Raw genomic sequence first — 55874 nt, 5'->3', positions numbered from 1 at the left:
AACGGGAACGCCGAGATGGTCTGGCTGATCACCGTCAGGGCGCGTTCCGGCGGCAGGGCCGTCGGGGGTACGCCTTCCAGGTGGAAGAAGAGGGCGCCCCCGGCGTACGGGCCCCGGTAGTAGGGGCGGCCGGTCAGGCCCGATGCGAGCAGGGCCAGGCGGTGGCCGTCGGCGCGGGTCAGCGGGAACGTGCGGTCGGTCAGTTCGCCCACGCCTGCGTTGCGGCCGTAGTCGCGCATCCACGCGCACAGGTGCAGCAGCGCGGGTGGCAGGTTGCTGGCCTCGTTGGCCCAGGCCCACAGCCAGGTGTTGTCGCCGTGGCTTTCGCTGCCGAGCAACTGGACGGGAAAGCGCAGGTCGTCGCCGAACGTCACCGCGCCGGCGCCGAGGTCGACCGACCAGTCGCGTTCCCCGATCACGTCGGCCAGCGCGAACTGGCGGGCCATGGCCGTGAGAACGTGCCGGCCGAAAAGATCATCGAACGCTGACATAGCGCGGAAGTATCGCAGATCATGACCAACACCAGGTGAAACGCGAACGGCGAATCCGGCCGGACGGGGCGGTGCAGCGCGCGAGAGACGACGGATGAAGGGCCGGGACGGGCGAAGAAAAGCGGCAGGAACGGAGAATTAGGGCGGCGGGGACAAGGATCGGGCGGCGCGAGAAAGTAGGGCGACGGGCCCGAGCGGCGCGTAGGAGAACAAGCGACGGGCCCGAGCGGCGCGAGAAGAAGCGGGCGACGGCACCGGAGGCGAAGAGGGCCGCCTCAGCGCGACGGTGCGGCGGTCACATGCGCCACCACCAGGTCGCCGATCATTTGGCGTTGGTGGTCGCGGGACGCCGGGTCGAGCAGGTCGCGGTCGAAGATGGCGCGGAACGTGTAGCGGTTGGCGCCGCGGAAGATGCAGAACGAGCTGATGATCATGTGGACGTCGAGGGCGTCCACGTCGTCGCGGAAGAGGCCGGCGGCCACGCCGCGGGCCATGATGCGCGTGAGCACGTCGAGGGCGGTCGAGGCCAGGCCTTCGCGGGCGCCCGACTTGATCAGGTGCTGGGCGTAGTGGATGTTCTCGATGGCGACCAGCCGTACGAAGTCCTGGTGTTGCTCGTGGTGGTCGAACGTGAGCTCGGCCAGTTTGCGCAGCGCCTCGACGGGCTCCAGGTGTTCCACGTCGAGTTTCTGTTCCAGCGCGCGGATGTGCTGGTAGGCCTGTTCCAGCACGGCGAGGTAGAGCCCCTCTTTGCCGCCGAAGTAGTAGTAGATCATGCGTTTGGTGGTGCGCGTCTTGGCCGCGATCTCGTCGACCCGCGCCCCGGCGTATCCCTGGTCCGCGAACTCGGAGGTCGCCACGTCGATAATCTCGGCTCGGGTGCGCTCGGCATCCCGTACCCGCTCCATGGTCCGACTCTAGCGGGCCTTTACGGGCCCTTTATCCGGGCCTTGCGACAGTGACCCCCCGGAGGTGCTTGTGCGAGTCCTGATCGCCGACGACGAGAAGATCCTGGCCGACACCGTCGCCGACGGGCTGCGGGATTTCGCGATGGCCGTCGATGTGGTCTACGACGGTGAGGCCGCGCGCGAACGGGTGACCGTCAACCGTTACGACGTGGCCGTTCTCGACCGGGACATGCCGCGGGCGACCGGTGACGAGGTGTGCCGCGAGATGATCGCAGCCGGGCTCGACACGCGGGTGTTGCTGCTGACCGCGGCGGCCGGCATCCGGGACCGGGTGGAGGGTCTGGGGCTGGGCGCCGACGACTATCTGACCAAGCCGTTCGCGTTCGCCGAGCTGGTGGCCCGGGTGCAGGCGCTGGGCCGGCGGGCCAACGCCGCTCAGGGCCCGGTGCTGGAACGCGACGGCATCGTGCTCGACGTTCCCCGCCACACCGTCGCGCGGGACGGTCTGCCGCTGCGGTTGTCGCCCAAGGAGTTCGCCGTGTTGCGGGTGCTGTTGCGGGCGGACGGGGCCGTGGTCAGTTCCGAGGAGCTGCTCGAGCAGGCCTGGGACGAGCACACCGACCCCTTCACCCATACCGTACGGGTGACCGTGATGACGTTGCGCAAGAAGCTCGGCGACCCACCGGTCATCCACACCGTGCCCCGCGTCGGTTATCGGCTCGGGCTGTGACGCTCCGGTCGCCGCGCTGGACGGCCGCTCTGATCTGCGCGGCCGCCGTCCTGATCGCCTATTTCACGCCGGAGCTGGCGCAGCGGCTGGCCGAGAGCTGGCAGCGGATTCTGCGGACGCTCTGCGCGCCGTCCCGCGGCGGGGGGTCGGACTTGTTCGTCTGCACCCACCTGTTCTGGCCCCCCGAGACGCTCTGGATCTTCAAGGCACTGGTGCTGGCCGTTGCGCTCTCGTTGGCCCTGGTCGCACTGCGCTGGGCGGTCCGGCCGGTGCGTGAGCTGGCCACCCAGATCCGCGGGCTGGGGCCGCAGAACTTCGCTTTCCGCGTACGCGTCCCGCAGCGCGGCGGCGAGATGGCCGACCTGGCCGCGGCCGTCAACGACATGATCGCCCGGGTGGCGGTGGGCTACGAGTCGCAGCGCCGTTTCGCCGCCGACGCCTCGCACGAGCTGCGCACTCCCCTGGCCGTGCAGCGCACGCTGATCGAGGTCTCGCTGGCCCGTGATCCCAGCCCGGAGCGGCTGCGGGTGGTGGCCGAGCAGCTGCTGGAGACCAACGAGCGCAACGTACGCCTGATCGAGGCCCTGCTGGTCCTGAGCGAGAGCGATCGTGGGGTGGCTTCCCGCAGCGCGCTGCGCCTGGACGAGATCGTGGCCGACGTCGCCGCCGATCATGCGGGCGCCGCCGCCGAGGCCAAGGTCACGATCACCCCGGTGCTGGCGGCGCGGGTCGTGATCGGCGAGCGGGTGCTGCTGGAGCGTCTCGTCAGCAACCTCGTGCAGAACGCGATCAAGTACAACCGGCCCGGCGGCACGGTGACGCTGACCGTGGGCGCCGAGCCCGCCCTGGTGGTCGAGAACACCGGCGACGATGTGCCCCCGGGCGAGGTGGCGGGCCTGTTCGAGCCGTTCCGCCGCCTGCACGGGAGCCGGATCGACCATTCGGGCGGGGCCGGGCTGGGCCTGACGATCGCCCGTTCGATCACCCGGGCCCACGACGGCGCGATCACCGCCGAGCCGCTCGCCCACGACGGCCTGCGGGTCACGGTCACTCTGCCCCGGGCAGGGTGACCACCAGCTTGGTCGCGGAGACCCCCCGGCGTTGCCGGTCCATCGCCTGTTGCAGATCGGCCAGGGAGGTGCCGACGACGAGGGCCCGGGGCACGGCCCGGTAGCGTCCGCCGGCCAGCGCGGCCGGGAGGAAGTCGCGGAAGACGGCCGGGCCGACCTCGTTCTTCTTGAGGTCCGAGCCCCAGACGAACGTGAACCGGACCCCGCGGCGCCAGGCGGCCAGTTGCCACCGGGACACGCCGCCGATGGTGCCGGCCACGGCGCGCGGCAGCGAGAACCCGTTCTCGAAGGTGACCGGGGCGGTGGCGACCGACACCCGGCGGCGGCCGCGGGAGGCGCCGGCGATGCGGATGCACGCGGGGGCCGAGCCGGGGCCGATCGCGAGCGCGCCGGCCAGCGTGCGGTCGCTCAGGGCCTTGATGATGTCGGTCTCGACACCTGGTTTGCGGTAGTCGTGGACCTGCGTCGCGCCGAGCTCGGTGAGCAGTTCGGCGTTGTGGGGCGAGGCCGTCGTGATGACGTCGTAGCCCGCGGCCGCGGCCAGCTGGATCGCGTTGCTGCCCACGCTGGTGGACCCGCCCCAGACGAGGACGGTCTGCCCGGTCGGCGCGGCGTTCGCGGCCGGGTGCCGCAGGCCCAGCTGCCCGTCCGGGAAGAGCGCGGAGGCGGCGGTCGAGAGGCCCAGCGGCAGCACGGCGGCATCCACGTAGGACATCGCGGCCGGGATCGGGGCGGCCAGCACCTCCTGGACCACGGTGTATTCCTGGAACGCGCCCTGGGCGGGGCTGTTGGCGTCGCGGTCGGTGCCCACGGCGAGCGCCAGCACCCTGTCCCCGGCCCGGAACCGGGTCACGCCCGGACCCACCTCGGCCACCTCGCCGGCCAGGTCGGCGCCGAGCACCGCCGGGTACTTCAGCCATCGGTACGCCAGCCGGCCCGCCACCTGGATGACCCAGTCGAGCGGGTTGACGGCCACGGCGTGATTGCGGACGACGATCTGGCCCGGTCCGGGCGGGGTGCGGGCGGCCGCGCCGACCTCCAGGGGCCGGTTACGGGCAGGGATCCGAGCAGCGAGCATGGGGGTCTCCTCGTGAGTGCACCGGGTGCAATCGCAGTGTGGCACGTGATTGCACCGGGTGCAAATGCGGTAGATTCGACTCATGGCCCGCTGGGAACCGGACGCGCGTGGCCGCCTGGAGCGGGCGGCCATGGACCTGTTTCGCGAGCGCGGCTACCCCGACGTGACGGTGAGCGAGATCGCCGATCGGGCCGGTCTGACCAAGCGCACGTTCTTCAACCACTTCGCCGACAAGCGCGAGGTGTTCTTCGCCAACGCGGCGATGTTCCGGCAGAGCGTCCTGACCCATCTGGGGGACGCCGGCCCCGAGCTGACAGCCGTCGAGGCGGCCGTGTCGGCCCTGACCCGCTGCGGGCTCGACCTGGCCGGGGCGGTCTCCCCCGAGGACGCCCGGACCAGGCTCGACGTGCTGGCGGTGACACCCGAGCTGCGCGAGCGCGATCTGATCAAGACGCACGAGCTGACCGTGGCGATGGTGGCGGCGCTGGTCGCCCGGGGCGCCTCGGCCCGCGAGGCCGGCTTCGCCGTGCAGGCCGGGCTGATGGTGTTCAACGTCGCCATCCCCGACTGGCTCGCCGACCCGGCCGCGGATTTTCCGGAGCTCATGCGCGCGGCTCTGGCCGACCTGCGCGACGCCGTCGGCGTTCCTTGAGCAGCCGTCACCCTCTGACCTTTCTCAACTCGCTCGGCCGTACGCCGATGAGGTCCGGGAGACAAGGACGGAGTTGGCGGAGAGATGCCTCGTTGGTGGCGCACGCACGGGCTCGAACTCGCAGGCGTGGCCCTGGTCGCGCTGTGCCTGGCATGGATGCTGGCCGGGCTGGCGCTGGTGTGGGCCCACCCGCTGCTCGGCTGGCTGCCGCTGCCGGTGAGCGCGGCCCTGGCGGTGATCGCGACCGTCCGTACGGCCCGTGACCCTCGCCTCGACGCGGGCACCCGCCGTTTCTGGCGGCACCTGACGGTCGCCGCCGTCCTCTTCACCGCCGGCACCGTCGGCAACGCCGTCGACGCGGTCGGCGGCCCGCTCCCCTCGCAGCTGCTCTCCCCGGCGACCGTCGCGCTCTATCTGGCCGTGCTGGCCACCGTGATGTGGGCGCTGCTGCGGCTGCCGTCGTGGCAGCGCAGCCGGGCCGACTGGATCCGGTTCGGGCTCGACTCCTGCATGGTGCTGGTCACGGTGGGCGCGCTGGTCTGGCATCTGGCCCTGCGCGACCACGAGCAATGGACCGCGCAGACCGGCTCCTCGGGCCCGATGCTGGCCATCATGTTGTCGGCCTTCCTCGGCGTGGCCACGTTCGTCAAGGTCGGCTTCGCGGGGGCGGGCCGGCTCGACCGTCAGGCGATCCACGTGCTGGCCGCCGGCTGCGCGATCGCGGCGGCGGTGGGCGGGCTGTCGCCGTTCCTGGCCGACCGGCCCTACCTGTCGTCCAGCCTGCTGGCCGTGCCGATCGCCTCGCTGACCATCAACCTGGCCGCCGCCCGCCAGTGGCACAACGGCGTGCGGACCCCGGCCACCCGCCGCCCGGCCCGGCAGATCAGCTGGCTCCCGTACGCGGCGGTGGCCGTGACCGACGGGCTGCTGCTCTCGACCGGCACCGGCGACGCGGCCGAGACGACCGCCATGCAGATCGCCGCCGTGACGCTGACCGCGCTGGTCGTCGTGCGGCAGGTGCTCGCGCTGCGCGACAACCAGCGGCTCGTCGAGCAGTTGCGCCGCTACCAGCACAAGTTGCAGCATCAGGCCCACCACGACAGCCTCACCGGCCTGGCCAACCGGGCCCACCTGGAACAGCACCTGCGGACCCGGCCCGCCGGGCACCACGTGGCACTGATCGATCTGGACGACTTCAAGGTGGTCAACGACCGGCTCGGGCACCACGTCGGCGACCAGCTGATCACGGCCGCCGGGCGGCGGCTGACCGCGGTGGCGGGCGACCGCGGCTTCGTGGCCCGGCTCGGCGGCGACGAGTTCACCCTGGTCATCCCGGACACGGTCGATGCCGGGGAGCTGCTGGCGGCGTTGATCGAGGCGGCGGGCGCGCCGTACGAGCTGGACGGCCACACCGTGGTCAGCGCGGCCAGCGTGGGCGTCACGACCACGCGCACGGGCGACGAACCGGCCGAGATCCTGCGGCGCGCCGACGTGGCCATGTACGCCGCCAAGACCGCGGGTGGCCACCGCTGGCACTGGTTCGACGCGGAGATGGACCGGGCCGCCGACGCGGCCGCGCGGCTCTCCGCGGAGCTGCGGGACGCCGTACGGGGAAATCAGCTCGTCGCCCTGTACCAGCCGATCGTGGCGCTGCCCGGGGGTGCGCCGGCCGGGGCCGAGGTGCTGCTGCGCTGGCGGCACCCGGAGCAGGGGCTGCTGGGACCGGACGCGTTCATCCCGCTCGCCGAGGGCAACGGGCTGATCGTCGAGCTCGGGCAGTGGGTGCTGCGGGAGGCCGTACGGCAGGCTGTCGACTGGCGGGACCGGCTGGGCGAGCGCGCGCCCGGCCGGATCAGCGTCAACGTCTCGGCCCGGCAGCTGGCCGACCCGCACTTCGTCGACTTCGTGGCGTCCCTGCTGCGCGACAGCGGCCTGGCCCCGGAGACCCTGGTGCTCGAGGTGACCGAGACCGCCGTGCTGGCCGCGGACACCGCCTTCGATCAGCTGCACCGGCTCAAGGCGCTGGGCTTGCGGATCGCGCTGGACGACTTCGGCACCGGGCATTCGTCGCTCAGCCTGCTGCTGGACTGCCCGGTCGACCTGCTCAAGCTGGACAAGGCGTTCGTCAGCGGCGCGCGGGCGGGCCGGGCGGCCGACGCGGTGGCGCGCAACCTGATCGTCTTCACCGACGACTTCGGCATCGACGCCGTGGCCGAGGGCGTGGAGACCGCCGAGCAGGCAGCCCGCCTGCACGAGGCGGGCTACCGGTTTGCTCAGGGTTACCTGTTCGGGCGGCCGGTGAGCGCGGACGCCCTGGAGCAGATGCTCACAGTCACAGCCGTTGCAGCTGCGTGACGACCATCGCGATGGCGAAGAAGCCGTAGAACCCGATGGCCACGAGCATCCCGCCCAGGCGCCAGCCGCGCATCCGCACTTCTTGCGGCAGATCGCGAGTGTTCAGACGCACCAGCAGAGCCGAGTAGAGCAGGGTGACCACCGAGGCGGCGCACGTCGAGACGATCAGCAGCCCCAGCGGCTGGGTGAAGCCGGCCAGCAGGATGGTCGAGCCCAGCACGATCTCGATCCAGACCACGGTCAGGTAGATCCGCGGTTCGGTCCAGCGGGCCGAGTCCTGCAGGTAGTTGCGGCGCAGGAAGTCCGAGGCGACCCGGCCGATGATGTCGAGCAGACCCATCGCGGCCGCCCACAGCGACACCGCGGCGACCGCCAGGAACAGCAGTTCGAGCCAGCCGCCGACCTGGTCGGAGAGGATGCCGGCCTCGATGCGCAGGAACGAGGTGTCGTTCTTGAGGTCGTCGCGGCCGAACAGCGTCTCGTACGCCAGCAGGCACATGATGCTGATGGTCACGAAGCAGACGGCCACGAACGTGATCAGGTGCTCGAGGTTGGCCCGCTTCCACCAGACCCGCCAGCGCGCCAGGTTGGCCTCGTCGGTGGCCGGCGTGTAGCGGTCGGTGCCCGCGGCCTCCTCCTGCCCGGTGATCGGGGAGATCAGCCGGGGCACGTGCGCGCCCATGCCGTAGCGCTTGTCGCGGATCCAGTTGCTGAGCACCAGATTGTGCACACCGCCCGCGCCGGCCGCTCCGATCGCGCTCAGGATCAGCGTGAACGTGACGCCCTCGGGGATCTGCCCGAACTCGGTGACGGTGGCCCGGGCGCCCTCGCCCCACGTGGTCAGCGAGATGACGAAGACGACCACGACGGCCAGGAAGAAGATGGTCAGCCCGACCTTGACCCACTCGACCCGCTCGACGGTCGTGTAGATCACCTTGGACACCGAGAGCAGACCCCCGACCAGCACCAGGCCGATCACCGTGATCCAGACCGGGTCGCCCCCGCCGAACAGGTACGTCAGCACGGTCGAGCCGCTGGTCGCCCAGCCCGGCCAGACGTACTGGAAGGCCCCGGCCAGGCAGATCAGGATGCCCCAGCCCTTCCACCAGCGGGAGAAGCCGGCCACGACGGTCTGCCCGGTGGCCAGCGTGTAGCGCTCGATCTCCATGTTGATCACGAACTGGACGGCCAGGGTGCAGAAGGCCAGCCAGAGCAGGCCGAGCCCGCCGATCGCGGTCAGGTACGGCCACAGGATGATCTCGCCGGCGGCCATGCCGATGCCGACGGCGACGACGCCGGGGCCGACCATGCGGCGCAGGGAGGGGGGTTCGGGGAGGTCAGTGGTCTTTTCCATGCGGGGCGACGGGTGCATCGGGGGCTCCCTTGCAGGCCAGGACGGCATCCAGGTGGCGCAGCATGCGCGCGGTGTCGGGGGTGCGCCCGGTCAGCAGCTCGAAGGCGGCGGCGGCCTGGTAGGCGCACATCGCCGTTCCGCCGGTCGCCCGCAGGCCACGGTCGCGGGCCGCCGCCAGCAGCGGCGTCACGACGGGCATGTAGACGATGTCGACGACCCACAGGCCACGGTGGAGCAGCTCGGGGGCCAGCGGCATGCCGGGGTGTTCTTTCATGCCGACGGGGGTGGCGTTGACCAGGCCGTCGGCCGTCCTCATCACGGCCGGCAGGTCGTCCGGCCCGACGACGCTGAGACCTCGGCTGATCAACTTCTCTCGGCGGCCCCGGTCGGGATCGACCACGGTGAGATGCTCGATGGCGTCCATGCCGCGCAGCACATGAGCAGTAGCGGCGCCGGCTCCGCCCGCACCCAGCTGCACGACATTTCCTGACACCTTCGACTGGTAGGCCGCGGCGAAACCGTACGCGTCGGTGTTGTGACCCTGCCGCCGGCCGCCACGGAAGACCACGGTGTTGACCGCGCCGATCGCCCGTGCCTGCTGGGACAGGTCGTCGACGAGCTCGATCACTCGCTGCTTGAACGGGTGGGTGATGTTGACCCCGGCGAACCCGGCCCGCTCGGCTTCGTCGAGCACGGATCTCAGGCCGTGCGGGTCGGCGGTGTCGAACAACTCGTAGGTGAGGTCGAGCCCCTGACGGCGACCCTCCTCCTCGTGCAGCGCCGGGGAGAGCGAGGTGCCGATTCCCGCACCGATCAGGCCGCAGCGCATTCCCGGACTCCCCGCGATCGTCAATGTACGAACTGGTACGTTAGTTATCCGCTGTGACGACGGCCACTGTCAACCCCCCTGTACGCTCCGGCTCATGATGATCGTGGCGAACGTCCTGGTGGCGCTGGTCGCGCTCATCCACGTCTACATCCTGGTGCTCGAGATGTTCCTGTGGACCACCCCGCGCGGCCGGGCCGCCTTCGGCCTCACGCCGGAATTCGCTGCGCAGACCCGCACGCTCGCCGCCAACCAAGGTCTCTACAACGGCTTCCTGGCCGCGGGCCTGATCTGGGGCCTGATCGCCGACCTGACCTCCGCCAAGATCTTCTTCCTGGTCTGCGTCGCCGTCGCCGGCCTCTACGGCGCCGCCACCGCGAGCAAACGCATCCTGTACGTCCAGACCGTCCCCGCCGCCCTGGCCCTGATCGTCGTGCTGATCGCCGCCTGACGTCCAGAATGGAATCCCGCTAGGCTCGCAGCGTGACCGAAGAGCAGACCGGAAAACGTCGCAGCTCCTTCCGGCGGGAGCTTCCGGTGCTCCTCGGGGTGGCGGTCCTCGTCGCCGTCCTCGTGCGGACGTTCGTGCTGCAGACCTTCTTCATCCCCTCCCCCTCGATGGAGCACACGCTCGACGTCGACGACAAGGTGCTGGTCAACAAGGTCGTCTACGACTTCCGGGAGCCCCGGCGCGGCGAGATCGTCGTCTTCGCGGCCCCGCGGCAGTGGCGGGGCCGCGACGCGGAGCAGGATTTCATCAAACGCGTCATCGGGGTCGGCGGCGACCACGTGCAGTGCTGCGACGCGCAGCAACGCCTCACGGTCAACGGCCAGGCCCTCGACGAGCCGTACGTCTATCGGGACGCCGACGGCGTGCGCAACCAGGCGGCCCGCGGACCGTTCGACGTCACGGTGCCCAGCGGTCGGCTCTGGGTGATGGGCGACCATCGCGAGGCGTCCGCCGACTCGCTCGAACACTGGCTGGCGAAGCCCGACCTGCAGGAGGCGACCATCCCCACCGGCTCCGTCGTGGGCCGCGCCTTCGGCGTCTTCTGGCCGCTCGACCGGGCGACGTGGCTGACGGTGCCGCCGGCGTTCACCGACGTTCCCCCGGCCCCGGCCCGGCGGTAGCGCTCACCGGGTGAGGCGCAGGGTCACGATCTCGAACGGGCGGAGCGAGAGGTCGAGCGACTCCAGCGTTTCCAGCGGCCGCTCCAGCAGATCCGTCCGCGCGGCCTGCCCGTACGGCTCGGACACCGTGATCGAGGCCGTGGCCCGCCCGCCCCGGGCCTCGTAGAGGCGCACGATCAGGTCGCCCGAGCGGTCCTCGGCCAGCTTCACCGCCTCCACCACCACCGCGGGCGAGGACACGCTGATCAGCGGGGGCACCGCCGAGCCGCCGGTGACCGTACGGGTGGGGAGGTTGACCTGGTAGCCCGAAGCGAGCGCCTCGAGGACCGTGGGGGCCGGGCCCAGCGCCGACCGCAGCACGTGGGTGCCCTGGTCGGCGTGGGGGTCGGGATAGCGCGGCGCCCGCAGCAGCGACTGCCGGACCTGGGTGCAGACGGAGCCGTCGGGGGCCCAGCGGCGGGTGATGTCGTGACCGTACGTGGAGTCGTTGGCCACCACCGCGCCGAAGCCGGGTTCACCGACGTGGACCCAGCGGTGCGCCACGGTCTCGAAGCGGGCGCTGTCCCACGACGTGTTGGCGTGGGTGGGGCGGTGGACGTGCCCGAACTGGATCTCCGAGGTGGCCCGGTCGGCGTGCACGGCCAGGGGAAAGGCCAGCTTGAGCAGCTTCTGCGACTCGTGCCAGTCGACCCGGGTCTCGATGTCGAGCCAAGTCGCGTCCGGGGCCAGGCGGAACGTCTGCACGAACGACGAGTCACGGTAGGAGCGCTCGACCACGATCGAGCCGGAGCGCACCGAAACGGAGTCGGCGTCGCGCAGCTCGGTGACGTGCCGCTGGTAGTGGGCATCGATGTCCCAGGCGTCCCACCGGTTGGGGATGTCGCGGAAGACCTGCAGGAGGGCAGCCGGTCCGGCCAGCAGCTCTCGCCCTTCGAAGACGAACGACACCAGCAGCCCGGAATCGTCGAGAACGGCTCGGACCAGGCCGTTGTCGAGCACCCGGTCATCCGTGGGCGGTATCCAGCCGGGCGCGGCGGCCACCGCGGCCGCGAGCGGCGGCACTCCGGCCGCCGCGACCGGGGCCGCGTTGAACACGACCGAGTCGGTTCCCGGGCCGGCCAGCAGCTGCTGCGCCTGGTCGATGAGCGTGGTCAGCGCCACGCCGGCCAGCGCGTAGTTGCGTTCGGCCTCCTGATGCACCCAGGCGATCGACGAGCCGGGCAGGATGTCGTGGAACTGCTGCAGCAGCACCGTGCGCCAGGCCGCGTCCAATTCCTCGTACGGATATTCACCCAGCCCGCGCCAGGCCACCGCCGACCACCACAGCTCGGCCTCGCGCAGCAGGTGCTCGCTGCGCCGGTTGCCCTGCTTGGTCCTGGCCTGCGTCGTGTACGTGCCCCGGTGCAGCTCCAGATACATCTCGCCGGACCACGTGGCCGGCGCGGGGTGCCCGGCCAGCGCGTCGGCGAAGAACTCCCGCGGCGTACCCAGCTCGACCCTGGGCGAGCCTTCCAGGTCCCGGGTGCGGGCGGCCGCCTCCAGCATCTCGCGGGTGGGGCCGCCGCCGCCGTCGCCGAACCCGAACGGCACCAGCGAGACGTCGCTCAGCCCGTTCTCCGCGTACTGCCGCTGGGCCCGGGCCAGGTCACCGCCGGACAGGTCGGAGTTGTACGTGTCGACCGGCGGGAAGTGCGTGAACACGCGGCTGCCGTCGATGCCCTCCCACCAGAACGTGTGGTGCGGCATCTTGTTGGTCTCGCTCCACGAGATCTTCTGGGTGAGGAACGAGTGGGTGCCGGCCGCGCGCGCGATCTGCGGCAGCGCGGCCGAGTAGCCGAACGAGTCGGGCAGCCACACCTCGTCGGGTTCGACGCCGAACTCGCGCCGGAAGAAGCCCTTGCCGTGGATGAACTGCCGGGCCAGGGCCTCGCCGCCGGGCATGTTGGTGTCGGACTCGACCCACATGCCGCCCACCGGCACGAACCGGCCCTCGGCGACGCGGGCGCGGATCCGCTCGAACAGGGCCGGGTAGTGCTCCTTCATCCACGCGTACTGCTGGGCGCTGGAACACGCGAACACGAAATCGGGGTACTCGTCCATCAGGGCCAGCACGTTGGAGAACGTCCGGGCGCACTTGCGGATCGTCTCGCGTACGGGCCAGAGCCAGGCCGAGTCGATGTGCGCGTGCCCGACCGCGACGATCCGGTGCGCGCTCGCGTAGGCGGGCGAGGCCAGCACCTCGGCCAGCTCGGCCCGCCCGTCGGCCGCGGTCCCGGCCACCCGGTCGGGGTCGATCACGTCGCACATCCGCTCCAGCGCCCGCAGGATCTGCGCGCGGCGGGGCAGCGCCGGGTCGAGCTCGCGCATCAGCCCGGTCAGCGTCCCGATGTCCTGCAGCAGGTGGTACACGTTCCGATCGCGCTCGACCAGGTCGATCCGGCGCAGCGTGTAGATCGGCTCCTCGCCCGCGGTGGCCTTGTCCCCCATCGGCGTGGGCACGGCCCGGCTCACGTCCGGGTTGGACGCGGCCTCGACGAAGAACTCGATCGGCCCGTCCCCGGCGGCGACGGCGTTGTTGAGCGGCTCCAGGCCTTTGACGATCTCGCCGTCGGGCCGATAGACGAGCCCTTCGGCCTGGAACCCGGCCTGCGCCGCCGAGAACCCGAGGTCGACCACCATTTCCCGGACGACGTCAGGCCCGCCCCAGCCGTCCGGGACCTCCCCGGTGACGTGCAGCCACATCGTGCCCCACGGTTTGCCCCACGCGACCCCGGGCTTGATCGGCGTGAACTGCTGTTTCACCGCCTCGGCGAACGGCACCGGCTCGCCCGGCACGTCCCACGCCACCACGTCGAGCGGCACGCTCCGCCGTTCCAGCGCGGGTCGCAGGTGCTCCCGGACGAAACGCTCGACGCGGGCCTCGATCGTGCGTGCGGTGTCGTGCATCAGTTGCTCCTGTCGCCGGGATTCCGCCAGGTCTCGCACCGTTGCTCCCGCGACCGATCCTGCCGCTCACCGGAGCCGACGGACAAGCTGCGGAGCGCGGAGCGCCCGGCCACCTCGGTCTGCGTGCTTCTGATCAACGCGTTAGGTTCGGGGCATGGCGAGATTCACGCGGCTGGCCGGACTGATCGCGGACAAGGCCCTCGGGCTGCCCACCAAGGCGGTCCCGTACGAGGTACGCAAGGACGTCGCGGTGCCGATGCCCGACGGCGTGACGCTGCTGGCCAACCACTACCGCCCCAGCGGTCACGACGAGCCGTTGCCCGTGGTGCTCGTCCGGGTGCCGTACGGGCGGGCCGGCGCCTTCGGGCAGCTGTTCGCGGCGCCCCTGGCCCGGCGCGGCTTCCAGGTGTTCATGCAGGCCACCCGGGGCACGTTCGGCTCCGGCGGGCAGTTCCGCCCGTTCACCAGCGAGCGCGACGACGGCCTGGCCACGATCGAGTGGCTGCGCAAGCAGCCGTGGTGCGACGGCCGGATCGCCATGGCCGGCGGCAGCTACTTCGGGCACACCCAGTGGGCCGTGGCGCCGTACGCGGAACCTCCCCTGACCTGCGTGATGCCGCACATCACGTCGGCCAACATGACCGACCGGCTGTTCTACGAGCACGGCGTCCCGCAGATCCACACCGCGCTGAGCTGGTCGGCCACGATCGGCCGGCAGGAGCGCCCGGGCCTGCTCAGCAGCCTGCCCGACCCGCGCGACCGGGCCCGGGTCAACCGCGCGCTCGGACGGCTGCCCCTGCAGGCCGTCGACGTCCAGGTGGCGGGCGCGCCCGTGCCCTTCTGGCGGGACTTCGTGGCGCACGCCGAGCCGGGCGACACGTTCTGGTCGCAGGCCGACCACGACGCCGACTACGGCCGGATGCCGCCGGTCAGCACAGTCACCGGCTGGTGGGACTTGTTCCTGGCGGGCAACCTGGCCGACTACACGGCGCTGCGGGCCGCCGGGGTCGAGGCGCGGCTGGTGGTCGGGCCGTGGATCCACGGCGAGCCGGGTGAGCTGCGGACGGTCGCGCAGACCGACGCGGTGTGGCTGGAGCATCACCTCAACGGCGGTCCGGCGCCGACCGGCAAGCCCGTACGGGTCCACCTGCAACAGGCCAGTCGCTGGCTCGAGTTCGACAACTGGCCGCCGGAGGACGTACGGGAAACGCTTCTGCATCTCGGGCGGGGCGGCCGGCTCGTGACCCGGCCCGAGGAGTCGGCCGAGCCCAGCCGGTTCACTTACGACCCGGCCGATCCGACCCCGACTGTCGGGGGTCCGCTGCTGGCGCCGCCCGGCAAACAGGCCGACAACGCGAGCGTCGAGAAGCGGGACGACGTGCTCGTCTTCACCGGACCCGCACTGGGCGGCGACCTCGACGTCGTCGGTCCGGTCCGCGCGACCGTCCACGTGCGCACTTCCCTCCCGTACGCGGATGTGTTCGTCCGGCTGTGCGATGTGGACACCAAGGGTGTGTCGCGCAACGTCGTCGACGGCATTCAGCGGCTCGACCCGCGCCTTTCCGCGGACGAGCCAGGGCCGGACGGGGTGCGGGCGGTCCACGTCGAACTGTTCCCGACCGCCTACCGGTTCCGGGCCGGGCACCGGCTGCGGGTGCAGGTCAGTGGTGGGGCGTTTCCGCGGTACGCGCGCAACATGGGCACGCCCGAGCCGTTCGGGATCGCGACCGAGGGCGTGAGCTGCGACTTCGAGGTGCTGCACGACGCCGATCACCCGTCGCACGTGGCGGTGCACGTGCGGTAGCGGACGCGCCCTAAGATTGACCTCTACGCATTCGTGGAGGGGGCACGTGCGTGTGGTCGAGTTTCCTGGACCCGTTCGGGCCGTGGATCGGATCGATGGTTATCGCCGTCCTGTCGGCGGCGGGCGCGGCGATCCACCGGTACTTCAGGAAGCCGGATGACGAGAAAGTGCTGATCTTTCTCGGGCAGACCGGGCCTGACCTGGAGGGCTATCGCGCGGCGGCGAACGACTGGCTCGCCGGGGAGAACGCCGTCGAGGTGGTCGGCAGCACCGGCCCGAAGCCGGATCTGGTCATCGGTCTGTACGGCCTCCGGTATTCCGCCGCCGCCGTGTCGGAGTTCGACAGCGTCAAGCCGGCTCCGGGCGGGCGGCGTCGCCTGTGGCTGCTCGGGCCGGACTCCTCCTACCAGACCTCCGGCGCGCAGACGTCCGATCCGGAATCGCAGGCGACGGAGTGGGCGCAGTTACGAGCCCGGGTGGACGACAAGAACCCGGACCCCCTGCCGGACTCCCGCGTCGAGTTCGTGCGGGAGCTCGTCGCCGCCGTCCACGAGTCCCGGCGGGCGAAGTTCCCCGCGCGCCGCCGGACCTATCTGCTCGACCCGCAGGCCTTCCTGATCGGCGGCGCGGTGGCGTTGACGGCATCGATCTACTTCGCGATCAGGACCCCCGACGTGACCGGCTGGGGCACCGCTCTGCTGATCGCTTTGCTGTCCGCGCTGAGCGGCGTGGCCGGCTACGCCTTCCGGGTCGGCTGCCGCTGGATCCTGCGGTGAGCATGGACGCCAACCGGGGCAACCGCCTGCTCGCGAGCATCCTCAGCTTCGTGCTGGGCGTCGGGGTCGCCATCGTCCTGGGGCATTACTTCCTGCCCGCCACGAACAAGTGTCACGGCACCGAGCTCACCGTCTGGTCGTCGACCGAGCCCGGCCTGGCCCGCGCCGACACCTCGGCCGGGCTGGGCCGGCTGCAGGAGGCGGCCCAGCAGTACGGCTGCATCTCCGTCGTGGCTCTGAGCTCAGGATTCGCGCAGCAGCGGATCGCGACCTCGCCGGCCGCGGGCGGCGCCGACCTGCCGGACGTCTGGCTGCCCACCCACTCGTTCTGGAACGCGCTGCTGGAGCGGGGCGACCGCTACGACGACAGCCTCGGCTCGTTCACGACCAGCAAGATGCGGCTGTACGTCAAGTTCGGCACCCCGCTGGCCTCCGCGCTCAGCGGCTCGGGCTCGGTCGCGTGGCGCGATCTGGCCACCCAGGCCGCGGCCGGCCGGCTCGACCTGGTCAAGGAGAACGCGCTCAACTCGACGTCGGGCGCGATGGCCACGATCCTGGCGTTCGAGGCGGCCGCGGGCGGCGACAGCGGCATCTCGGCCGACGACGTCCGGGCGGGCAAGCTCGACACCTACGCCGCGCCGCTGGAACGATCGGTCGCCACGTACCCGGGCGAGATCGTGGAGTTCCTGTCCTCGTTCAAGCCCCCGATCGACACCGCCGCCCTGCCCAACGCCATGATCGTCGAGGAGGCCGTCTACGAGGGCTTCCCCGGCTTCGCCCAGCACTACCGCGGGGTCGAGCTGGCCGGGCCCGACCCGACGCTCGACCACCCGTATCTCAAGCGGCCCAAGCTCGACAAGAACAAGGCCGCCCTGGCCGACGCGTTCCATCGGACGCTGATGACCAGAACGTGGCAGGACCGGCTGGACCAGGCCGGTTTCGAGTCCACCGAAGACCACGGTCTGACCCGGCGCGACGGCGCGGTCGTCGAGGCCATCCTGGAACGCTGGCGGGAGACGCTGCGCAAACGGATCAGTCTGGCCATCACGCTCGACCAGTCGGGCTCCACGGAACCGTACAAGCGGCAGCTGGCCGAGGCGATGACGACCGCCCTGCGCAGCCTGTCGGCGACCGACCGGGTGGCGTTCTACGGGTTCCCGGGCGCGGCGGGCGCGGTCTACGAGCCGTTGTCCGGCGGTTTCGCCGACCCCACGCAGATAACCGTGCCCAATGTGCCCAACCGCGGCGGCAGCAGTCCCGTGGTCGAGGCCGTGCGGGAGACCGCCGACCTCGTACGGGATCAGGTCGGGGCCAACGCCGACAACCCGCGCAAGCAGGCCGTCATCGTGTTCACCGACGGCGAGCAGGCCGGGGCGGGCAGCTCCCGCGAGCAGCAGCGCGACACCGAGCGGATCCGCAGCTACCGCGACGCCGGCGTGCAGGTGTTCTTCGTGCTGGTCGGCCGGAAACCGCTGTGCGCGGTCGACCGGATCTACAGCACGCTGCCCTCGGACTGCCGCACGGGCGGCCGGCCGGCCAAGCTCGACCAGGACGAGCGGCGCTGGGTGTACTGCATCGCCGACCGCCCGGACTGCCCCACTCCCCTGCCCTCGCAACGCGGCAAGTCGGACGAGGAGCACATCCGGGCGATCATCAAGCAGATCTTCGACCAGCTAGGCGGCGCTCCCATCTGACCAGGTGCGGAACTCGCCATCGGTCGCGTGCAGCCGCCACAGCTGCTCGGCCAGCCCGTCCGTGTCCGCCGGCCTGATCGCGCCCGGGATGATCAGCTGCGCGACCCGGATGCCTTCGGGCCCCAGCGTCTCGTGCAGCATTTTCCCGTACGCCCCCTCGCCCGCGAAGGCGATCGAGGTGCCCGCGACCTTCGGGTCGGGCCGGGCGCCGCTGCCGCCGTTGACGAACAGGATCGCGCCGCGGCCCAGCTGCCGCATGCCCGGCAGCACCGCGTTGACGGCCGTCATGGGGCCCAGCACCGAGAACTCCACGGCCGCGACCACGTCCTGCGGGGTCGTGTCCGCAACCGGCTTGAGGAAGTCGCGGTGCGGGATCGGGCTGTACTGCAGCACCTCGATCGGCCCGAGCTCGTCGGCCGCCTGCGTCAGGGCTGCGTGGAGCGCCTCGGGATCCCGTACGTCGGCCGGGTAGCCCCGCCCGCCGAGCTTGCCGGGGTTGCGCGAGATGAGCGCGACCTCGAAACCCGCGGCGCCGAACCGGCGCGCGACTGCCGCTCCGAGCCCCGGCCCGGCCCCGACGACGGCGAGGGTGGTCATGACTTGAGCGTCTCGACGTCGATGACGAAGCGGTAGCGCACGTCCGACGTGAGCACGCGCTCGTAGGCGTCGTTGACCTGGTCGGCCCCGATCACCTCGACCTGCGGGGCGATGCCGCGCTCGGCGCAGAAGTCGAGCATCTCCTGCGTCTCGCCGATGCCGCCGATGCTGGACCCGGCGAACGTACGGCGGTTGCCGAACAGCGCGAACACCGGCACGGCGAGCGGCTCGGGCGGGGCGCCCACGCTGACCAGGGTGCCGTCGAGACGCAGCAGGCCCAGGTAGGCGGCCATGTCGATCGGCGCGCTGACCGTGTTGACGATCAGGTCGAAGCTGTTCCGGAGCGCCTCGAAGGTGGCCGGGTCGCTGGTCGCGTAGTAACTGGCGGCGCCGAAGGTGAGGCCGTCGTCCTTCTTGCCCAGCGTCTGCGACAGCACAGTCACGTCGGCCCCCAGGGCCGCCGCGATCTTGACGGCCATGTGCCCGAGGCCGCCCATGCCGACGACCGCGACCCTGGTGCCCGGCCCGGCCTTCCAGTGGGCGAGCGGCGAATAGGTGGTGATGCCGGCACACAGCAGGGGTGCGGCTGCCTCGTACGGGATGGTCTCGGGAACGCGCAGGACGAAATCCTCGTCGACGACGACGTGCGTCGAATAGCCGCCCTGGGTGATCGTGCCGTCCCGGTCGACGGCGGCGTAGGTGCCGGTGTTGCCGTTGAGGCAGTACTGCTCCTGCCCGGCGCGGCAGTTGTCGCACTCCCGGCACGAGTTGACCATGCAGCCGACCCCGACCCGGTCACCCACGGCATGCTTGCTGACCTCGGTTCCGACTTCGGCGACCTCGCCCACGATCTCGTGACCGACGGTCAGCGGGTACGCCACCTCACCCCACTCGCCGCGCACGGTGTGAATGTCGGAATGGCAGATGCCGGCGTACCGGATGGCGATGAGCACGTCCCGCGGCCCCAGGTCGCGGCGCTCGATCGTGGTGCGCACCAGCGGCTCGGTGGCCGAGGGCGCGGCAATGGCGTTGACGGTAAGCATGTGTGTCTCTCTTCGTTGGCTCAGCGTGCTCGGTACGTCTCGTCGGCCACGGGTTCGAGCCAGGCGGTCTCGGGCGGGCCGTCGCCGGGTCCCTCCCACAGGGCCGAGTGCTCCATGAAACGGTCAGGCGCGGCGCCGTGCCAGTGTTCCTCGCACTCGTGCCGTCGGGGACACCGATCAGGGCGACCCTCACTGGTCGCCGGCGGCGTGACAAGTTCCATGACCACAGCACACTCCTTTCCCTCCGGCCCGAGGAAGTCCCCGGCAAAAGGTGTACCAGCAGTACATCCCACCCCGGGGTGACGCGACGTAACGTCGGAGAAGTGAACAACCGAGCCGAGGTGCGCGACTTCCTGACCACCCGCCGCGCGAAGATCACGCCGGAGCGGGCCGGGCTGCCGACGGCCGGGACCCGGCGGGTGCCCGGGCTGCGGCGCAGCGAGGTGGCGGCGCTGGCCGGGATGAGCGTGGAGTACTACGCCAAGCTGGAACGCGGCGCGCTGGCCGGGGTGTCGGCCGGGGTGCTCGACGCGATCGCGCGGGCGTTGCAGCTCGACGAGGCCGAGCGAGCCCATCTCGTACGGCTGGCGCAGGCCGCCAACGGCAGCAGCGCGCTGCTCCGGCCGGCCCGCCGGCCCAAACCCGCCGGGGTGCGGCCCAGCCTGCAATGGTCGCTCGACGCGATCACCAGCCCCGCCATCGTGGTCAACCTGCAGCAGGACCTGGTGGCGGCGAACCTGCTCGGGCGGGCCATGTACGCCGACGTCTACGCGGGCTCCCCCAATCTGGGCCGGTTCACGTTCCTGGACAGCGCGGCCCACCGCTTCTACCCCGACTGGGACCTGGCCGCCGACATGCTCGTGGCCAACCTGCGCACCGCGGCCGGCAAAGACCCGCACAACAAGGCCCTGCACGACCTGGTCGGCGAACTCTCCACCCGGAGCGACGACTTCCGCCGCCGGTGGGGCGCCCACAACGTGCGCATCCACGGCACCGGGGTCAAGTACTTCCGCCATCACGTGGTGGGCGATCTGGAGCTGGCGTACGAAAGCATGGACCTGCGGGCCGAGCCGGAGCTGACCCTGACCATCTTCTCGGCCGAACCCGCCTCCCCGACCGCCCACAATCTGGCGTTGCTGGCGTCGTGGGCCGCCACCGACGAGACCACCCACTCCCCGTCCCTGCGGTGACCCGCGGCCCCGCCCGGCCCCGTCCCGCCGTTCCGCGGCTTTCCGCGCTGTCAGGCCACCCTTCCGCACTACCCCTCACGCTTCCGCGGTGCTAGCCGCCTCCCGCACCACCTCTCGCCTCCGCGGTGCCAGCCGCCTTTCGCCTCCGTGCTGCCAGCGGCCTCCCGCACCATCCCTCACGCCGTCAGCCGCCTCCCTTACCACCTCCCGCGCCCTCCACGCCGTCAGCCGCCTCCCGCACCACCTCTCGCGCCTCCGCGCTGTCAGGAGCCTCCCGCCGCCCGCCGAACAGCAACCCGCCTCGCGACCAGTGGAATGATCGTGCGGCGGGTTGCTGTCCAGGCTGTCAGCCGCGGCTGTGCGAGTTCGGAAGGTGCAGCTCGGCGGGCTCGGGCGGCAGGTCGTCGACGCCCTGGGCGACGGCCTCCTCGTGGCGGCGGTGCGCCGAAGGCAGGGCCAGCGCGGCCCCGATGGCCAGCACGGCGACACCGGCACAGACCCAGAAACCGGTCGTGAACGCGTCGTCGGTGGGCAGGCCCTGGGCCGTGGTCTTCGAGGTGATCACGGCGGCCACCACCGCGGTGCCGATGCTGCTGCCGATCGTACGGGCAATGGTGTTGACGCTCGTGGCCTCGCCGGTCTGGGTCGCCGGGACGGCCTCGATGATCGCGTTGGACATGGCCGCGAAGGCGAACCCGATGCCCGCGCCGGTCAGGATGCCGGACAGCAGCACCTGCCAGATCTCGCCGTGCGCGACGGCCGGCAGCGTGAAGGCGGCGACCACGAACACGGCACCCAGGAACATGGGCAGCTTGGGGCCGAACTTGCGGTTCAGGATGCCGGCCAGCGGGCCGAACAGCACCATCATGACCACGGTGGGCAGCAGGAACAGCCCGGCCTGGGAAACCGACTTGCCGAACCCGTAACCGGTAGCCGCGGGCAGCTGGATCAGCGTGGGCACGAGCAGGAACGTGCCGAACATGGCGAAGCCCAGGATGAGCGCCACCAGGTCGGTGGCCCACACGCCGCGCACCTTCATCAAACGCATGTCGATCAGCGGCTCGCGGACCTTGAGCTCGACCAGGACGAACACGATCAGGCCGACCACGCCGAGCGCGAGCAGGCCGACGGTCTTGGCGTCGCCCCAGCCCCAGGCCTGGCCCTTGCTGATCGCCAGCAGCAGCCCGACCAGCGAGACCGACAGGATGGTGGCGCCGACGACGTCGAGCTTGCCCGGCGTGCGGACCGGGGACTCCTTCATGCCGAAGATCGCACCCATCAGGGCGATCACGACGAGCGCCAGGGGCAGCCAGAACAGCCAGTGCCACGACAGGTGCTCGACGATCGGACCGGCCGCGACGATGCCGATACCGGCCCCGATGCCGAAGATGGCCGAGATCAGCCCGACAGTGGTGGCGACGCGCTCGCGGGGCAGCTCGTCCCGCACGATGCCGATCGACAACGGCAGGATCGCACCCGCCGCGCCCTGCAGCACCCGGCCGACGATCAGCACGGCCAGGTTGGGGGCCAGCGCGGCCACGACGGTGCCGGCGGCCAGGATGGCCAGCACGACGATGAGGACCTTGCGCTTGCCGGCCATGTCGCCCAGGCGGCCCAGGATCGGCGTGAGCACCGAGGCCGACAGCAGGTAGGCGGTGACGATCCAGCTGACGTCCGCGGTCGACACCTGCAGGTCGCGCCCGATGGTGGCCAGGGCCGGCGAGACCAGCGACTGCAGCACCGCGAAGGCGAGGCCGCCCAGGGCCAGATAGAGCACGAGCAGGCCGCCACCGGGGCGTTTGCCCTCGGCCGGGACAGAGGCGGCGGGGCCGCGCTCTTCGATGGTGTGGGTCATGACGTCCCCGAGACTGGAAGTAAATGCTTGCTTACATGCTCATTAGATCCGGGCCCCGGCCCTTAAGTCAACGATTGCTTACGTCACACCCCGCCCAAGTCAATGCCTGTTTACATGACGTTGCGCCCGCGCTACGCTCCCTCCGCAACGCCTACTTCGACAGCGCTCCAATCAGCCCTCTCCCCCAGCGCTTCCACGTCCCGCAACGCCTCACAACCCGGCGCCCCCAGCGCTTCCCTGCCCCGCAACGCCCCACAACCCGGCGCCCGCAGCGCTTCCCTGCCCCGCAACACCTCACCCCCGGCGCCTCCCAGCCTCTCCAGCTCCGCACGCCGAAAGGACCCACCGGTGGCAGCCACTCCCGGCCCCGCGCGGCGGCGCGACGCCGCCCAGACCCGCCGGCTGCTGCTGGACACGGCCCGCCACCACTTCGCCCGGCACGGCTTCGCCACCACGACGGTTCGCGACATCGCCGACGGCGCCGGGGTCAACGTCGCCCTGATCAACCGCTACTTCGCGTCGAAAGAGGGCCTGTTCGAGGCGTGCCTGACCAGCGCGGTGACCGACCTGAAGCAGGACGCCGACCGCTCCTCCCCCACCGACATCGCCGCCACGATGGCGCACCGCATCGTCGGATCGGCCGACGACCCCCGCGTGCACGAAGCGCTGCTCCTGCTGATCCGCTCCTCCGGCGACGAACGCACGGACGAGATGCGCCGCACTCTCCTGCACTCGATCAGCCGCCGCCTGGCCGCCGCCACCACCACCCCGGCCCCAGCAGCCCCGCCCGACCCGGCGGCCGACGTGGACTCGGCGGCCCGTCCCGACGACGCCACTGTCCTGCGCGCCCAGATCCTGCTCGGCGCCGTGCTCGGCACCGCACTGCTGCGGGCCTCGATCGCCGTGCCGCCCCTGGCCACCGCGAGCGAGGAACAGATCGCGGACGCCCTCTCCGACCTCGTCGCGACGCTGCTGCCCGCCCCGCCGGACAACCCCGCCTGATCTCGGACCAGCTCCCTGCCGACTCCGAATTTGTCACGCGCCCAAGGGGCGAGCCAGGTCCTGTCATGACCACCCTCGGGCCGTGTTCTCGTCGGACCGCGGTGCCACTATCTCCGGCATGACCGCATCGATGAAGGGAAGCGTCGCCCTCGTGGCCGGGGCGACTCGAGCTTCGGGCCGGGCCATCGCCATAGAGCTGGGGGCACGCGGCGCCACCGTTTACGTCACGGGCCGGTCCAGCCGTCTCTCGGGCCGCTCCGAGTTGGACCGGCCGGAGACCATTGAGGAGACCGCTGAGGCCGTCGAGGCGGCCGGTGGCTCCGGCATCGCCGTCCGGGTCGACCACAGCGTCCCGGCCGAGGTCGCGGCGCTCGCCGGCCGCATCGAGGCCGAGCAGGGCCGGCTCGACGTGCTGGTCAACAACGTCTGGGGCGGTGACATGTTCACCGAGTGGGGCAAGCCCGTCTGGGAGCACTCGGTCGAGCGTGGCCTGCGCATGCTGCACCAGGGCGTCGACACCCACCTGATCACCAGTCACTACGCGTTGCCGCTGCTGATCCGGCGCGCCGGCGGGCTGGTCGTCGAGATGACCGACGGCAAGGCCGTCTATGGCGACTATCGCGAATCGATCTACTACGACCTGGTCAAAGTCTCGGTGATCCGCCTGGCCCAGGCCCAGTCGGCCGAGGTGCGGTCACACGGGGGCACCGCCGTCGCAGTCACGCCGGGCTGGCTGCGGTCGGAGCGCATGCTCGACAAATACGGTGTCACCGAGCAGACCTGGCAGTCCGCGGACGCGGAGCACTTCGGCATCACCGAGTCGCCGCACTTCGTCGGCCGAGGCGTGGCCGCGCTGGCCGCCGACCCCAGCCGGGCCCGCTTCACCGGCCAGACCTTGGCCGCCATCGACCTGGCCACGGAATACGACCTGACCGACCTCGACGGCAGCCGCCCCGACTTCCCGCGCTACTTCACGGAGGTGATGGCGCCGGGCCACCCACCCGACACCACCGGATACCGATGACGGGCCAGGACGGGACGATGACGACCCCGCCCGGACGGGCTCAACGGGCCGCACGGTGACGGCTCCGGGAGGCCAGGCGGAACGGGCCGGCTCCCGTGAGGCCAGACGGGACGGGCCGGCTCCCGTGAGGCCAGGCGGAACGGGACGGCTCCCGTGGGGCCAGACGGGACCGGACGGACGGTGACGGTTCCGGAGGCCAGGCGGGGCGGGCCGGGCGGTGACGGCTTCAGGCCCAGGCGGGACGGTCTCAGCTGGGGACGGTGAGCACAGCTTCGCTCAGCTCCCACAAGCGCTCGGCCGACTTGGGGTCGATGGAGTGGGAGACGACCTCGGCCGGTGGTTCGATCGCGGACATCGGGCGGGGACGGTCGTCCAGGACGGAGATGTCGTTGTCCTTCAAGTACACACCGCCGATGTCGGACAGCAGTGGGCTGGTGGCGGCGAAGACCGACGTGCTGGCGCCCTGTTGCGGAGTCTTCTTGCCGTGAGAGGGGTCGATGATCGGGTTGTCGTGTTCGTCGATCAGGCCCATCGAGCGCAGCTGTTCGCGACCGCCCGCGCCGTTGAGGCCGGTGCCGACGACCACGCCGGGGTGGACGGCGTAGCCGTGGACGTCGCCGGCGGACCAGCGGCGGTCGAGTTCCACCGCGTGCAGCACATTGGCGGTCTTGGACTGGGCGTAGGCGAGCATGGGGTCGTACGGGGTGTGCTGGAACGTGGGATCGTCCCAGAGCACGTCGGAGAAGCGCTGCGCGCCCGAGGTCACGTTGACCACGCGGGCGCCGGGGGTGGCGCGCAGCGCGGGGTGCAGGCGCAGGGTCAGCTGGAAGTGGCCCAGGTGGTTCGTGGCGAACTGCGCCTCGTAGCCGCGTGCGTCGCGCATCAGGGTGCGGGGCGCGGGCAGCCCGGCGTTGTTGATCAGGGCGTGGAGCGGGCGGCCGGAGGCAAGGTAGCGGGCGGCGAAGGAGTCGATCGAGGCCGGGTCGAGCAGGTCCAGCCGGTCGACGGTGACGCGCGCCAGCCCGTCGACGGCGGCCGCGGCCCGGCCGGGGTTCCGGGCGACGACGGTGACCGCGGCGCCGGCCCGGCTGAGCGCGCGCGTGGTTTCGAGGCCGATCCCGGAGTGGCCGCCGGTGACGATCGCGTGGAAGCCGTTCAGGTCGCGGCCGGCCAGCACGTCGTCGGCGGTCGCGGCGGCGGTGAAGCCCGTGCCGAGGGGGTGTTGTTTCATGCCTCCAGCGTGCGCGCCCCTGCCCGTACGGTGAATGGTTGTCGGTTCGTATTTCTTTTGCGAGAGTACGACGATGGGCGCGGATCGGTTGTCCGAGGTGTTCGACCTCGTCGAGGTGAGCGGGGTGCTGTCCGGCGGCTTCGCGGCGAGCGGCCGCTGGTTCGCGCGGGGTGAGGTGCACCTGCCGCTGAAGTTCCTCGCCGTGCCGTACGGGCGGGTGTGCCTGAGCACCGACGGGCTGGACGCGCCGCTGATGCTGGAGGCCGGCGACGTCGCGATCCTCAGCGACCGGCAGTGGCTGCGCCTGGACGGCGGCACAACAGACGACGCCACCCCAGGGAGCAGGACTGAAGAGGGCGGCACCGCAGACAAGAACGCCACAGACAGAAGCACCGCAGCGAGCGGCGCCGGCGCGGAGCCGCCGCGTGAGGTGGTGCCGGCCGAGCATTTCCGGTTCGCCGTCGATCGTGAGCGCGACGACGTCGTGGTGGCCGGTCAGATTCAGGTCACCCCGGCCGGGCGCGCGCTGCTGCTGGACGCGCTGCCGCCGGTGGCTGTGGTCCGGGCCGGCGCACCGGGCACGTCCTCGCTGCGCGGCTGTGTGCACCGCATCGTGGACGAGATGACCGGCGACCGGCCGGGGGCCGCGTTCGCGATCCGCCAGCACGGGCAACTGCTGCTGCTCGAGGTGCTGCGCGCGTTCCTGCGCGACCAGGAGCACCCGCCGGGCTGGCTGGCCACGCTGCGCGACGAACGGCTGCGGCCCGCCCTCGACCTCATGCACGACCACCCCGGGCGCGCCTGGGGCCTGCCCGAGCTGGCGCGGGCGGCGGCCATGTCGCGCACCACGTTCGCCGAGCGTTTCCGGGCGGCCGCGGGAGTTCCCCCGCTGACCTATCTGACCCGGTGGCGCATGCTGCTGGCCCAGCGGGCGCTGCGCGACACCGACGTGCGCATCGCCGCGCTGGCGGCCGAGCTGGGATACGCCTCCGAGGCCGCGTTCAGCACGGCCTTCAAGCGCGAGGTGGGCCAGTCGCCGATGAGTTTCAAGAGGGGCCGCGCGGCGGGAAGCCGGACACCAGCCGCTGCCAGTGCTTGACCTCGTCACCGCGCATTCGCCGCCCGGCTTCACGATGCGATCAGGTTTGGGCGTCGATGACCGCCGCCGCGCAGGTCGGGCCCGTCGCCGGCCAGGCCGACCGGCACGACCGCGGCCGGACCGTCGTACGGGAGCAGCTCGGCTCCCCGGCGGGCCGCGTCGAAGGGGCCAGGTTGCGGACGCCGGACGTGCCGGCACCCCTGCCGTTCACCAGGTGAGCAGCGACCACCCGTGCGCGGCGACGAGCGCGGGGTCGCCGCCGGGCGCGGACGATTCGAGCACCTGTGCTGCCGGCGCGATGTCGGGGAATCGGTACTCGTCGTCGCTCACATTGAGCAGCAGAGTGAGCGAACCCGTTCGCAACGCGACTGCGGTGTTCGTCAGATGCGTCGCGGTCGTCACGCCGTACGTGAGCCCGGGGTTGCGCCGTCGCACCCCGATCAGCGTCTCGTGCAGGCGATAGGTGGGCCACCCGAGCGGCGACAGCTCGCCGGGCGTGTCGGGGAACGCGGGCCGGATCTCGTCGTCGCCGCCCGCGCGTTCCTCCTTGATGCCGCGGAACGCCTGCTCGTCGCCGTAGTAGATGCTCGGCACGCCCGCCACCGTGCACAGGAGGGCGATCGCGTGACCGAGGTGGCGCGGGTCGTTGAGCTTGCTGGCGATCCGGGTGACGTCGTGGTTGCCCAGGAACGTCATCGGCAGCCCGGCCGGCAGCAGCGCCGCGTGCCGTTCCAGCGCGTGGGCCAGCTCGAAGAAGTTGCCGTCGTTGAGGCTGCTCCAGATGGCCTTCCACAACTCGTACTGGGTGATCGAGTCGAGGCCGGAATCGCGCAGGATCGCGGAATAGTCGCCGTGGATGACCTCGCCCACGAACCACGCGTCCGGGTGTTTCGGGCGTACCCGGCCGAGCGCAGCCTTCCAGAACGCCGGATCGACCGCGTACGCCGCGTCGAGGCGCCACCCGTCGGCCCCGCGCGTCAGCCAGTGATCCATCACCCGGACGACGTGGTCGAGCACCGCAGGCTGCGTGTGGTCGAGTTCGCGCAGGTCGCCGTGGCCCTCGAAGTCGCCGCCGGTGAACCAGTGCGCCGGCGCGCGGAAGCCGCGCCCCACGTGGTTGAAGACGCCATCGAGCAGCACCCGTACGCCGCGTTGCCGCGCCGCCGCGATCAAGGCGTCGAAATCGGCCTCGTCCCCGAGCCGCGGGTCGATGCGGAAATGGTCGACCGTGTCGTAGCCGTGCGTCTCGGACGCGAAGATCGGCCCGAGCTGCAGCCCGTTCGCACCCAGCTCGACCGCGTAGTCGAGCCAGCCCGCGATCTTGTCGAGGCGCCCGAAGCCGAGCGGGTAGACGTGCCACCAAATGGCGTGATCGATCCAGGAAGTCACCCCGGCGACCATACCCCGCAGGCGGCGGAGGCATACGTCACTGGCATTCCGGTGATCGTTTGGGAGGATGGCGGAATGGGCCCGGTTGATCTGAACGAGGCGGCGCGGGTGTTCACCGACGCGCGGCCGCGCCTTTTCGGGATCGCCTATCGCATGCTCGGCAGCGTCACCGAGGCCGAGGATCTGGTGCAGGACGTGTGGCTGCGCTGGCAGGGTTACGACCGCGAATCCGTGGAGAATCCGGCCGCTTTCCTGGCCACGACCACGACCCGCCTCGCCATCAACCACCTTCAATCGGCCCGCGTACGCCGGGAGACGTACATCGGTCCGTGGCTGCCCGAGCCGGTGGACACCAGCGCCGACCCTTATCTGGGCGCGGAAACCGGCAACGCGCTCGAATTCGCCGTCCTGCTGCTGCTGGAGAAGCTGACGCCCACCGAACGGGCCGCCTACGTGCTGCGTGAGGCCTTCGACTACCCGTACGGGCAGATCGCGGAGATTCTGCGGAGCAACGAACCCGCCGTCCGGCAGTGGGTGTCCCGGGCCCGCAAACACGTGACCGGGGAACGCAAAGCGCCCGCGCCGGTCTCGGCCCAGCGGGAATTGCTGACCACTTTCATCACGGCGGCCCGTTCGGGTGATCTGGCCGGCTTGGAGAAACTGTTCGCAGCCGAGGTCGCCAGCATCACCGACGGCAACGGGGCCAAGCACGCGGCCCGCCGCGTCGTCGTCGGCGCGGACAAGGTGGCCCGGTTCATTGCCGCGTTCTCGTCGTTCTGGTGGGACGGCATCGAGGTGCGCCACGTCGTCGTGAACGGCCGGCCGGGCGCGGTGCTCCGGCAGGGCGACGAGGTCAAGGCCGTGCTGACGCTCAGCGCCTCCGCGGACGGCATCGATCAGCTGATGTGGCAGATGAATCAGGAAAAAGTCGCCGCGTTCCGCTGATCACTGTCACAAAACCGGGTCCTGTCCTGTCCTACCTGATGAACAGGGAGGCAAGATGCGAACGATCCTGGTGGTCGGCGGGGGTTATGCCGGTTTCTACACGGCTTGGGGGCTGGAGAAGAGGCTTCGGCGCGGCGAGGCCCGGGTCATCGTGGTCGACCCCCGGCCGTACATGACCTATCAGCCGTTCCTGCCGGAAGTGGTGGCGGGTTCCGTCGAGGCGCGGCACGCCGCCGTTTCGCTGCGGCGTCATCTGCGCACGACGGAACTGGTGAACGGCAGCGTGACGAAGATCGACCACGAGCACCGTACGGTCGTGGTGCGGCCCGCAGTGGGCGGGGAATTCCCGATCCCGTACGACGTTCTGGTCGTCACGGCGGGTGCGGTGACCCGCAAACTGGCCATTCCCGGAGTGGCTGAGCACGCGATCGGGATGAAGCACGTGGAAGAGGCCGTGGCCATTCGCGACCGGTTGCTGACCGCCTTCGACCAGGCCGCCGTTCTGCCGGTTTCCGAGCGGCGGCGCCTGCTCAGTTTCACCTTCGTCGGCGGTGGTTTCTCCGGCGTCGAGGGCTTCGGTGAGCTGATGTCGCTCGCTCATTCGCTGGTCCGCAAGTATCCGGCGCTGTCGGCCGGCGAATTGGAGTTCCACCTCGTCGAGGCGCGCGACCGGATCCTGCCCGAGGTGACCGGCGAACCCGGCCGCTGGGTCGTGCGCCACCTCCGCGAGCGCGGCGGAACTGTGCACCTGAACGCGCAACTTCGGTCGGCTGTGGACGGTCACGTCGTGCTGTCGACCGGCGAGGAGTGGGACTCGGAGCTGATCGTGTGGACGGCCGGCAACGGCGCCAACCCGATGGTCCACAACCACACCGACCTGCCCATCGACGCGCGCGGCCAGGTGACCGTACGGGCTGATCTGCGCATCGGGACGGCCGAGGCGCCGGTGCCGGACGCGTGGGCCGCGGGCGACGACGCCGCGGTGCCGGACCTGGCGATCAACCAGCCCGGGGTGGCCACGGTGCCGAACGCGCAACACGCCGTACGGCAGGGCCGGTTGCTGGCCAAGAACATCGTGGCCGTGCTGCGCGGGCGGGAACCGCAGCCGTACGTGCATCACAGCCTGGGAACCGTGGCGACGCTCGGGCTGGGGCGGGGCATCTTCCAGTGGCACCGCATCGTGATCAAGGGCTTCCCGGCGTGGGTCATGCACCGCGGCTACCACGTGCTGGCCGTGCCGACCTGGGAGCGCAAGGTGCGGGTGGCCGCCGTCTGGGCGACGGCGCTGTTCTTCGGGCGTGACATCGTGTCGCTGGCCTCGGTGCAGAACCCGCGGCGCGCCTTCGAGACGGGCGGCGACACGACCGCGGTGTCACCCGGCGAGCGCGTCTGACCCGCACGACGCACACGTTCGCGACCGGGGGCGACGCCGGACTGGTTCAGTGGGTCGCTTCAGTCCTGGACGGCCAGGGCCACGCCCGCCGCGGAGAAGCCCAGGCCCAGGACGACGTGGAGCAGTAGGCTGCGGGCGTTCTCGCGGCGCTCGTCGATGAAGGCGCCGGCCGGGTCGCCGGCGAGGTAGCGCACGGTCACCGGCTCGCCGACGGCGAAGGTGGGGACCCCCGACGACAGGTTGCTCGTCAACTGCCGGGGCGTGCCGAGCTCGTCGGTGTAGGCGACGATCACCGCGCGGCTGCCGCCCGGTTTGGTCTCGTGACCGGTCACCGTGCCGACGGTGTGCCTGCCTTCGCTGCGCAGACGGCGCAGATGCGTCCATTCCCGCACGCCGCGAGAGGCAACGAACAGACCCACGAGCACGAGGATGACCGCCAGCACCATGCCGGTCATCCTCGGGCACTCGCGCACACCAGTCGATAGCGCAGTCGGCTGACTTGCTCGCTACTTCTGGGTGGTCAGCCACTCCCGGAACGTCGTCGTGGCGAGCACGGCGTCGGCCGGTGCCGTCAGGACGCTCCCGGGCACGGCGGCGAACATGCCGGCGGCCGGGTCGACGACGACCTGACGAGGGTCGCCCTGGGCCTGCAGCGCGATCCGGCCCAGCTCGTCCAGCGTGAACACTTCCGGCCCGCCCACATTGCGCACGCCGCGCAACGGCTCACCCGCGCTGACCCGGGCCACCGCACGGGCGATGTCGGCCGATGCCACCGGCTGCACGGGCGTCGCCGGAAGCCGTACGGTGGTCTCGTCGGAAGTCCAGGACAGCACGGACTTCACGAACTCGAAGAACTGCGTGGCGCGCACGATCGACCACGGGATCGGGCCCGCCTTGAGCACGTCCTCCTGCAACACCTTGGCCTTGTAGTAGTCGAGCGCGGGCACCTGGTCGACGCCGACGATCGACAGGATGACCGCGTGCCCGACACCCTGACGGTGCGCGGCGGCAAGCATGGTGTCCATGGTCTGCTGAAAGAACGCGGGCGACTTCTCGTCGAAGGTCGGCGAGTTGGTCAGGTTGACCACCACGTCGGCCCCTTTGAGCCCTTCGTCCAGGCCGTCCCCGGTGAGCAGGTCGACGCCGTTCGAGGGGGACAGCGGCTCGGCGTCGTGACCGTGCTCCCCCAGCAGCTTGACGACCTGCGAGCCGACGAGCCCGGTCCCGCCCAGCACGGCGATCTTCATCTCCATCACACCCTTCGTTCTGTCTCGGTCACTTCTTTCGACCGGACAGCCCGTACGGGTGTGACAGGTTCACGCATCCTTTTTCGTACGGCGGCGCTTGTCGCGCACGTGGAACACGGCCTTCTTGCCCTGCCCCAGATCGCGCCGCTCCAAGTCGAACAGGGTGATCGCGCCGATCAGGTCGCTCAGTTTGCTGTAGCCGTAGGTGCGCGAGTCGAAATCCGGGCTCTGGTTGGTGAGGATCTGCCCGACGTGCGAAAGCGTCGCCCAGCCGTCATCGTCGCTCGCGGCCTCGACCGCGTTGCGCAGCTGATTGACCAGTGCCGAGTTGTTGCGCAACTGCTCGGCCGCGCTCAGCTGCACCGGCTCCGGGGCGGTCGGCCCCGTCAGGTTCTCGGTGTAGATGAACTTGTCACAGGCCGCGACGAACGACTTCGGCGTCTTGCGTTCCCCGAAGCCGTAAACGGTCAGCCCCGACTCCCGGATACGCGAGGCCAGCCGCGTGAAGTCGCTGTCACTGGACAGGATGCAGAACCCGTCGAACCGCCCCGTGTACAGCAGATCCATCGCATCGATGATCATGGCCGAGTCGGTGGAGTTCTTCCGATTCGTGTACGCGAACTGCTGCATCGGCTGGATCGACTGCGCCAGCAGCTCGTCCTTCCAGCCCTTGAGGTTGGGCCCGGTCCAATCCCCGTACGCCCGCTTGACGTGCGCAGTGCCGTACTTGGCGATTTCAGCCAGCAGCGCCTCGATGATTCGCGACTGCGCATTGTCGGCGTCGATGAGCACCGCCAACTTGGCGTCGTTGTCCGCAGCCACGCCCCGCCCTCTTCCCGATCCGTCCCGCTCCGGCCCCGACAGAGTACGACCCCTCAAGCCGTACGGTTTCGTCCCGTCAAGCTCCTCCCCACCGCGCACAACCCGCCGTCGGTCAAGCACCGATCGCCGTCACGGAGGGTGCACTCATGCTCGTCGACCCGGAGGGCCACCTGAGCCGGCACGCTCAGGTGTGAAGTGGAAGTTGTGCGGAGTTGCGCGTTCGCTCCGCGGCGTGCAGTACATGTCTGCGCCATCCGTGCCGGACTGCGCGAACGTGCAGCCATCTGCCGCATACGCGCACGGACGTCGGCCCCCCGGGCGTGGCGTATCGGTTGATCTTTCGAGTTGCGCCGGCCGGCGTCGGGCTGCGGCTTGGAGTCCGGGTGGTCGGCGCCGGTAGCCGCGGAGCTGCTGTTGGTTAGGGCGTGGCGGACGCCGCGCCGGTCCGCCGGGCCCTGACCCGGCTGCAACGCGGTCGAGGACGCCGAGGGCGACGTGGCGGCGGCCGCCGGTCTGTTCTTCGGCCAGGACAGCGCTGACGAGGCGGATGACGGCGTCGCGGTCTTGAGGATCCCGACGACGTCGGTGCGGCGGCGGATTTTCCTTGTGGAGGCGTTCGCTGGGGTTGTTCGACCAGGTCCGGGGCCGGATCTGCTGCGGGAGGCCGGTGAAACCGAGCAGGTCAGCGCGGGCGTGCGTGACGGTGGCGGTCGAGGGGGCTGGGGTTGCGGCGAGGGCGCGGGGCGTGGGGGTGCTCGCGGCGATCCCACGGCGTACGGGCGGAGGGGTTGATCTTGGGAGGGGCGGCGGGGCAGAGGGGGATCGAACGGGGCCTCTACAGTGAGGCCATGCCCACACGTCAGGATCAGCTTCACTCGTATCAGTACGCGATGCAGCGAGTGGTGGCGGCCCTGGTCAGCCGGGATCCGGATCCGGCGCGGTCGCCCATGCGGCGGGCGGGGACCACCGCGTTGGTCAGTTTGCTGATTGCTGCGCTGGCGGTGGGGGCTACCGCGATCTACGGGATCCTGACGGGCAACGGCAACACCGACCCGCGCGACTCGAGCGTGATTTTGCAGGAGAAGGGCACGGGCGCGCAGTTCGTGTACCTGAAGGCGGACAGCCGGCTGCATCCGGTGCTCAACTACACGTCGGGGATGTTGCTGGCGGAGGGGTCGCCGGCGGCGGTGAAGGGCATCTCTGCGCGCAAATTGTCCGATGTGCCCCTGGGGCCGACGTTGGGCATCGTGGGGGCGCCGGATTCCCTGCCGGAGAAGTCTGCGCTGCTCACCGGGTCGTGGTCGGTGTGCACGCAGCGGGAGGACGCGGGGCTGCGTTCGACGGTGCTGGTCGGCACGACGCCGAGCGGCGGGCGGCCGGCCGGCGCGAAGCGGGAGGCGTTGCTGGTCAGCGAGCCGAACGGCCGGGTGTCGCTGGTCGACGGGAACCGCAAGTTCAGCATCCCGCCCGGCGCGGAACTGCGCACTCAGCGCGCTCTCGGCTACAACGCGCAGACCCCGTGGCCGGTTACCACGGCCTGGATCAACGCGATTCCGAGCGGGCCCGACCTGGTCGCGCCGCAGGTGCCGAACCGGGGTGGCCGCTCGGCCGTGGCGGGGCGTGAGATCGGTCAGGTGCTCAGTGATGTCGGCCGGACCCAGTTCGCGGTGTTGCTGGCCGACGGCGTGGCGGCCGTGACGCCACTGCAGGCGAAGCTGCTGCAGGCACTGCCGGGAGCGCCCAGGGAGTTCCCGGTGGACAATTTCGTCGACCTGCAGCCGTCGCGGCAGCAGATCAGCGACGCGGGTCAGGCCGGGGCGCTTCCGACGACCGTTCCGACGCTGGCCGACGGCACCCCGCAGCGGGCCTGCGTGACGCTGCCGGTCCGGGATCAGACGCGCGACGGTGTCCGCATCGACCCGGACATTCCCGACGGCACCGCGATCCCGCAGCCGGGAACGCCGGGGCAGGTGCGCGCCGACGTCGTGCACGTGCCGCGGGGCCGCGGGGCCGTGGTCGGGTCGCTGCCCAACCCCGATTCGCCGCAGCTCGGCACGATCGGCATCGTGACCGACACGGGCACGATGTTCCCGCTGGCCAACCCCGGGCTGCTGACCAAGCTGGGCTACGCCAAGGTCAAGCCGGTGGCCGTGCCGAGCGAGATCGTCAGCCTGCTCGCGCCGGGGCCGTCGCTCGACCCGGAACAGGCCCAGCGCCCGCCCGTCGCAGCACCGGCCGCGTCGGGCGCGCCCACCGGCCAGTGAAACCGGAGGGCGCACCCACCGGTCAGTGAGCCGGAACGCCCGCGGCAAGAAGTCAGGGGTCCATCGCGCGCGTGGCGTCGCGCAGGAAAGCGGTGACGATCTGCTGGGCGTCGGCGTCCAGGGAGCGGCTCAGGGCGTCGATGGCCAGGATCGACGGCCGCAGGAACTGCAGGGTGGCGTGCAACGCCGACGGGGTGGCCGAGACGGTGACGCGGCGGCGGTCGCGCGGGTGGCTTGTGCGCTGCACGTGACCGGCCTGCTCGAGGCGGTCGATCAGCACGGTCACCGACGCCGAGCGGATGCCGAGCCGGGACGCCAGTTCGGCCGGGCCCATCGGGCCGTACTGCTGCAGCAACGCCAGCGCGCTCATGTCGGTGCCGTTGACGCCCAGCTCGCGGGACGCCCGGGCCTGGAGCTCGCGGGCCGCACCGATCAGGTGCTGCACCGCCCGGGTGGCGTCGGTCAGCTCCGGCAGCGGGTTCGAGTTCTGTGGATCAGCGATATTCACGCACCTTCGGGACGGGCCATCCGATGAAGGCGGCTATCTCCTCGTCCGGCGTCGATTCCTGCGTCACCCATTCTTCCAGGGCCCGGCTCAGCGACGGCGGCACCCCGGCCGTGACGACGTCGGGCCAGAAATCCTCGCCGAAGAGTTCGCTGCCGAGTCGCGCCCGGGTCAGGTCGGCCAGGAACGGCGCCTCCAGGTAGCGCCGGACGTGTTCACGGCAGGGCTCGTCGCGTCCGGGCGGCGGCATGAGCGGCTCCTAGGCGTGACGGCAGAAACCAGGCGACGAAATAGCTAGGCGATCTAGCATCTCCATTACCGAGATATTCTGCAACCCCCGGCAAGGGTCGAAGAGATCAGGAGACGGGGCTACGGCCGCCGGGAACGCCGAGCGGCGGCGCACCCGCCGGACGAGGTCACGCGGAGTGCCGCGCTCCGGGAGCCGCCCACTCCGGACGGCTCGCGGGCCCGGCTGTCGCGCCCAGGGTCCGCCACGCGCTGAGCGCCGCCCCGGCCAGCGGCAGCACCAGCAGAAGCGCCAGGAAGGCCCAGGCCAGGAGCCCGAGGCCACTGCCGATCGCCATCCCGAACGCCATGAGCGGCAGCACCAGCGCGGTGACCATCGTGAACCGCGCCGTGGCGCGTGCGACTCGCCGCCCGGCGGGCCGCCGGCGGTTGCCGATGCCGGTCGCCAGCAGGCCCAGGACCGCCCCCGCGATCATGACGGCGCCACTGAACTCGATCAGCAAATCGAGGAAGGCGAACCACCACGCGTCGGTCGGATACACCGGCGCGGCCACGTCGACCAGGCGCACGCCCTGATCCCACAGGAACGGCTGGAACACCAGAGCCGCGGTGAGGATCCCGGCCGTACGACGGGACGAGGCCACGGCCAGCGTGGTCTGATAGGCCTCGGCGATCGCACCGACCGGCCCGAACTCGGCCTCCGCGCGGGCCCGGGCGTCCTCCGCCGGCCACCCCTGCCCGACCAGCGCGTCGGTCGCGTCCTCCAGGTGGTCGGCCGCCTCCTGCAGCAGGTCACGCTTGAGCCGCCGCGGCCCGACCAGGGCGGCGTCGAGCTCCGCGAGGTACGTCACCCGGCCATCCTGCCAACCCGGCCGGGCCACCACATCCGGGTTCACCCCTAGGCCGGCTTGAGCACGTCACCGACGACACGGGAGAACTGTTTCCACTCCTCGCGCGCGGCCGCCAGCCGTTTGTGGCCCGAGCGCGACAACGTGTACGTCCGGCGCCGCCGGCCCGAGTCGTCCGACCAGTCGCTGCGCAGGTAGCCGGCCGCTTCGAGCCGCCGCAGGGCCGGATAGACCGTGCCGGTGGGCAGGTCGAGCTCGCCGCCGCTGCGGGCCGCCAGCGCCTCGATGATCGCGTAGCCGTGCCGGGGCTGCCCCTCGACGGTGGCGAGGATCAGCGCGTCGAGGTGACCACGGAGCGCGTCGGCTTTCATGTAGACAGCCTACACAACTTCCCTATACGTTGGCTGCCTATACGTAGGCAGGCAACATGTAGGGAGGTTTCCCTTGACTACCACCGAGCAACCGCCCGCCGCGCCGCACGGGGATCGCCACACCCGGATGACCCGGCTCGCGGGCTGGTCCCAACGCCACCACTGGGCCGCCATCGCGCTGTGGGTCGTGGCGCTGGCCGCGATCATCGGCGGTGCCACGGCGGCCGGCAGCGACTACCGCAACGACTTCTCGCTGCCCGGCACCGAATCCGAGCGCCTTCTGGAGGCGTACGCGCAACACAGCCCGCAACAGCGGGGCGACAGCGTGACGGTGGTCGTGCAAGCGGCGGGCGGCATCGCGGGCGAGCAGGCACGGATCGACGCGTTGCTCGCCGACCTGCGCAACCTCGCGCATGTGGCGTCAGTTCGACCACCGGATCCCCGTACGGGGGCAATCTCGCCCGACGGCACGGTGGGGCTCGCCACCGTGGCGCTCGACGACGCCGCCGGCTTCATCCCGGCCGACGACAAACGCGCGATCCTGGACACTGCGCTCGCGCACGATTCCGACGGTCTGCGCGTGGAGTTGTCCGGCGACGCGATCCGCGAGGTCCAGGAGGCCGGCGGCGGGGCCGGCGAGGGTGCCGGCATGCTGGCCGCCCTGGTCGTCCTGCTGTTCCTGTTCGGCTCGCTGCTGGCCGCGTCGCTGCCGCTGATCACCGCGGTCTTCGCCGTGGGCACGACGTCCGGCCTGGTCGGGCTGGCCTCGCACGTGCTGACGATCCCCGACTACACGGCGCCGATGCTGATCCTGGTCGGGCTGGGCGTCGGCATCGACTACGCGCTGCTGGTCTTTGCGCGTCATCGCTCGGAGTTGCTCGCCGGCGTCACCCGCGAGGTGGCCGCACGGACAGCTCTGGACACCGCCGGACGCTCGGTGTTGTTCGCGGGTGCCACGGTCGTGATCGCGCTGCTCGGCCTCTACACGCTCGGGCTGGGCGCCCTGGAAGGCGTGGCGCTCAGCGTCACCCTGACCGTGCTCATGACGATGCTCGCCTCGCTCACCCTGCTGCCGTCGCTGCTCACCATCTTCGGCCGCCGCATCGAGCGCAGCATCCGCCAACACGCGGCGCGCAACGAGCGTCGCGGACGGGTCCCGGGCCGGCGCTGGCGTTTCTGGGCCACCGTCGTGCAGCGGCGTCCGGTGCCCGCGTTGCTCATCGCCGTCGCCGTTCTCGGCGCCCTGTGCGCCCCCGCGCTCGGCATGCGGCTCGGCCTGGCCGACGAGGGCAACGACGCCCCGACCACCACCACCCGGCAGGCCTACGACCTGATCGCCTCGTCGTTCGGCCCCGGCGCCAACGGCCCGCTGGTCGTCGTCACTGCCGACGGCGACGAAGCCAAGGCCCGGACCGCGTACGAGATGCTGGACCGCTACCCGGGCATCGCCGACGCCACTGTCGCGCAGCCGTCGCCGGACGGGCAGCTGCTGACCAGCCTGGCCTTCCCGGCCACCTCGCCGCAGGCCGAGGAGACCGCCGACCTGGTCGAGCGGTTGCGCGCCGACCTGCCCGACGGGGTGCTGGTGGGCGGCCCGACCGCGGCCACGGTGGACTTCGCCACGGCCGTGGACCGGCGGTTCCCGCTCTTCATCGGCGCGGTGGTCGGCCTCTCGGCGCTGCTGCTCCTGCTGGTCTTCCGCTCGGTGGCCATCGCGATCAAGGCGGCCGTCCTCAACCTGTTCTCCATCGGCGCCTCCCTCGGCGTGATGGTGCTGGTCTTCCAGAACGGCTGGCTCGGGGCTTCGCCGGGCCCGATCGAGGCCTTCGTTCCCGTCATCATCTTCGCTGTCGTGTTCGGCCTGTCGATGGACTATGAGGTGTTCCTGGTCTCCCGCATGCACGAGGAGTGGACCCGCACCCGCGACGCCACCCACGCCGTCCGCGAGGGCCTGGCCACCACCGGCAGCGTCATCACGGCCGCCGCGGCCATCATGATCGTGGTGTTCGGCGCCTTCGTGCTCAGCCCCGACCGCATGCTGCAGATGATGGGCCTGGGCATGGCCACCGCCGTCCTGCTCGACGCCCTGGTCATCCGCTGCCTGATCGTGCCCGCGGTGATGCGCCTCCTCGGCGAACGCGCATGGTGGGGTCCACGCCGGCTGCAACGCACACTGCCCGCCGTACGCGTCGATTAGCGCGGCTGCTTGGCCGGCACCGGGCCCAGTGTCGGGAGCACGGTGAGCAGGGTGGGCAGGCCGCTGGACCAGTCGGCGGCGGGAGCGCGCCAGTCCACGGCGTACGAGCGGTCGCCGACCGGGACGATCTGACGGACCGCGCGGATGCGGCGGCCCTCCGGGTCCTCGTACGTGTACTCCCACAGCGCGCCCGCGGTGTCGGGGACGGGACTGATGCGCAGGCGGCGATAGTCGGGCCGGGCGGTCCGGGTTCGCGTCTCGACGGCGGTCAGGGCCACCACCGGGTCGCCCGGGGCGGTCCAGCGGGACACCCCCATCACCGTCCGGCCGTCGGGGGCGGTGCAGGTCAGGCGGCCGCCGCGGAAGGAGGGCTGCCACGTGGCGGGCATCGCGACGCGGTATTCATCCTTCGGCTCGGTCCACCATGTGAGGCCGGCGGGCAGCGTCGCGGGCGGGGCGGAGACGGGGGTGGCCGAGACCGGCGGCGAGGCCGGGGTGCCGGCGGGCCGGCCGGCGAAGGCGACGCCGGCGCACGCGATCGCCGCGGCCGCCGTGACCGCCGTGCCGGCCCGCAGCAGGGTGGTACGGCGGGTGGCGGGGGCGATGCGGCGCAGGCGGCGGCGGGCCTCGGCCGCGGTCATGCGGGTGGCCGGGTCACGCCGCATCAAGCCGGTCAGCACGGGTTCCAGCGGGCCGGCCAGCTCGTACGGGTCGGGAGTGCCGGCGTCGGCCGCGTGCAGGGCGTCGTCGGTGGTGTCGCGGGTGAACGGGGTGCGGCCCTCAACGGCGTGGTAGAGCGTCGCACCCAGTGACCACAGGTCGCAGCGTTCGTCGGTGACCAGGTCGAAGAGGCGTTCGGGGGCGACGTACTTCGGGGAGCCCAGGATGACGTCGGCCTCGGCCAGCGCGGCCACCCCGGCCTTGCTGCCGGCCGGGCCGAAGTCGGTCAGGACCGCGCGGCCGTCGTCGGCGATCAGCACGTTGGACGGTTTCACGTCGAGGTGCAGCACGTCCGCGTCCCAGGCGGCGGTGAGCGCGGCCAGCAGGTCGAGCCCGATGCGGGCCACGCGGGCGGGCGGCATCGGGCCCTCGTCGAGGATCAGGTCGAGCAGCGAGCGCGACGGCACGTACTCCATCACGATCCACGGGGCGTCCCCGTCGAGCAGCACGTCGAGGGTGCGGATCACGTTCGGGTGATGAATGCGGGCGAAGGCGCGGGCTTCCCGGGGCACCCACAGCCGTACGAGGGAACGTTTCTCCGGGGTGAGCGACTGGGGCAGGCCGCACTTCTTGACCGCCACCGTCCTGCCCGTACGCTCGTCGGCCGCGAGCCAGACGTGACCGAGACCGCCCTGGGCCAACGGACCGAGCACCCGCCAGCGCCCCGCGATGAGATCGCCCGGAGCCGTCATCACCACTTGAAGGTACCCCGCCAGGGCCGGTATGAACGTCGGTGATCGGTCGCTCACCATCGGACGTGTGGCCGCGGGCCTCGACCGTCCGGTGGAGTCGAAAGGTGTCGATGCCCGGCGTAAGGTCGGCGGTCACGACGGGGATCTGCGAAGGCGAGGCGCATGCGGACACTCGGATACCGGATCGCGGCGGTCGCCGTGGTCACCGCGACCGCGGCCACCGTGGCGGCGGTGCGGGCCACGGAAGCGACGGAACGTGCCGACGCCGGGCGGATGGTCGCGGCCGGCGTCGAAGCACCACCGTCGGGCTCCCCGGCCGACCTCGCCGTGCAGTTCGAGGCGCTGCTCGGGCAGCACGCGGTGCTCGCGGCCAACATGATGCGCAGCCGGGTACGCGGCGACGACGACTTCGTGCAGGCCGCCAACGCCTCGCTCGGCCAGAACACCGACGACATGACCGGCCTGGTCGGGCAGCTTTTCGGGGCCCCGACGGCGGAGAAGTTCCGGCCTCTGTGGTCGCGGCACGTCGTCGCGCTGTTCGGGTACTCGGGCGCGCTGGCCGACCATGACGACAGCGCCCGGGCCGAAGCCCGTACGCAACTGACCACGTTCGAGGGTCAGCTGGCCGCGTTCTTCTCGGGCGCGTCGCAGGGCCGGCTGCCCCTGGCCACCGCGCGCAGCCTGGTCGTCACCCACATCGAGCACCTGACCGGGCAGGCCGACGCGTACGCGGCCGGTGACTACGCGAAGGCCGACGCGCTGTCCCGGCTGGGCTTCCAGCACACGTACGACCTGGGGCTGGGCCTGGCCCAGGCGCTGCTCCCGCCGGCCGACACCGCGGTGCTGGCCCAGCCGGTGTGGCGGCTGCGCTCGCAACTGGGCAAACTGCTGGCCGAGCACGCCGTGCTGATCGAGGACGCGACCCGGGCCGCGGTCACCCGTACGCCCGACTTCAGCGCGGCCGGCCGGTCGCTCAACGCCAACACCAGCGACATCGCCGCGGCCATGGACACCCTGTTCGGCGGGACGGCGGCCCGGCAGTTCCAGACACTGTGGGGCGCGCACGTGGAGGCGCTGGTGTCGTACGCGGCGGCCACCGCGAGCCAGGACGAGGCGAAGCAGCAGCAGGCGCGCGACCGGCTGACCTCGTTCCAGCAGCGGACGGGCAAGTTCCTGGCCGACGCGACGGGCGGAAAGGCCACCCCCGCGGCCATGACGTCGGCGCTGGCCGAGCACGACCGCATGCTGCTCGAGCACGCGGACGCCTACGCGGCCAAGGACTATCCGAAGGCGCACACCATCGCCTACGAGACCTACGACCACATGTTCCACCTGGCCCGCACGCTGGCCGACGCGTTCGGCGGCGCGGTGGCGGCCCGGCTGCCCAAGGGCGGCGCGCAGACCGGTTTCGGCGGGCTGGCCGGCGTCGTGGAACACTTCTGACATGCGCCGGTTCGCAGCCACGGTGGCGGTGCTCGCCCTGCTCACGGCCTGCGGTCCGGAACGCGCCGGGCCCGCGCCGCCACCCGCGCCGGCCAACCCGGCCGACAGCTTCGAGTCGAGCACCACGTACGAGTCGGTGGCCCGGCCCACGCGGATCCGCATCCCGGCCCTGCGCGTGGACAGCCAGATCATCGACCTCGGCCTGCAACCGGACGGCGCTGTCGAAGTGCCCGCGAGCGTGTCGGTGGCGGGCTGGTACGACGGCGGCCCGCGCCCCGGCCAGGACGGCCCCGCGGTGATCCTGGGCCACGTCGACTCCGCGGACGGGCCCGGCGTGTTCGTCGACCTGCACAAGGTCAAGCCGGGCACGCTCGTCGAGGTCGGCCGGGCCGACGGCAGCACGGCCACGTTCAAGGTCAGCAAGGTGTCCCGGGTGGCCAAGACGCTGTTCCCGACCGACCTGGTCTACGCGCCCTCCCTCGACCCCACGCTGCGCCTGGTCACCTGTGGCGGCACCTTCGACCGGGCCCGCGGCAGCTATCGCGACAACGTCATCGCGTACGCCGATGCCGCGTAAGCACCTGGCCCCGGTCGCGCTGGCGCTGGCCGTCGCCGCTGTGTCACCGGCGTTCGGGAGCACGCCGGTCACCGGCGCGCCGGCCGGGCCGGTGCCGTTGCCGGTGCAGGCGGTGCTGGCCGGGGACGATCAGACGGCGGTCGTGGTCGACCTGAGCGCAAGCAGCCGCCCCGGTTCACCGTCGGCCCAGGTCACCACGGGCTCCGTACGCCGCCCGGCCGAGGTCGGCCCGCTCATGTCCCCGGGTCTGGCCGTCACGATCGTGGTCGACACCGCGGCCACCGACGCCGCCTCGGTGCCGGCCTGGCTCAGCGCCGGCGCCCGGTTCATCCTGGAGGCCCCCACCGGCACGTGGGCCACCGTGATCGCCGACTCGGCCCCGGCCACCGCGATCGCCCCGCCCCAGCAGGATCCGGCCGGGGTCGTGGCCGCCCTGGGTGGCGTGCAGCCGCACGGCGAACGCGACACCGCCGCCGCCCTCGACCTGGCCGCCCGCCAGTTCCCCGACGTCCCCGCGGGCCGCAAGCTGACCGTCGTCTACACCGGGGCGGCCGACGCCGGCGGACCGTCCGCCCGGGAACTGGCCGAACGTTTCCGCGCGGCCGGAACCATCCTGGTCGTGGCCACGACGGCCGGCGCCAGCCCGTTCTGGTCGGCCGCGGCCGAGGCCACCGGTGGCTTCTTCGCCCCCGCGGGCAACCCGGTCGTGGTGCCCGCCCTCGACCAGGTCGAGACCACGCTGCGCGGCCGCTACGTGGTGCGGTTCCCGACGCCCGCCGACCGCCCGGCCGAGGTCCCGCTGCAGGTCACGACGCCCGACCTGACGATGACAGCCGACGTCGCCGTGCCTGCTGCCGCCCCGCGTCCCGAGCCCGCCGGCCCCGGCCGCCTGCTGATCGCCGCCGCTGTGGCCGCGATCGCCCTGGTCGTTCTCGGTCTGCTCCTGACGTGGCGGCTGGGCCACCGCAGACGCCGCCCACCACCGATCGTGATCGCCCACGGCCGCGCCTCGGTCCAGCCCCGCGAGTGACCGCCGGCCCCCGTCGGACCACCGCTACGGCGGGAAGTGGCAGCACCCGGCCGGCGACGTCTCTGAGCCGGGACCGGCTAGGAGAGTTCGCGGTAGCGGAGGGCCATCAGGATGTCCGCCCGCACCAGAGCGGCCGGTGTCGCCACGTGCAGGGCGTCGGTGATCTGGCGCAGGCGGTACGTGACGGTGTTCTCGTGCAGGCGCAGGGCGACCGCCGTGGCCCGGGTGGACAGGCCGCTGTGCAGGTAGACCCGCAGGGTTTCGACCAACTGGGGCCTGGCCTGTATGGGGCCCAGGGCATTGCTGACCACCTGCTGGGCGTCGAGGGGGTTCTCCAGCAGCAGGACGTCGGCGGCGACGGCGGCGAACTCGACGACTCCGGTGGTGCCGGCCCGGCGGGCGGCCGACGCCGCCGCCATGGCCTCGCGGCAGGAGCCGGCCACCTCGCCGAAGCGGGGGCGGGGCAGGCCCACGCCGATGAGCAGGCCGGGGCTGCGGGCAGCGCGGGTCAGGGCCGCGATCAGGCCGGGCACGTCGGGGGTGACGATCACCGCCACATCGTCGCGGGTGCCGACGACCGTGCGGCTGTGCAGCAGCGGGCGCAGGGCGTCGAGGACGACGCGCTGTTCGCGCGGCAGCAGTTGTGACCCGCGGACGGCCAGGGCCCGGTGCGAACCCTGCACGGCCACGCCGATCAGTTTGGCCCGTTCCTCGATGACCTGAGGATCGAGCAGTTCGCCGCCGGTCAGGCGGGACACCAGGTCGGTGGCCATCTGTTCCAGGTGCGCGGCCACTTCCGTACGGGCCCGCCGGTAGGCCTCGGTCGACGCCGAGGTCATCCGGTCCACGGCGGCGGCCAGGTCGCGGGTGACCTGGCGGTGTTCGTCGGGGCTGAACGGAGCGTCCACGGTCGCCAGCCACGTGAAGACCTCACGTTCGGCCCGGTGCCACGACGTCACCACGGCCTCGATGGGCACGCCCTGGATGGCCCGGCGTTCGCCCAGGGCGGCCGCCGTGATGAGTTCGGGCGCGGCCGGCAGGCGCCGCTCGGCCACGCAGAACAGCAGCGTACGGATGTTGGGGGTGATCGCGCCGGCCAGGTCGGCCAGGTCCATGCGGTCTTCGTCATAGCCCGGTAACTGCCGCCACACATCGGTTACCAACACCTGCGCCAGGTCGGAAACACGGTTGAGAAGAACGTGTGCTCGTTGTGGGACATCCACAAGAAGTGCCCGCCGTTCTTCCACTCTGCCTGGGTAGTCTCCACGAGGCCCGTTCAAGACTATGTGAGGAATCGCTAAACGAGGAGAGCAGGATGACTACTGACGAACGGGCGGCCCGGTCCGCCGAGGGTGATCTTGCCGCGACCATGGACGACCACGCGCTGGAGCCGGTGCCGGCCGACCGGCGCAAGCCGCTGCTGCAGCTGATCGTGGTCCAGGTGGGCTGGAACATCAGCGTCAGCAGCTTCCTGGTGGGCGGCGTGGTCGGCGCGGGCACCACGTTCGGCGAGGGCATGCTGGCCATCGGCCTGGGCAACGTCGTGCTGGCCGTGGTGGCCTCGCTGATCGGGATCATCGGCTTCCGCACCGGCCTGACCAGCTATCTGGCCTCGCGCGCGGTGTTCGGCCGCAACGGTTCGATCATCGTCTCGATCGTGCTCGGCATCGTCGCCATGGGCTTCATCGGCGTGCTGATGGACACGTGGGGCGGCGCGGTCAACAAGCTGATCCCGGCCATCCCGTCCGCGGTGTTCGTCGTCGTCTTCGCCGCGGCCATCCTCACCACGGCGATCTTCGGCTTCAAGGGCCTGCACACGTTCTCCATGGTCGCCGTGCCGGTGCAGGTGGCGATCGGCCTGTTCGCCCTGTTCCGGATCGGCTCGCTGGACGGCGGGTTCGGCGAGGTGTTCGACGCGTCCCCGGTCGCCGCGATCGGCTTCTCGGCCGCGGTCAGCTCGGTCATCGCCACCTGGGTGACCGGCGCGGCGCTGGTCTCCGACGTCCAGCGGTACGCCCTCAAGGCCCGCGACGTGGTCATCTCGTGCGTGCTCAGCTTCGTCGTCGGCGTCGGCATCTTCGAGGTCATTGCCACCGTCTCGGCCATGAAGGTCGGCAACAGCAACTTCGTGGTCGTCATGCAGGGGCTGGGCCTGCTCGCCCCGGCCGCCGTCCTGCTCTTCCTGGCCCTGTGGAACACGGCCGACAACAACATCTACTCGGCCTCGCTGGCCTTCACCTCGGCCTCCAACCTGCTCAAGCTGAAACTCAAGAAGCCGGTGTGGACCGTCGTAGCCGTGATCATCGCGGTCGCCATCGCCTTCCTCGGCGTCGCCGACCAGTTCGGCAAGTTCCTCACCGTGATCGGGGTCGTGGTGCCGCCCTTCGCGGGCCTGCTGATCGCGCATTTCTGGGTGGTGCAGCGCAACGCGGCCGAGGCCCTGCGCAACCTGCCCGCCGTACGGTGGGAATCCCTGGTCTGCTGGATCGCGGCCGCTCTGCTCGCCTACTACGGCGACTTCCTGCTGGTCAACGCGATCGAGGGCCTGGTCGCCGGGTTCGTGCTGTACGCCGCGGCCGGCCTCGCGCTCAGGAAGGTGACGAAGGCATGAGGTACGGACTGGGCGTGCCGACCGGCACCGAGGGACTGATGTACGCGGTGCCGTACGCCGACATCGACCAGGCCGTCGAGCTCGCCGTCAAGGCCGAGGAGCACGGGTTCGAGTCGGTGTGGGGCAACGACCACATCACCACCCAGAAATACGTGCGGGACAGCTTCGCGGCGCCGCCGCGCTACTACGACCCGTTCGCCTACTTCAGCTACGTGGCCGCGGTGACGCGGAACGTACGGCTGGCCACCGCGATCATGGTGTTGCCGTTCCGCAACCCCGTGGTGGCGGCCAAGCAGGTGGCCACACTCGACCACCTGTCGCACGGCCGGGCGGTGCTGGGCGTCGGGATCGGCGCCTACCGCGAGGAGTTCCAGGCGATGGCGCCGGGCGTGCCGCTGCACCGGGGCGAGCACGCCGAGGAGGCGATCGCCGGGCTGCGCGCGTTGTTCACCGAGCGCCGGGCCTCGTACGAGGGCAAGTGGGTGCGGTTCGACGACGTGGAGAGCTACCCCAAGCCCGTTCAGGATCCGCTGCCGATTCTCTCCGGCGGCAACTCGCCCGGCAGCCGGTCGCGGGCCGCGCGCCTGGCCGACGGCTGGCTGCCCGCCTGCCTCTCCCCCGCCGAGGCGGCCGCCGGGCTCAGCAGGATCAAGACCGAGGCGGAGGAGCACGGCCGTACGCTCGGCGACCGCTTCGAGGTGGCGTTGCAGGTGTGCGTAAGCGTGGCCCCGACCCGCGAGCAGGCGTGGCGGCGGTTCGAGTCGTCGCAGCTCTTTCACCACCTGGTGTCGCTCTCCCAGACCACATTGAAGGATCAGGGCGTCGACGACCTGATGTCGCGCAACCTGATCGGCACACCGCAGGACATCAAGGAGCAGATCTCCCAGTACGAGGCGGCCGGGGTGAACACGATGGCCGCGCTGCTGTTCGCAGCCGATTCCGTGGACGAGACGATCGACATGATGGCCCGGTTCGGCCAGGAGGTGATCACCCGATGAGCGGCGACCTCGCGGCGCAGCGGCTGGCGCGGTTGCGCGCGGGTCTGGCCGGCGCGCCCTTCGACGCCCTGGTGCTCACCGAGCCCGAGAGCATCCTGTACGCCACCGGGTACCGCAGCCTGCCCGGCCAGGTCTTCCGGACGCATCGGATGGCCGCGGTCGTCACCGGCGACGACCTGTGGCTGATCTGCACCGCCGCCGACGCCCCGGCGGCCGCCGCGAGTGGCCTCCCGGTCGATCGGCTCGTCCCGTTCGGGCGGTTCTACGTCGAGGGGCCCGACGCCGAGCTGACCGGTATGGCGGACCGGCACGCCGACCTCGACAGCGCCCTGGAGACCGCGCTCGGCCGGCTGCCGCCGGGCACCCGTGTCGTCCGCGAGGCCGAGACCGACGTCGCCGCCCAGGCCCGGATGATCAAGCTGCCCGGCGAGGTCGAGCTGCTCCGGTACGCGGCCCGGCTGTGCGAGGAAGCGGTGCACAAGGCTCTGGTGGCGGCCGGCCCCGGCACGACCGAACGGGAGCTCGCCGCGGTCATCGCGGCCACCATGGCCGAGGGCGGCGCGGACCCGCGGTTCATCGTGGCCGCCGTCGGCGAGCGCAGCGCCCTGGCCGACGTGGTGCCGGGCGACCGGGCCTGGCAGGTGGGCGAGACGGCCCGGTTCGACGTGGGCTGCGTGGTCGACGGTTACTGGTCCGACATCGGGCGCACGGCCGTGCTGGGCGAACCCGACGCGCGCCAGCAGCAGGTCTACGCGGCGGTCCACGCGGGTGAGCAGGCCCAGCTCGACGCGGCCCGGCCCGGCGTCACGGCCGAGGAGCTGTTCCGGCTCGGGCTGGAGGGCACGGGGGCGCGGGTGCCGCGCTACCGGCGGCAGCACTGCGGGCACGGCATCGGGTTGTCCATCTACGAGCCGCCGATCATCGCGCCGGGCGGGGCGACGCCGCTGCGGGCCGGGATGACGTTCTGCTTCGAGACGCCGTACTACGAGCTGGGCTGGGGCGGCATGATGATCGAGGACACCGTGATGATCACCGAGGACGGGTACGAGATGCTCTGCAGCGGCGAGCGCGACCTGCTGGTGGTGCCGGCGTGACGGCGTACACGGGGAACTTGATCTGTGTCCGGTGCGGCGTCGCCTATCCGGAGCCGGCGCTGACGCTGATCGGCGCGGGGTGCCCGGCCTGCGTGGGCGCGAACGTCCTGCCGGAGTACGCATTGTCCGACCTGCGCGTGCAGGATGATCAGCCGGGCTTGTTCCGCTACCGCGCACTGCTGCCGATCGCGGACGACGTGACGCCGGTCAGCCTGGGCGAGGGCGGCACGCCGGTGGTCGAGCTGCCCAGGCTGGCCGAGAGCATCGGCCTGCGACGAGTGTGGATCAAGGACGAGAGCCGCAACCCCACCTGGTCGTACAAGGACCGCCTGGCCGCGGTGGCCACGACCAAGGCGGTCGAGCTGGGCGCGGAGACGGTGGTGGTGGCGAGCACGGGCAATCACGGTGCGGCCGTGGCCGCGTATGCCGCCCGCGCCGGTCTGCGCTGCGTCGTGCTGACCCTGGCCTCGGTGCCGACCACGATGAAGACGCTCATGCAGGCGTACGGGGCCGAGGTGGTCGCCCTGCCCCGGCCGGCCGACCGCTGGCACCTGATGGGCGAACTGGTCAGGACGCGCGGCTGGATGGCGATGTCGGGCTACGCGGACCCGCCCGCCGGTTCCCACCCGTACGGGGTGGACGGTTACAAGACCATCGCGTACGAGCTGATCGAGCAGCTGCCCACGCCGCCCGACGTCGTGGTGGTGCCGGTCGCGTACGGGGACGGCCTGTCCGGCATCGCCCGCGGGTTCGCCGACCTGGCCGCCCTCGGCGTGATCGCGCGCGTGCCCCGGCTCGTCGCGGCCGAACCGTTCGGTCCCCTCGCCCAGGCGCTGGCCACCGGTTCCGACACCGCGGGCCCGGTGCCGGTCGAGCCGTCGGTGGCGTTCTCGACCGCGTCGCCGTTCGGCACCCAGCAGAGCCTGGCCGCCCTGCGCGGCAGCAACGGCACGGCCGTCGCGACCCCCGACGACGACGAGATCATGCAGGCGCAGCTGGCCCTGGCCGCGTCGAGCGGCGTCTACCTGGAGGCGTCGAGCGTGACCGCGGTGGTCGCGCTGCGGAAGGCCGGTCTGGGCCCGGACGAGACGGCGGTCGTGATCGGCACGTCGACCGGGCTCAAGGACGTCGGCGCCACCGCGGCCCGGCTCGGCGCGGTGCCGGTGATCGAGCCGACGATCATGGCCCTGGACAAGGTGCTGCGATGAGGCTGGCCTTCTCGATCTCGGGGCATCGCGACTCGGCCGGGGCGGTCCGGGCCGCGGTGGCCGCCGAGCGGGCCGGGTTCGACGACGTCTGGCTGACCGAGGACTACTTCGAGCGTGGGGCGTTCGCGCTGGCCGGGGCGGTCGCCGCCCGTACGGGGAAGGTCCGGATCGGTCTCGGCGTGGTGAACCCGTGGACGCGGCATCCGGCGCTGACCGCCATGGAGTTCGCGACGCTCGACGAGCTGAGCGGGGGCCGCGCGGTGCTCGGGCTGGGCGCCAGCAACGCGCACTGGATGAGCGACCGGATGGGCATCCCGTTCGACCGGCCCCTCGCGCGCACGCTCGAATCGGTCGGCCTGATCCGGCGGCTGCTGACCGGCGAGCCGGTCACGTTCGCGGGGGATTTCTTCACCGTGGACACCCGGTTGTCGTTCGCGCCGGTGCGCCGCGACCCGCCGATCGTGCTGGGCGTGAAAGGCCCGCGCGCGATCACCGAGGGCGGCGCGGTGGCCGACGGCCTGCTGCTGTCCATCCTGGCCGGGCCGGGTTACGTGCGCTGGGTCCGGTCCCGGGTCGGCGCCGGGGCCGAGGTCTCCGCGTACGTCGGCCTCGCCGTCGACGACGACCCGGCCCGGGCCCGCGACCGGCTGCGCCCGATGGTGGCCCAGTTCCTCGGCGTCCACGGCGACCACCTGATCACCCGGACGGCCGGGGTGCCCGCAGACCTGGCCGCGCACTTCCGGGCGGGCTGGCTTGACGGCGCGCCCCGCGCCGACCTGGTCACCGACGACCTGCTGGACGAGGTGGCGGTGGCCGGGGACGCCGCCGGTGCCGCCCGCGGACTGGCCCGCCTGGCCGAGGCCGGCCTCGACGTCGCCGTGATCCGCGACGACCCTGCCGTCGACCCGGAGCAGACGCTGGCCGCCGCGCTGTCGGCCGTCACCGCAGGATGATGCCGGCTACGACACGGCACCCACGGGGGCCTGGGCGAGGAACGACAGGACCTCGGTGGCGAAGCGGTCCGGGGCCAGGCTGTGCACGCGGTGGCCGACCGGGATCGTGGTCAGGCGGGCGTCCGGCAGGGCCAGGGCGGCCTCGGCCAGGCGGCGGGGCGGGATGCAGCTGGTGGGACCGCCCGACAGGATCAGCGTCGGGTGGCCGACCTGGCCGAGCCGCGCCCACCAGCCGGCGTCGGGGCGGGCCAGCTGCCGCAGCAGGGAGGCCAGGGCCCGCAGGTCGTAGTCCTGCCGGACGGTGAGGATGCCGAGGGCCGCGGTCAGCACCTGCCACGGGTTGATGCCCTTGACCGACGGCTGCGCCGTACGGGGCGGGGCGGCCAGGTCCTCCAGCACCAGGCGGGAGACGCGCTCCGGGGCGAGCCGGGCGGCGTCGAGCGCGGCGTAGGCGCCGACGGAGTGGCCGATCAGGACGGTGTCGCGCAGGTCGAGGGTCTCGAGCAGGCCCAGCAGGTCGTCGCGGAGGCTGCTCAGCGGGTAGTGGCCCGGCCGGGCGCTGGTGGCGTGGCCGCGCAGGTCGACGGCGATGACCCGGTGCTCGCTCAGCCGGGCGGCGAGCCGGTCCCACGTACGGGAGCTGCTTCCGCACCCGTGCAGCAGCACCACCGGGCGGCCCGACGGGTCACCGGCCTCCCGGCAGCCGAGCCGGACACCGTTGACCACGACGGCGCCGACCGCCGACCACGCGAAGACCATGCACGATGTTTACCAGACGTTGGTGTACAGGCCCGGAGAAAGTCACTGGCGTGCTTTTCGTCTCACTGGCGGCCGGTGAGGTTCCGCGCCCAGGTACGGACGAGGTCGCCCAGCTCCGCCGGTTCCCGCACGACGAACGGCAGCCGCAGCCCGCCGAGCACTCCGGGCAGCCAGTCCAGCCTTTCCGCCCGCAGCCGCACGACCACCCAGCCGTGCTCGGCGCCGGGTTCCACCGTCGCGAGCCCACGAGGCAGGCGCGCCCGCACGTCGTCGGCCGATCCGTTCACCCGTACGACCACGCGATGGCGCCACGGCGTGCCGGCCAGGCCCGCGAGCACCGTCGTGGCCGGCTGGAAGTCGTCCGGCACGTCGAACGTCTCCCCCGTCGGCCGCACCCACCCGATCCGGTCGAGCCGGAACGTGCGCAGTTCCCCCGACGACCCGTCGTGACCGGTCACGTACCAGCGGCCGTGATGGGCGACGATCCCGTACGGGCAAAGGGTTCTCTCGCTGTCCCGGCCGGCCCGGTCCGAGTAGCCGATCAGCTGGGATCGCCGCTGCCGGGCGGCCTCGGCCAGCCGCAGCAGGGTGGACGTCTCGGGTGTGCCGGTTGCGGCCCGTACGGCGGTGAACTCGGTCGACGCGAAGACCGCCGCCATGCGCGCCTGGAGCGCCTTGGGCAGCACCCGGCGCACCTTGGCGGCCGCGCTCCCGGCGGCCTCGCCCGCGGCGGAGTTCAGGCTGAGCAGGACCGCGAGGGCCTCCTCGTCGGTCAGCATCAGCGGCGGCATCCGGAACCCGGGGGCCAGGCGGTAGCCGCCGTACCGCCCGCGCACCGCCTCGACCGGCACGTCCAGGTCGAGCAGGTGGCCGACGTAACGGCGCACGGTCCGCTCGTCGACCTCGAGCCGCGCGGCCAGGTCGGCAGCGGTGCGCGTGCCGCCGCCCTGCAGGATCTCCAGCAGGGCCAGCACGCGACCAGTGGACATCTTCCGACAATACCGGGCGGACCCTGTCCGGTATCACTTCTAGCGTGATCGGCATGCTCACCTCGATCCGCCTCATCACCGCCGACGTCGCCCGGCTGACCGGCTTCTACGAACTGGTCACCGGCCTGACCGCGCGCCGGCCCACGCCGCTGTTCGCCGAGCTCGTCACGCCGGGCGCCACCCTGGCCATCGGCGCGCTCGCCACCGTGCCGTTCCTCGACCGGGCCGTCAGCGGCACGGCCATCGTCGAGTTCCGGGTCGCGGATGTGGACGCCGAGTTCACCCGGCTGCGCCCGAGCATCCCGGAGTTCGTGCTGGAGCCGACCACCATGCCCTGGGGCAACCGGTCGATGCTGTTCCGCGACCCGGACGGCACGCTCGTCAACGTCTACACGCCGCCGGCTCCCGGCCCCGTGGAGTAGTCGGCCTTGAACATGCCCGCGGCCTGTTCGTGCAGCGCCCGCATCTCGTCGTCGAACGGCGGGACCGGGCCCGTCACGGACAGGCCGTTCACGATGTCGCCGACGGGCAGCACAGCCACCGGGGAAGGAGCCGACCCCCAGCCCGTACGCCATCCGGCCAGCTGGGCGCTCGACGCGGCGTACACGATCGGGCCCAGCCCGGCCCACCCGTGCGCGGCCGCGCACATCGGGCAGTGCTCCCCCGAGGTGTAGACCGTGCAGCCGCCCCGCTCCTCGGCGGGGACGTTGGCGATCGCCCACCGGGCCAGCCGCAGCTCCGGATGCGCGGTCGGGTCGGCGTCGGTGTTCTCCCGGTTACGGTCCTCCGCGAGCACCTGGCCGTCCGGCCCGGCCAGCACCGAGCCGAACGGGAAGTCGCCCGCCGCCAGGGCCTCGGCCGCCAGTTCCACACATCGCCGCAGATGTTCCGTCGTCATGGCACCATCCTTCCGCGAAAATCTTCGGGGAGCGACCCAACCGATCGCCGTCCGATCCGCGTCGGATACGCAGTGACGGTGACAGGGGGCGGGGCGGCGGATGCCGAGAAGAACCGACAGCGACTATCTGGCCTTCGTGGACGGCCGGGTCGGGGCCATGCGACGAGCGGCGTACCTGCTCTGCGGTGACTCGCACACCGCGGATGACGTCGTGCAGGAGACCCTGACCAAGCTCTACACCCGCTGGCCGCGGATCAGTCACGTGGAGAACCTCGACGCGTACGTCAACACGATGCTGGTCCGGGTCTTCCTCGACGAGCGCCGCCGCGGGTGGTGGAAGGTCGCGCTGCTGGACCGGCTGCCCGAACGGGCCCCGGTCGCGTCGCCGCCGGCCGCCGAGGACACGTCGGTCGTCCGGCAGGCTTTGCTGGGGCTGCCCGCCCGCCAGCGCGCGGTCGTGGTGCTGCGCTACCTGTGCGACCAGCCGGTGAAGGACGTGGCCCAGATCCTCGGCTGTTCCGAGGGCACCGTGAAGAGCCAGTCGGCCCACGGCCTGGACCGGCTGCGTCAGATCTTCGACGAGAAGATGCCCGAGATCACCGCCGCGCAGGACCAACGATGACCGAGGAGAGCAGGGACATGAGCGAGGACGACCGCGCGGTGCGGATCCTGCGGACGTTGCCCGACGAGCCGCCCGCGCCCTCGACCGTCGACGTGGCACGGACGATGGCCGAGGGCCGCCGGCGCCGCCGCGCGCGGCGCTGGTCGGGTGGGGTCGCCCTGGCCGCGGTGACCGCGGTCGCGGCCGGCGGCGGCACGGTGGCGGTGTCGGCGATGCGGACGGAACCGGCCCCGGTCCCCCGCCCGGCTGCCTCCACCGCCGCCTCCACCGCCGTCGCCGCCCCCGTGCCGCTGCCCAGGAACTGCCAGGTCACGCTGCTGCCGTCCCGGGGCATCAGGAAGGCGCTGGTCACCGCGGGTGACCCGAGCGGGCGCTATCTGGCCGGGCGGATCTACCCCGGTGACGGACCCTCGCAGACCGTCATCTGGAAGGACGGGAAGCTGCTGCCGGCGGTGTCGATGGAGGGCGCCGACGCGTCGTGGGAGGACATCAACTCGTCCGGGCTCGCCGTCGGCACCAGCTTCGACGGCGACCAGCAGCAGGCGTTCACCATCGCACCGCCGTTCTCCGTCGACGCCGTGACCCGGCTGCCCGGCGGGCGGGCCGTCGCGGCCGCCGTCAACGACGCGGGGGTCATCGTCGGCCAGCTGGGCGACCCGTTCACCGACGGGGTGCCGGCGCGCTGGGCCTCACCCACGGCCGGCGCCGAGAAACTGCCGCTGCCGGCCGGGTATCCGCGCGGCGCCGCGAAGGCGATCGACGAGGACGGCACCGTCGCCGGGCTCGTCTCCCGCGGCAGAGAAAGGTTGGGCACCGGCTATCTGTGGCAGCCGGACGGCACCGGGCGCCTGATCCCGCGGCCCGACGCCGGCGGGGAGAAGGCGGACTTCTTCTGGCCCGAATCGATCAGCGACGGCGTGGTGTACGGCCGGGCGGGCCGCGACAGCGCGGACGGCTCCTCCCGCGAGTTCGCCTCGTACGCGTACACCATCGCCACGGGCGCGTTCCGGAAGCTGCCCGTCGACCTCGGACCGCCCGCGCTCGGCGCCACGAACGGGCGGGTCCTCGGCGTACGGGGAATCAGCGATGTCGTGGTCGTGGCCGGCGACCAGGTCGTGAAACTGCCGCGCTACCACGGCATGAAGGAGTACGTGGTCAGCGCGTTCAGCGCCGACGGGAAGGTGGCCGCCGGCTACACCACCGACACCGACGAGACCGAGGGCGTGGCGAACCGCCCGGTCCGATGGAACTGCGGCGGCTGAAACACAGTCCAAGGGCCATGAGACTGATCGCGGGGGTTGTTTGCGGCCTGCTGGCGCTGGGCGGATGCTCGGCGCCGGAGGCCTCGGGTCACGAGGCGGCACCGGCGGGCTGGCGGCAGATCCCCGGCAGCCCGCTCGGGCCGCGGGAGCAGACGCTGGGGCTGTGGACGGGCCGCGAGGTACTGCTGATCGGCGGCAGCGACGCGGCACCGTGCCCGCCCAACGCGAGCTGCGCGTACCCGCCGGGCGCACCCCGGACCGACAGCGCGGCCCTGGACCCGGCCACGGACACGTGGCGCACGATCGCCCCGCCCCCGGCTTCGACCTTCGGCGCGCAGGGTGTGGTCGTCGGGGCGACCGCCTTCCTTCTCCCGTACGAGTCCCGTCGCGAGCTGCTCCTCTACCACGTCGACAAGGACGCCTGGACCAGGCTGACCACGCCGTTCGACCCGGCCCGCGGGTTCGGGCTCGTCGCCGCGGGCCGCGACGTCGTCGCGTACGGGGGCAGCGACGAGGCCGGCCCGGACGACGACTACCTGCTCGACCCGGCCACCGGCACGTGGACGACCCTGCCCGACGACCCGCTGGGCCCCGCCTTCGCCCGCTCGATGGCGTGGACCGGACGCGAACTGGTGCTCTTCGACCACAAGCTGGTGCCCAACCCGGGCGCCGACGGCCCGTCCGTGACCCGGATCGCCGCCCTCGACCTCGGCACCCGGCAGTGGCGGCGGCTGCCCGACGCCCCGATGCTCAGCACCGGCCCGTGGTTCCTGGCCGGCGGCAAACTGGTCAACCCCACCCTGGGCGGCGCCGACGGCGGCCAGGTCGGCAACTGGGGGCGGCCCTACCCCAACGGCGGCATCGTCGACGCGACCACCGGAGCCTGGTCACCACTGCCCGACCCGCCGGGCGGCCTCACCCTCGAGGCCGAAACC

At 71.8% G+C, this 55874-nt stretch carries 54 protein-coding genes (2 of these 54 running past the window's edge); 30 read left to right on the top strand and 24 right to left on the bottom strand.

The annotated features are described in order from the left end of the window. Positions 1 to 491, bottom strand: partial view of a DUF6882 domain-containing protein gene (locus tag BKA14_RS07325; protein WP_184950146.1) — the 5' portion only. It extends 157 nt beyond the left edge of the window; the window shows 491 of its 648 coding nt (coding positions 1–491); it begins with the start codon at positions 489 to 491; the stop codon falls past the left edge of the window. 275 nt (positions 492 to 766) lie between these two features. Continuing rightward, complete coding sequence (locus BKA14_RS07320) at positions 767 to 1399, bottom strand: TetR/AcrR family transcriptional regulator (RefSeq protein ID WP_184950145.1); 633 nt, start codon at positions 1397 to 1399, stop codon at positions 767 to 769. A 70-nt stretch (positions 1400 to 1469) separates the two neighbouring features. Between BKA14_RS07320 and BKA14_RS07315 the strand changes: the two genes are divergently transcribed. Together BKA14_RS07315 and BKA14_RS07310 are read left to right on the top strand one after the other, a co-directional pair. Further along, the gene (locus tag BKA14_RS07315) at positions 1470 to 2129 is read left to right on the top strand and encodes a response regulator transcription factor (RefSeq protein ID WP_184956624.1); all 660 of its coding nucleotides are present in this window, start codon (positions 1470 to 1472) and stop codon (positions 2127 to 2129) included. Further along, positions 2126 to 3199 (top strand): sensor histidine kinase, encoded by a 1074-nt coding sequence (locus tag BKA14_RS07310; protein ID WP_239092413.1) that lies wholly within the window; start codon positions 2126 to 2128, stop codon positions 3197 to 3199. The genes BKA14_RS07315 and BKA14_RS07310 overlap by 4 nt, the downstream gene beginning before the upstream one ends. Here BKA14_RS07310 and BKA14_RS07305 read toward each other — a convergent pair. Continuing rightward, entirely contained in the window at positions 3177 to 4277 is a 1101-nt protein-coding gene (locus BKA14_RS07305) for a zinc-binding alcohol dehydrogenase family protein (protein ID WP_184950144.1), read from the bottom strand. The genes BKA14_RS07310 and BKA14_RS07305 overlap by 23 nt on opposite strands. Before the next feature lie 82 nt (positions 4278 to 4359). Here BKA14_RS07305 and BKA14_RS07300 point away from each other — a divergent pair, with 82 nt between their 5' ends. Both BKA14_RS07300 and BKA14_RS07295 read left to right on the top strand, forming a co-directional pair. Next, positions 4360 to 4929: a TetR/AcrR family transcriptional regulator gene (locus tag BKA14_RS07300; protein ID WP_184950143.1), complete on the top strand. Its 570-nt coding sequence runs from the start codon at positions 4360 to 4362 to the stop codon at positions 4927 to 4929. Positions 4930 to 5013: 84 nt separating this feature from the next. Further along, a complete protein-coding gene (locus BKA14_RS07295) occupies positions 5014 to 7284 on the top strand; it encodes a putative bifunctional diguanylate cyclase/phosphodiesterase (protein WP_184950142.1) in 2271 nt (756 codons plus the stop codon). Here BKA14_RS07295 and BKA14_RS07290 read toward each other — a convergent pair. Together BKA14_RS07290 and BKA14_RS07285 are read right to left on the bottom strand one after the other, a co-directional pair. After that, the gene (locus tag BKA14_RS07290; protein ID WP_184950141.1) at positions 7262 to 8656 is read right to left on the bottom strand and encodes an Nramp family divalent metal transporter; all 1395 of its coding nucleotides are present in this window, start codon (positions 8654 to 8656) and stop codon (positions 7262 to 7264) included. The genes BKA14_RS07295 and BKA14_RS07290 overlap by 23 nt on opposite strands. Continuing rightward, positions 8622 to 9467: a shikimate dehydrogenase gene (locus BKA14_RS07285; protein WP_184950140.1), complete on the bottom strand. Its 846-nt coding sequence runs from the start codon at positions 9465 to 9467 to the stop codon at positions 8622 to 8624. Before BKA14_RS07285 ends, BKA14_RS07290 begins: the two co-directional genes overlap by 35 nt. A gap of 94 nt (positions 9468 to 9561) precedes the next feature. Between BKA14_RS07285 and BKA14_RS07280 the strand changes: the two genes are divergently transcribed. Together BKA14_RS07280 and lepB are read left to right on the top strand one after the other, a co-directional pair. Next, entirely contained in the window at positions 9562 to 9915 is a 354-nt protein-coding gene (locus BKA14_RS07280; RefSeq protein WP_184950139.1) for a DUF1304 domain-containing protein, read from the top strand. 32 nt (positions 9916 to 9947) lie between these two features. Next, a complete protein-coding gene (lepB, locus tag BKA14_RS07275; RefSeq protein ID WP_184950138.1) occupies positions 9948 to 10595 on the top strand; it encodes a signal peptidase I in 648 nt (215 codons plus the stop codon). 3 nt (positions 10596 to 10598) lie between these two features. Here lepB and BKA14_RS07270 read toward each other — a convergent pair whose 3' ends face one another. After that, positions 10599 to 13541, bottom strand: a complete 2943-nt coding sequence (locus tag BKA14_RS07270) for an alpha-mannosidase (RefSeq protein WP_184950137.1) — start codon at positions 13539 to 13541, stop codon at positions 10599 to 10601. A 154-nt stretch (positions 13542 to 13695) separates the two neighbouring features. Here BKA14_RS07270 and BKA14_RS07265 point away from each other — a divergent pair, with 154 nt between their 5' ends. The 3 genes from BKA14_RS07265 (at position 13696) to BKA14_RS07255 (ending at position 17815) form a co-directional block, all read left to right on the top strand. Then, positions 13696 to 15345: a CocE/NonD family hydrolase gene (locus BKA14_RS07265; RefSeq protein ID WP_203721955.1), complete on the top strand. Its 1650-nt coding sequence runs from the start codon at positions 13696 to 13698 to the stop codon at positions 15343 to 15345. 95 nt (positions 15346 to 15440) lie between these two features. Then, positions 15441 to 16121 (top strand): hypothetical protein, encoded by a 681-nt coding sequence (locus BKA14_RS07260; RefSeq protein WP_184950136.1) that lies wholly within the window; start codon positions 15441 to 15443, stop codon positions 16119 to 16121. Beyond that, the gene (locus BKA14_RS07255; RefSeq protein WP_184950135.1) at positions 16118 to 17815 is read left to right on the top strand and encodes a vWA domain-containing protein; all 1698 of its coding nucleotides are present in this window, start codon (positions 16118 to 16120) and stop codon (positions 17813 to 17815) included. The genes BKA14_RS07260 and BKA14_RS07255 overlap by 4 nt, the downstream gene beginning before the upstream one ends. Here BKA14_RS07255 and BKA14_RS07250 read toward each other — a convergent pair. Together BKA14_RS07250 and BKA14_RS07245 are read right to left on the bottom strand one after the other, a co-directional pair. Continuing rightward, entirely contained in the window at positions 17795 to 18412 is a 618-nt protein-coding gene (locus BKA14_RS07250) for an SDR family NAD(P)-dependent oxidoreductase (RefSeq protein ID WP_184950134.1), read from the bottom strand. The two genes, BKA14_RS07255 and BKA14_RS07250, sit on opposite strands and share 21 nt — an antisense overlap. Further along, positions 18409 to 19455 carry an NAD(P)-dependent alcohol dehydrogenase gene (locus BKA14_RS07245; RefSeq protein WP_184950133.1) on the bottom strand — a complete coding sequence of 349 codons (1047 nt, stop codon included), beginning with the start codon at positions 19453 to 19455 and terminating at the stop codon, positions 18409 to 18411. The genes BKA14_RS07250 and BKA14_RS07245 overlap by 4 nt, the downstream gene beginning before the upstream one ends. Positions 19456 to 19778: 323 nt before the next feature. Between BKA14_RS07245 and BKA14_RS07235 the strand changes: the two genes are divergently transcribed. Continuing rightward, positions 19779 to 20645: a helix-turn-helix transcriptional regulator gene (locus BKA14_RS07235; RefSeq protein WP_184950132.1), complete on the top strand. Its 867-nt coding sequence runs from the start codon at positions 19779 to 19781 to the stop codon at positions 20643 to 20645. A 346-nt stretch (positions 20646 to 20991) separates the two neighbouring features. Here BKA14_RS07235 and BKA14_RS07230 read toward each other — a convergent pair whose 3' ends face one another. After that, positions 20992 to 22500 (bottom strand): MFS transporter, encoded by a 1509-nt coding sequence (locus BKA14_RS07230; RefSeq protein ID WP_184950131.1) that lies wholly within the window; start codon positions 22498 to 22500, stop codon positions 20992 to 20994. Between the two features lie 348 nt (positions 22501 to 22848). On the opposite strand from BKA14_RS07230, the gene BKA14_RS07225 reads away from it, so the two are divergent. Both BKA14_RS07225 and BKA14_RS07220 read left to right on the top strand, forming a co-directional pair. Further along, positions 22849 to 23502 (top strand): TetR/AcrR family transcriptional regulator, encoded by a 654-nt coding sequence (locus tag BKA14_RS07225; RefSeq protein ID WP_239092414.1) that lies wholly within the window; start codon positions 22849 to 22851, stop codon positions 23500 to 23502. 118 nt (positions 23503 to 23620) lie between these two features. Then, positions 23621 to 24526, top strand: coding sequence for an SDR family oxidoreductase (locus BKA14_RS07220; protein ID WP_184950129.1), 906 nt, complete (start codon positions 23621 to 23623; stop codon positions 24524 to 24526). Between the two features lie 247 nt (positions 24527 to 24773). Here the strand turns inward: BKA14_RS07220 and BKA14_RS07215 are convergent, their stop codons facing one another. Then, positions 24774 to 25757, bottom strand: coding sequence for an SDR family NAD(P)-dependent oxidoreductase (locus BKA14_RS07215; RefSeq protein ID WP_184950128.1), 984 nt, complete (start codon positions 25755 to 25757; stop codon positions 24774 to 24776). 73 nt (positions 25758 to 25830) lie between these two features. Here BKA14_RS07215 and BKA14_RS07210 point away from each other — a divergent pair, with 73 nt between their 5' ends. Together BKA14_RS07210 and BKA14_RS07205 are read left to right on the top strand one after the other, a co-directional pair. Next, positions 25831 to 26856 (top strand): AraC family transcriptional regulator, encoded by a 1026-nt coding sequence (locus tag BKA14_RS07210; protein WP_184950127.1) that lies wholly within the window; start codon positions 25831 to 25833, stop codon positions 26854 to 26856. 56 nt (positions 26857 to 26912) lie between these two features. Beyond that, positions 26913 to 27074 carry a hypothetical protein gene (locus BKA14_RS07205; protein ID WP_184950126.1) on the top strand — a complete coding sequence of 54 codons (162 nt, stop codon included), beginning with the start codon at positions 26913 to 26915 and terminating at the stop codon, positions 27072 to 27074. On the opposite strand, the gene BKA14_RS07200 is transcribed toward BKA14_RS07205, so the two are convergent. Continuing rightward, complete coding sequence (locus BKA14_RS07200) at positions 27064 to 28245, bottom strand: alpha-amylase family protein (RefSeq protein ID WP_184950125.1); 1182 nt, start codon at positions 28243 to 28245, stop codon at positions 27064 to 27066. The two genes, BKA14_RS07205 and BKA14_RS07200, sit on opposite strands and share 11 nt — an antisense overlap. Positions 28246 to 28320: 75 nt before the next feature. Between BKA14_RS07200 and BKA14_RS07195 the strand changes: the two genes are divergently transcribed. Next, positions 28321 to 29190, top strand: a complete 870-nt coding sequence (locus tag BKA14_RS07195; protein ID WP_184950124.1) for an RNA polymerase sigma-70 factor — start codon at positions 28321 to 28323, stop codon at positions 29188 to 29190. Between the two features lie 55 nt (positions 29191 to 29245). Further along, positions 29246 to 30583, top strand: coding sequence for an NAD(P)/FAD-dependent oxidoreductase (locus BKA14_RS07190; RefSeq protein ID WP_184950123.1), 1338 nt, complete (start codon positions 29246 to 29248; stop codon positions 30581 to 30583). Positions 30584 to 30642: 59 nt separating this feature from the next. Here the strand turns inward: BKA14_RS07190 and BKA14_RS07185 are convergent, their stop codons facing one another. The 4 genes from BKA14_RS07185 to BKA14_RS45500 all read right to left on the bottom strand — a co-directional run bounded on the left by BKA14_RS07185 (position 30643) and on the right by BKA14_RS45500 (position 33510). After that, a complete protein-coding gene (locus BKA14_RS07185) occupies positions 30643 to 31029 on the bottom strand; it encodes a DUF3592 domain-containing protein (protein WP_184950122.1) in 387 nt (128 codons plus the stop codon). A 60-nt stretch (positions 31030 to 31089) separates the two neighbouring features. Continuing rightward, positions 31090 to 31836, bottom strand: coding sequence for an SDR family oxidoreductase (locus BKA14_RS07180; RefSeq protein WP_239092415.1), 747 nt, complete (start codon positions 31834 to 31836; stop codon positions 31090 to 31092). Positions 31837 to 31899: 63 nt separating this feature from the next. Further along, a complete protein-coding gene (locus BKA14_RS07175; RefSeq protein WP_184950121.1) occupies positions 31900 to 32652 on the bottom strand; it encodes an NYN domain-containing protein in 753 nt (250 codons plus the stop codon). 144 nt (positions 32653 to 32796) lie between these two features. Continuing rightward, a complete protein-coding gene (locus BKA14_RS45500; protein WP_184950120.1) occupies positions 32797 to 33510 on the bottom strand; it encodes a transposase in 714 nt (237 codons plus the stop codon). Here BKA14_RS45500 and eccB point away from each other — a divergent pair. Next, on the top strand, positions 33501 to 34916 hold the full coding sequence (gene eccB, locus BKA14_RS07165; protein WP_184950119.1) for a type VII secretion protein EccB: 1416 nt from the start codon (positions 33501 to 33503) through the stop codon (positions 34914 to 34916). The genes BKA14_RS45500 and eccB overlap by 10 nt on opposite strands. 52 nt (positions 34917 to 34968) lie before the next feature. On the opposite strand, the gene BKA14_RS07160 is transcribed toward eccB, so the two are convergent. The 4 genes from BKA14_RS07160 to BKA14_RS07145 form a co-directional block, all read right to left on the bottom strand. Further along, positions 34969 to 35424, bottom strand: a complete 456-nt coding sequence (locus tag BKA14_RS07160) for a MarR family transcriptional regulator (RefSeq protein WP_239092416.1) — start codon at positions 35422 to 35424, stop codon at positions 34969 to 34971. Next, positions 35411 to 35671 (bottom strand): hypothetical protein, encoded by a 261-nt coding sequence (locus BKA14_RS07155; protein WP_184950118.1) that lies wholly within the window; start codon positions 35669 to 35671, stop codon positions 35411 to 35413. Before BKA14_RS07155 ends, BKA14_RS07160 begins: the two co-directional genes overlap by 14 nt. Before the next feature lie 166 nt (positions 35672 to 35837). Continuing rightward, positions 35838 to 36518 carry a permease prefix domain 1-containing protein gene (locus BKA14_RS07150; RefSeq protein WP_184950117.1) on the bottom strand — a complete coding sequence of 227 codons (681 nt, stop codon included), beginning with the start codon at positions 36516 to 36518 and terminating at the stop codon, positions 35838 to 35840. Between the two features lie 47 nt (positions 36519 to 36565). Continuing rightward, positions 36566 to 36886 (bottom strand): PadR family transcriptional regulator, encoded by a 321-nt coding sequence (locus BKA14_RS07145; protein ID WP_184950116.1) that lies wholly within the window; start codon positions 36884 to 36886, stop codon positions 36566 to 36568. A gap of 73 nt (positions 36887 to 36959) precedes the next feature. Between BKA14_RS07145 and BKA14_RS07140 the strand changes: the two genes are divergently transcribed. Then, positions 36960 to 39083 (top strand): MMPL family transporter, encoded by a 2124-nt coding sequence (locus tag BKA14_RS07140; protein WP_239092417.1) that lies wholly within the window; start codon positions 36960 to 36962, stop codon positions 39081 to 39083. Here the strand turns inward: BKA14_RS07140 and BKA14_RS07135 are convergent. Further along, complete coding sequence (locus BKA14_RS07135) at positions 39080 to 40495, bottom strand: serine/threonine-protein kinase (protein ID WP_239092435.1); 1416 nt, start codon at positions 40493 to 40495, stop codon at positions 39080 to 39082. The genes BKA14_RS07140 and BKA14_RS07135 overlap by 4 nt on opposite strands. 162 nt (positions 40496 to 40657) lie before the next feature. On the opposite strand from BKA14_RS07135, the gene BKA14_RS07130 reads away from it, so the two are divergent. Genes BKA14_RS07130 through BKA14_RS07120 form a run of 3 tightly spaced genes read left to right on the top strand, consistent with a single transcriptional unit; the run spans position 40658 to position 43545 of the window. Continuing rightward, the gene (locus BKA14_RS07130; RefSeq protein ID WP_239092418.1) at positions 40658 to 41938 is read left to right on the top strand and encodes a hypothetical protein; all 1281 of its coding nucleotides are present in this window, start codon (positions 40658 to 40660) and stop codon (positions 41936 to 41938) included. A gap of 1 nt (position 41939) precedes the next feature. Beyond that, positions 41940 to 42515, top strand: a complete 576-nt coding sequence (locus BKA14_RS07125; RefSeq protein ID WP_184950114.1) for a class F sortase — start codon at positions 41940 to 41942, stop codon at positions 42513 to 42515. Then, positions 42505 to 43545, top strand: a complete 1041-nt coding sequence (locus tag BKA14_RS07120; protein ID WP_184950113.1) for a hypothetical protein — start codon at positions 42505 to 42507, stop codon at positions 43543 to 43545. The genes BKA14_RS07125 and BKA14_RS07120 overlap by 11 nt, the downstream gene beginning before the upstream one ends. A gap of 77 nt (positions 43546 to 43622) precedes the next feature. On the opposite strand, the gene BKA14_RS07115 is transcribed toward BKA14_RS07120, so the two are convergent. After that, positions 43623 to 44711 (bottom strand): PucR family transcriptional regulator, encoded by a 1089-nt coding sequence (locus BKA14_RS07115; protein ID WP_498371126.1) that lies wholly within the window; start codon positions 44709 to 44711, stop codon positions 43623 to 43625. A 149-nt stretch (positions 44712 to 44860) separates the two neighbouring features. On the opposite strand from BKA14_RS07115, the gene BKA14_RS07110 reads away from it, so the two are divergent. From BKA14_RS07110 to BKA14_RS07090, 5 genes are read left to right on the top strand one after another with little or no spacing between them, the layout of a single operon-like run. Then, entirely contained in the window at positions 44861 to 46156 is a 1296-nt protein-coding gene (locus tag BKA14_RS07110) for a cytosine permease (protein WP_184950111.1), read from the top strand. After that, on the top strand, positions 46153 to 47154 hold the full coding sequence (locus BKA14_RS07105) for a TIGR03619 family F420-dependent LLM class oxidoreductase (protein ID WP_184950110.1): 1002 nt from the start codon (positions 46153 to 46155) through the stop codon (positions 47152 to 47154). Before BKA14_RS07110 ends, BKA14_RS07105 begins: the two co-directional genes overlap by 4 nt. Then, positions 47151 to 48248, top strand: a complete 1098-nt coding sequence (locus BKA14_RS07100; RefSeq protein WP_184950109.1) for a M24 family metallopeptidase — start codon at positions 47151 to 47153, stop codon at positions 48246 to 48248. Before BKA14_RS07105 ends, BKA14_RS07100 begins: the two co-directional genes overlap by 4 nt. Next, positions 48245 to 49456, top strand: a complete 1212-nt coding sequence (locus tag BKA14_RS07095; protein WP_203721958.1) for a threonine synthase — start codon at positions 48245 to 48247, stop codon at positions 49454 to 49456. The genes BKA14_RS07100 and BKA14_RS07095 overlap by 4 nt, the downstream gene beginning before the upstream one ends. Continuing rightward, positions 49453 to 50409: an LLM class flavin-dependent oxidoreductase gene (locus BKA14_RS07090; protein ID WP_184950108.1), complete on the top strand. Its 957-nt coding sequence runs from the start codon at positions 49453 to 49455 to the stop codon at positions 50407 to 50409. Before BKA14_RS07095 ends, BKA14_RS07090 begins: the two co-directional genes overlap by 4 nt. 6 nt (positions 50410 to 50415) lie before the next feature. Here the strand turns inward: BKA14_RS07090 and BKA14_RS07085 are convergent, their stop codons facing one another. Together BKA14_RS07085 and BKA14_RS07080 are read right to left on the bottom strand one after the other, a co-directional pair. Continuing rightward, entirely contained in the window at positions 50416 to 51168 is a 753-nt protein-coding gene (locus BKA14_RS07085; protein WP_184950107.1) for an alpha/beta fold hydrolase, read from the bottom strand. 62 nt (positions 51169 to 51230) lie between these two features. Next, the gene (locus tag BKA14_RS07080) at positions 51231 to 52157 is read right to left on the bottom strand and encodes a helix-turn-helix transcriptional regulator (RefSeq protein WP_184950106.1); all 927 of its coding nucleotides are present in this window, start codon (positions 52155 to 52157) and stop codon (positions 51231 to 51233) included. A gap of 53 nt (positions 52158 to 52210) precedes the next feature. Between BKA14_RS07080 and BKA14_RS07075 the strand changes: the two genes are divergently transcribed. Beyond that, on the top strand, positions 52211 to 52579 hold the full coding sequence (locus BKA14_RS07075; protein WP_184950105.1) for a VOC family protein: 369 nt from the start codon (positions 52211 to 52213) through the stop codon (positions 52577 to 52579). On the opposite strand, the gene BKA14_RS07070 is transcribed toward BKA14_RS07075, so the two are convergent. Continuing rightward, a complete protein-coding gene (locus BKA14_RS07070) occupies positions 52546 to 53055 on the bottom strand; it encodes a nucleoside deaminase (protein ID WP_184950104.1) in 510 nt (169 codons plus the stop codon). The genes BKA14_RS07075 and BKA14_RS07070 overlap by 34 nt on opposite strands. Before the next feature lie 100 nt (positions 53056 to 53155). Here BKA14_RS07070 and BKA14_RS07065 point away from each other — a divergent pair, with 100 nt between their 5' ends. The 3 genes in view from BKA14_RS07065 to BKA14_RS07055 are tightly spaced (at most 17 nt apart) and all read left to right on the top strand, a layout consistent with a single transcriptional unit that may run on beyond the window. Next, a complete protein-coding gene (locus BKA14_RS07065) occupies positions 53156 to 53677 on the top strand; it encodes a SigE family RNA polymerase sigma factor (protein ID WP_184950103.1) in 522 nt (173 codons plus the stop codon). Between the two features lie 17 nt (positions 53678 to 53694). Continuing rightward, the gene (locus BKA14_RS07060) at positions 53695 to 54939 is read left to right on the top strand and encodes a hypothetical protein (protein ID WP_184950102.1); all 1245 of its coding nucleotides are present in this window, start codon (positions 53695 to 53697) and stop codon (positions 54937 to 54939) included. Positions 54940 to 54956: 17 nt separating this feature from the next. Continuing rightward, a protein-coding gene (locus BKA14_RS07055) for a Kelch repeat-containing protein (protein WP_184950101.1) crosses the window boundary here: on the top strand, positions 54957 to 55874 show its 5' portion. It continues 234 nt past the right edge of the window; the window shows 918 of its 1152 coding nt (coding positions 1–918); its start codon is at positions 54957 to 54959; its stop codon lies beyond the right edge, outside the window.

The organism is Paractinoplanes abujensis (assembly GCF_014204895.1).
Classification (GTDB): domain Bacteria; phylum Actinomycetota; class Actinomycetes; order Mycobacteriales; family Micromonosporaceae; genus Actinoplanes; species Actinoplanes abujensis.
Note: the sequence above shows the minus strand (reverse complement) of the source record. Positions and strands in the feature narration are given on the sequence as shown.

Coding starts and splice junctions, on each gene's coding strand:
- BKA14_RS07320 (WP_184950145.1), bottom strand. CDS start 1,399: ATGGAGCGGGTACGGGATGCCGAGCGCACCCGAGCCGAGATTATCGAC.
- BKA14_RS07305 (WP_184950144.1), bottom strand. CDS start 4,277: ATGCTCGCTGCTCGGATCCCTGCCCGTAACCGGCCCCTGGAGGTCGGC.
- BKA14_RS07300 (WP_184950143.1), top strand. CDS start 4,360: ATGGCCCGCTGGGAACCGGACGCGCGTGGCCGCCTGGAGCGGGCGGCC.
- BKA14_RS07295 (WP_184950142.1), top strand. CDS start 5,014: ATGCCTCGTTGGTGGCGCACGCACGGGCTCGAACTCGCAGGCGTGGCC.
- BKA14_RS07290 (WP_184950141.1), bottom strand. CDS start 8,656: ATGCACCCGTCGCCCCGCATGGAAAAGACCACTGACCTCCCCGAACCC.
- BKA14_RS07285 (WP_184950140.1), bottom strand. CDS start 9,467: ATGCGCTGCGGCCTGATCGGTGCGGGAATCGGCACCTCGCTCTCCCCG.
- BKA14_RS07280 (WP_184950139.1), top strand. CDS start 9,562: ATGATGATCGTGGCGAACGTCCTGGTGGCGCTGGTCGCGCTCATCCAC.
- BKA14_RS07270 (WP_184950137.1), bottom strand. CDS start 13,541: ATGCACGACACCGCACGCACGATCGAGGCCCGCGTCGAGCGTTTCGTC.
- BKA14_RS07265 (WP_203721955.1), top strand. CDS start 13,696: ATGGCGAGATTCACGCGGCTGGCCGGACTGATCGCGGACAAGGCCCTC.
- BKA14_RS07260 (WP_184950136.1), top strand. CDS start 15,441: ATGGTTATCGCCGTCCTGTCGGCGGCGGGCGCGGCGATCCACCGGTAC.
- BKA14_RS07250 (WP_184950134.1), bottom strand. CDS start 18,412: ATGACCACCCTCGCCGTCGTCGGGGCCGGGCCGGGGCTCGGAGCGGCA.
- BKA14_RS07245 (WP_184950133.1), bottom strand. CDS start 19,455: ATGCTTACCGTCAACGCCATTGCCGCGCCCTCGGCCACCGAGCCGCTG.
- BKA14_RS07230 (WP_184950131.1), bottom strand. CDS start 22,500: ATGACCCACACCATCGAAGAGCGCGGCCCCGCCGCCTCTGTCCCGGCC.
- BKA14_RS07220 (WP_184950129.1), top strand. CDS start 23,621: ATGACCGCATCGATGAAGGGAAGCGTCGCCCTCGTGGCCGGGGCGACT.
- BKA14_RS07215 (WP_184950128.1), bottom strand. CDS start 25,757: ATGAAACAACACCCCCTCGGCACGGGCTTCACCGCCGCCGCGACCGCC.
- BKA14_RS07210 (WP_184950127.1), top strand. CDS start 25,831: ATGGGCGCGGATCGGTTGTCCGAGGTGTTCGACCTCGTCGAGGTGAGC.
- BKA14_RS07205 (WP_184950126.1), top strand. CDS start 26,913: ATGACCGCCGCCGCGCAGGTCGGGCCCGTCGCCGGCCAGGCCGACCGG.
- BKA14_RS07195 (WP_184950124.1), top strand. CDS start 28,321: ATGGGCCCGGTTGATCTGAACGAGGCGGCGCGGGTGTTCACCGACGCG.
- BKA14_RS07190 (WP_184950123.1), top strand. CDS start 29,246: ATGCGAACGATCCTGGTGGTCGGCGGGGGTTATGCCGGTTTCTACACG.
- BKA14_RS07185 (WP_184950122.1), bottom strand. CDS start 31,029: ATGGTGCTGGCGGTCATCCTCGTGCTCGTGGGTCTGTTCGTTGCCTCT.
- BKA14_RS07180 (WP_239092415.1), bottom strand. CDS start 31,836: ATGGAGATGAAGATCGCCGTGCTGGGCGGGACCGGGCTCGTCGGCTCG.
- eccB (WP_184950119.1), top strand. CDS start 33,501: ATGCCCACACGTCAGGATCAGCTTCACTCGTATCAGTACGCGATGCAG.
- BKA14_RS07155 (WP_184950118.1), bottom strand. CDS start 35,671: ATGCCGCCGCCCGGACGCGACGAGCCCTGCCGTGAACACGTCCGGCGC.
- BKA14_RS07145 (WP_184950116.1), bottom strand. CDS start 36,886: ATGAAAGCCGACGCGCTCCGTGGTCACCTCGACGCGCTGATCCTCGCC.
- BKA14_RS07135 (WP_239092435.1), bottom strand. CDS start 40,495: ATGACGGCTCCGGGCGATCTCATCGCGGGGCGCTGGCGGGTGCTCGGT.
- BKA14_RS07130 (WP_239092418.1), top strand. CDS start 40,658: ATGCGGACACTCGGATACCGGATCGCGGCGGTCGCCGTGGTCACCGCG.
- BKA14_RS07125 (WP_184950114.1), top strand. CDS start 41,940: ATGCGCCGGTTCGCAGCCACGGTGGCGGTGCTCGCCCTGCTCACGGCC.
- BKA14_RS07120 (WP_184950113.1), top strand. CDS start 42,505: ATGCCGCGTAAGCACCTGGCCCCGGTCGCGCTGGCGCTGGCCGTCGCC.
- BKA14_RS07110 (WP_184950111.1), top strand. CDS start 44,861: ATGACTACTGACGAACGGGCGGCCCGGTCCGCCGAGGGTGATCTTGCC.
- BKA14_RS07105 (WP_184950110.1), top strand. CDS start 46,153: ATGAGGTACGGACTGGGCGTGCCGACCGGCACCGAGGGACTGATGTAC.
- BKA14_RS07100 (WP_184950109.1), top strand. CDS start 47,151: ATGAGCGGCGACCTCGCGGCGCAGCGGCTGGCGCGGTTGCGCGCGGGT.
- BKA14_RS07090 (WP_184950108.1), top strand. CDS start 49,453: ATGAGGCTGGCCTTCTCGATCTCGGGGCATCGCGACTCGGCCGGGGCG.
- BKA14_RS07085 (WP_184950107.1), bottom strand. CDS start 51,168: ATGGTCTTCGCGTGGTCGGCGGTCGGCGCCGTCGTGGTCAACGGTGTC.
- BKA14_RS07080 (WP_184950106.1), bottom strand. CDS start 52,157: ATGTCCACTGGTCGCGTGCTGGCCCTGCTGGAGATCCTGCAGGGCGGC.
- BKA14_RS07075 (WP_184950105.1), top strand. CDS start 52,211: ATGCTCACCTCGATCCGCCTCATCACCGCCGACGTCGCCCGGCTGACC.
- BKA14_RS07070 (WP_184950104.1), bottom strand. CDS start 53,055: ATGACGACGGAACATCTGCGGCGATGTGTGGAACTGGCGGCCGAGGCC.
- BKA14_RS07065 (WP_184950103.1), top strand. CDS start 53,156: ATGCCGAGAAGAACCGACAGCGACTATCTGGCCTTCGTGGACGGCCGG.
- BKA14_RS07060 (WP_184950102.1), top strand. CDS start 53,695: ATGAGCGAGGACGACCGCGCGGTGCGGATCCTGCGGACGTTGCCCGAC.